Consider the following 56,101-nt stretch of genomic DNA (forward strand, 5'->3'; position numbering starts at 1 on the left):
GCACACCGCTCGGAACAAAGAGGTTCAAAAAGCCCAGCCCGTGTTTCAAGAAACCATAGACAATCACAGTTCCGATCACGAGGATGGCAAGGGCAAAAGTTACGATGATGTGGCTCGTTACTGTGAAGAAATATGGGAACATTCCCAACAGGTTAGCCACAAGAATGAACATGAAGAGCGAGAACACCATCGGGAAGAAGCGCATGCCGGCGGAGCCCGCGCCGTCTCTCAGCATCGAGGCCACGAACTCGTAGCACATCTCCGAGACGGACTGCATACGGCTTGGAACCATGCCGCGATTGGATGTCGTCAGGAACAGAAAGCCGGCTGCAACGGCGACGGTCGCAACCATGAACAACGACGAATTGGTGAACGAGAAGTCGAGACCGCCCACCTCAATCGGGATGAGCTTGCTGATCTGGAACTGGTGGATCGGATCGTTTGCCACCGGATGCCTCTCTTTTTGCGCCGGCCGGTTCAGCCATCGGCGTTATGGTTATTGACCTCTTTGTCCTTCGGGCCAAGACGGTTTTCCGCCACAAGGCCCGCAGAACGCATGACATTCAATACTCCGGCCACGAAACCAAGGAGAAGAAAGATAATCATCCCCCAGGGCGTCGTCCCCAGAAAACGGTCGATCAGATAACCGAGAAGCGTACCCACAAAAATCGCTGCAACAAACTCGGTAGAGAGCTGAAATGCCTTGGCATAGGACGATTTCCCCGCCCATTCAGCATCTTTGCCTTGCTTGTCTTCCGGCCTGCGGGAAGCAAGTTCTGCTTCCAACTGCCTGCGACGCTCCTCAAGGTCATCGGCCTGATCAGTCCGTTCTTCATCGTCAGGAGCAGTGTTATCTGTTCCTTTGTTTTGCGCTGGTTTTCGCATGAAAGTCGCGCTCCACAAGGTGCCTGACAATTTGGAACGGGACCGTTCCGAAGTCGCGCGCAACATAGTTTTACGCCCATGCCAAGTCAAGGCGACTTTCCAGGCATCCATTTCTCTATTTTTTTGTTTTAAAACAAATACTTATGTCGGTGGCGCCGATTCCTGATACTTTCGTTCCATAGAATCACACTGCATTGCGGCACTTTGACCGCACCATGCATGCCGTCGGCTACGCGACCTCCGCACTCAGCAACAGCGCAGTACCGGTATATTGGCGGCAAAGAGCGCCTCGCTCATGGCCAGCATGCGCGCATGGGCAGGCGTAAACAGGTAAACCACGTCCCAGCGCTCGGTCATCGCATCGCTGCCGATTGCCGCCAGGCCATAGATTCCATCGAGTTCAGAGCGAAACCGCATCGGCAGATCGCTGCCATAGCCGCGCCAGTGGTAATGGCTCTCCGGTGCGGCACGGCCAAGCTCAAAGGTTTCCACACAAAAGGCGGTCACCGGCACTGTCACCTGCAAAACGCCGTCCGGCCTGAGTACGCGGAGCAGTTCACGCATGCCGGCAAAATCATTTTCGACATGTTCAAGCACATGATTTGCAATAATCCAGTCATAACTTGCATCGTCGCGCTCGATCGCGCTCAGATCGAGACTGTTTTCTTCCTCGAACACAGAGATCTCAATGCTCTTGAACCGTTCCCTGGGGGCGGCGATATCGCGGGAGAACTGCAAGGCTTCGGCCGATGAAAGCATATCGTCGGGCAGCGCGTCATAGACCTGTCTTATGATCCGGTGGCGCTCCAGCGAGGTGCAGGTGATGCAACGCGGTTTCTGGCCGTTCCTTGCAAGCCTGCCGGAGGGCCCGGCCCGAAACTGGGTTCCGCCGCATATGTTGCAGGTGGCCATTGCTTACTCCTTCATGCCGCTCACTGCCGATTTGCGCCCATGAAATAGGCTCGCGCCAACGCGGGAGCAAGCGCCAAAAACAGACTTGTGTACGAAATTGAGGGGAGCTCTAGCTCCAGCCGCCACCGTGTGTGCGGTAGAAGATGTGCAGGCCGATGCGACCGACACGCTTCATCTTGCGCGCCCATTTCGGGCGGACATAGGTGGCATGATAGTGGGTGGAGGAGCCGACCTGATCCAACCAGATCTTTCCGGCCGTCACGGCCATTGCGACATCGCCGGCAATGCTCCAGTGCCGCTTGGAGCGAACGCGGTCCTTGATGCCATCACAGGCGAAGGAGAACTGGCAGCGGTTACGCCAGCGCTTGTTCTGATAAACCACGCCGCAGACGGTGTCCGGATAGGCCGGGTTGCGAACCCGGTTCAATATGACCTGGGCAACGGCGGCCTGACCCTTGACCGGCTCACCCCGCGCCTCGAAATAAATACCTGCTGTCAGGCAGCGCTGCTCTTCCTTGGAAAAGACGTGCGCCGGAAGCGCGTGGCCCGCCCAGGCATGATCGTTCTTGGGGATCGGCGGGAAGAAACGTCCATTGTCATCACTGTTCGCAAGCACGGATGCAAAGGGCGAAACCCTTGCGTAGTCAGGCTTTGCGGGAGCATAGGCGGTTGCCAGGATATCCGGCTTGTCATTGGTTACGAGGTTCGCAATCATGACCGGCAATTTGCTGGCCTGACCGGGTTCCTTCCGTGGGTGGAAGACCGTTGCAATCTGGACTTCCCTGCCTTTGATGTCCGGATCGACGAAGGCCATTTGAACCGAGCCGGAATCGGGTGGGCTGATGACCATGCTCCTGCGCTCAAGGATGGATCCCGCGGAAAAATTCTTCGGCGGAGCCACCGGTACGCTGGTCGTCACGCGCCCGCGCTTTTGATCACGCGTCACACGATCTTCATCGGGTCCGGCATCCACCGCCCCCGATTTGTGACGAAAGGCGATGGTGCGGCCATCGGGCGTCTTCATGGAAACGGAGGAGCTGGTTGAGCCGGTGGTGATCGGATCGGTAAAAACGAGTTCGGCGTTGTGGATCGAGCCTGCGGGCGCATCAACCAGATAGGTCTGCCATCGGGCCTTGCCGCTGGCAGCACCCGAGATGACGCTTGCCATATCCGAATACGCGGTTGTCGATGTTGAAACGAAAAACGCCAACGCCCCGAAAGCGAGAGGAGCTGACCAGCTCCGGTCGAACGACGCAAGCCGGCCCACAACGGCTAATCTCTGACGCACTTACCCTACTCCGCGCACCCGTACTGAACACTATTGTTCGGATGATGGAGTATTAACCTTTATGGAGCGTTAATCGGGCAGCCCTGCGTTTTTCACACATTGTCCGATAAAGAATTATTTCACGCGTGTAGCAATTTGCTGGGCGCCCGTTTCCGGTCATCGGCGCTTACGGCGCGGCGCATACGGATTGTCCCCCTTGCGGAAGGAAATGCGGATGGGAACTCCGGGCAGATCGAAGTCCTCGCGCAGACCGTTGATGAGGTATCTCGTATAGGAGGCGGGCAGCTTTTCGGGCCGGGAGCAGGATATGACGAAGCCCGGCGGGCGGGCCTTTATCTGGGTCATGTATTTGAGCCGGATCCTGCGGCCGGACACTGCCGGCGGCGGATGCTGCACCTGCATGGATTCCAGCCAGCGATTGAGTTTCGACGTGGCGATGCGGCGGTTCCAGATCTTGTGTGTGTCCACGACGGCCTGCATCAGACGATCAAGCCCGGCTCCCGTCAGGCCGGAGACCGGGACTGCCTGTATGCCGCGTACCTGCGGAAGCAGGCGCTCGGTCTTTTCCCTAAGGTCCGCCAAAGCTTCCTGGCGATCCTCGATCATGTCCCATTTGTTAAAAATGATGACCGGAGCCCTGCCCTCGCGAATAACAAGATCGGCGATCTGAAGATCCTGTTTTTCAAACGGCACATCGGCATCAAGGACAATCACCACAACCTCGGCAAAGCGGATGGCGCGCAAGGCATCGGCAACGGAGAGCTTTTCCAACTTCTCCTGAACCCTCGCCTTGCGCCTGAGGCCGGCCGTATCGAACATCTTGATGCGGCGGCCCTTCCATTCCCATTCGACGGAAATGGAATCGCGCGTAATGCCGGCCTCCGGCCCGGTCAGCAATCTGTCTTCGCCAAGGAAGCGGTTGATGAGTGTGGACTTGCCGGCATTCGGCCGTCCGACAATGGCAACCCTTAAGGGTTTGCTTTCATCATAGCCGGCGTCCGCATCCTCTTCATCGTCGCCCGTCGGAGCGATGTCGATATCGGTTTCCGCCTCGTCGTCCTCATCAATGGGCAACGCCCGGTCTTCGCCGATCGCATCGACAATCGCGTCACGCAGGTCAAGCATGCCCTCCCCATGCTCTGCGGATATCGGGCAGGGCTCACCGAGGCCAAGACGATAGGCATCAAGCAGGCTGTCCTGCGCACCCCGTGCCTCGGCCTTGTTGGCCACCAGGACCACCGGTTTGCCGCGTTTGCGCAGGATTGTCGCCAGGGTCTCATCCGCCGGCGTCAGCCCGAGCTTCGCATCGATCAGAAAAAGCGCCAGATCAGCTTCGTCGATCGCCGCTTCCGTCTGCGCACGCATGCGGCCTTCCAGCGTGTCGGGACCGGTTTCCTCAAGGCCTGCGGTATCGATGATGCCGAATTTCAAATCGACCAGCTTCGCATCGCCCGGGCGGCGGTCGCGGGTGACGCCGGGTGTGTCATCGACAAGCGCCAGCTTGCGGCCGGCCAGCCGGTTAAACAGCGTCGATTTGCCGACATTGGGCCGGCCTACAATCGCTACCGTAAAGCTCATTTGCGTCTCGCTACCTGCGCGGCCGGAGCCTTATCAATCAGGACTGGCCGCCGCCCAGCCCGCTCGCGGTGATGACATCAAGCATAAGCTGCGCGCGCTGGGTGATGCCGGCGGGCACACCGGTATCGTCGGCGATCTGTTGAAACCATTGCTTCGCCTGGATCAGGTCACCCTGGTTCCAGGCGGCAAGACCAAGCGCTTCGCGGGCGGAGTGACGCATGGGATTGTCGGCTCCGGTTAAAACCTCGACCTGGGCCGACACATCCTCATAGGATCCATGGTCGACCAGCAGATAGGCGGCGCGGACACGCGCGATGTCGCGGATCGCTGTTGGAATGCCACGGTCGTTGCCGATCGTTGAAAAATCCGAAATCGCGCCCTGGTGGTCGCCAGAGTCTGCCAGCACGGTCGCGGCCCGCATGCGTGCCAGCGCCGCATAGGCTCCGTAACCGTCATTTTCCAGACCGCGGAGCGCCTCAAGCGCCTCATCCTGCCGGCCCTCGCGGGCGAGGTTGAGGGCGGCGAGGAACGTATCACCGGATTTGGACGCCTGGTTTTCCTGCCAGTAATCGTAGCCACGGTCCGCAGCCGTGCCCAGAACAATAAGGACGGCGAGCGCGATGATGTATTTACCGAAGCGCTTCCAGATGGACTTCATCCGGTCAGAGCGCAGTTCCTCATCAACCTCGCGGATAAAACTGTCGTCGGACATGATATGTACCGGATCAACCGGTCCTCAACTTGATGCGGGCGACGGCCCGTCAATCATTTTTCTTTCGTGCTGGCGGGCCTTGTAGCCGATTTTCAGCCGCATGTAAGGGGAAATATCAATTTCCGCATCAGGCGATCACGACCGGCGGAACACCGATCAGCCATTCGTGAAGTTTCCAGACAAAGGCAAGGTAAAGAACGAAACCGGCCAGCGCCGCCATGATGTCATTCCTGACCGGTCCTGTGTCTACTGCTTGTGTCTGGCCGGCCCTGTCGCGGCGGGCCAAGGATATGCGGTCGACAATCCCCCAAACGAGAAAACTTCCAAAGAGCAGCAGCGAAGCAAGATCGCCATTGGCCAGGAGGTGGGCAAATGCCCACAATTTGACCGAGACAATCATCGGATGTTTCAGGACCGCCTTGAGCTTGCCGGCAGGCATGCCGAAAACCGCCAGGCTGATAAAGGACAACAGCATGACCAACAGCGCGATATGGCTCATCCAGACCGGCGGCGTATAGAGGATCGGTCCTTCATATCTGGCCATCGAGAAGCCCCAGATAATCAGCGCAAAGCCGGCAAGTGATGCAACGGTATAGGGGCCTTTCCAGGCATTTTCTCCGCGCTCGGCAATGACGCGGTCACGGAATTGCGGGACGAATATCCGCGTCGAATGCGCGCCGAGAAAAAGCACGAGCCCCAATATCAAAATCAGCATAATAACCCCCGTCTGTTCACGTGCCCCAGCGGGCGTACTGGCCTACCCCGCCCTTCTGTTTGAGCACTTATCACGCTAGCATATGACATGGCGATTGATCTTGAAATTGCAAGAAAGCGTCTGGCGACACGCAAGGATGAATTGGAGGCGGTCTCGAAACTCTCCGAAGACGCCCGCTCGACGGTCATGCTGGACCAGCAGGCCGTTGGCCGGCTTTCGCGCATGGACTCCATGCAGCAGCAAGCCATGGCGGAGGCGCAAGAACGACAGCGACAGCGCGATCTTCTGCGAATCGAAATGGCGGAGCGGCGATTGAAGGACGGGGATTATGGATATTGCATCGAATGCGATGCAGAAATTCCCGATGGCCGCCTTGAAATCGACCCAATGGCTGAAAAATGTGTGCATTGCGCTTCGCAGGCCGGGCGATAAGGCAAGATTAATCTCAATCTGTTTTATTGTGCGTTCGCCGAAGCCACATCTATGCAGTGTCATCCGGATTTTGCCCGAACGGGTTTGGCGTTGTAGCGTCTTCACGCGATTGTCAGCTTCTGATTGAGCGCGTGCGTGTACTCTGTGTCCAGTCGTTCAAGGATTGTTATGCCGCGTCTTTGTAAAACAACCGCACTTTCCGTTTTTGCCGCTCTCATCGCCACACCGGCGCTGCCGACCCAGCAGCAACAGCCTCAAATCGTCATCGTGTCTTTCGATGGCGCGCATGACAACGCGCTGTGGGCAAAGAGCCGCGAGATCGGCGAGCGCACCGGCGCTACATTTACCTATTTTCTGTCCTGCACCTTTTTGATGACGCGGAGCCAGCGGTGGTCGTACCGCGCGCCGGACAACAAGTCCGGCCGGTCAAATGTCGGCTTCGCAGACAGCCCGGCGGAGGTGCGTGCACGCCTCGGACATATCTGGAGCGCACGCAATGAGGGCCATGAGATCGCCAGCCACGCCTGCGGCCATTTCGACGGCGGCGAATGGAGTGAAAACGACTGGAAGGTCGAGCTCGCGGCCTTCTCCTCAACGCTCGAGAATGCATGGGCCAATGCCGACGCCAAAGGCGAGGAGCCGGAAGGCTGGCGGCAATTCGTCCGCACCGACATTAACGGTTTCCGGGCACCCTATCTTTCGACCAGCAGCGGGCTGACGCCCGCTTTGAAGAGCGCCGGCTACACCTATGATGCCAGTGGTATATCCAGGGGGCCGAAAGCACCGCGCCGGGGCAAAGGGCTGAGCGCCTTCGACCTGCCGCTTATTCCCGAGGGGCCCCAAAACCGCCGCATCATCGCCATGGACTACAATATGTTCGTGCGCCATTCGGCCGGTGTCGAGGACGCCTCGAACAGCCAATACTACGAGGAAAGAGCCTACAGTGCTTTCCGGACGGCTTTTGACCGCGAATATGACGGATCACGCCAGCCCTTCCAGATCGGCCTTCACTTCGTTGAAATGAATGGCGGCGCCTATTGGCGCGCGACCGAGAGGCTGTTGTCGGATGTGTGCGGGCGCGAGGATGTTGCCTGTGTCTCATACGAGATGGCGCTGGACATGCTCGACAAAGCCAAGAAAGGCGGCGGCGCCTAGCGCCCTTTGACCTGCAACGGACTTGTCTCTCCGTCTCTTTGCCTCTAGACACACATGAAAAGAGGAGTGCTCCGACAGTGAACAAGTAATCGCCATCTCGCAACGGCCGATCCGGTCAAATGGTTTACTTTACATCGGAGCATCTCATGCCTTCCATCATCTATGACGTCGCCGTTTCGGTCGACGGCTATATCAGTGGTCCCGACGGTGATATTTCCGGCTTCGCCCATGAAGGGGCCGTCGTTGACGATTATCAGGCGCGCCTGGCGACATACGGTATCGCCATTATGGGGCGCCACACCTACGAGTTCGGCTACCGTTTCGGGCTTACCCCCGGACAGAACCCCTACCCCCACATGGACACGATCGTCTTTTCCCAATCGATTGCGCTTCCCGCGGATGGCGATGTGCGCGTCATCGACGGGCCGGTCGGACCGGCTTTGCAGGAGCTCATTGAGCGCAGCGATACGCCGATTTATCTGTGCGGCGGCGGCGCATTTGCCGGTGCGCTTCTGGAACTGGGTTTCATCGATGTGCTGCGGCTCAAACGCGCGCCCATCCTGCTCGGTGGCGGCGTCAGCCTTTTCGGCGCATCAAAGGCAGCGCCTTTGCTGACTTGTCTTGAAACCAGGCCATATGACAATGGCTATCTTTTTCAGGAGTACCGGCTGGATCGGCCCGCTGATTAGCGGAAAACCGGAGGCCCTCAAACCCGGCCATGAGGCATGGCCGGGTTTGTGAAACAGGTTACGGCCGCTCGGCTTCGACCACGGAGGAAAGCGGATCGGATGACGAATCGATACGGGCCAGATAGTCGGCATCGATATCGGGCAACGGCTGATTGCGAATTGCGGCTTCAAATGCTCGCAGCCTTTTGTAGATCGACAACAGTTCCACGATGGTCGTCCAGGAGTTGACCAGATACTGCAACGAATTGCTGACCTGACTGAAGGCCGTCAGGATCTGCTGGATCAAGCCCAATGTGACTTTTCCGGCCACGATTGTCGGAATCAGAATTAGATAAGCGAAAATATTGTCGGCGTTTATGTAGAGGCTTCTGGCGATATTGAAGTACATGTAATGGAAGTACAGGCGGAAATAATTCTTCCGCACATTGTGGAAAAGCTCCTGTACCGTCGGTGGCTGAGCCCGAGCCTCATCGTCTTCTCCATAGACAAGCTCCTTGCGGTAGGCGGCTTCAACCCTCTGATTCTTGAATTCCAGCCCGGGCAACTTGATGCCAACCACAGAAAGCAGAACGGTTCCAAACAGCGACCAGAATAGAGCCGCCGTAAACAACGGTGAGGGAATTACGCCAATTATCGGCAACTCAGTTACGTAACTCGACAGGCTCCAAAGCACGGGAAGAAAGGCAAAGAGCGTCATGACAGAATCAACCATGTTGACCCCAAGACCTTCCATGATGCCCGCAAAGCGCATTGTGTCTTCCTGAACGCGCTGTGATGCGCCTTCGATGTGCCGCACTTCCTTCCAGCGGTCCATGTAATAGTTGTTCATCGCCGTGCGCCAGCGGAAGATGTAGTGACTGACCAGAAAGCGCGTAGCGACAAAAACCAAGATTGCCATCAAGGCGATGTAGGCAAAGATCAAGATAAGACTGTAGAGCTGGCCTGCCGTAACAGTACCTTCGCCTTCCAGGGCCGACTGAACGGAATCAAAAAACGGGCGACGCCAGTTGTTAAGAGCAACGGATACCTGAACGGAAAAATAGGTGGAAAACAGAATCACCGCCGAACCAAGGACCGACCAGAGAAACCAGGGATGGGGTGAGAACCGGTACCAGAAGGCTGCGAAAAGACCGACCGCTACCACGTAATAGACGTAAAACCAGAGGAAACTCTGGGTCCAGAAGTAATGGATACCGATAACCGGCGGTGTATCAGGCGGCGGGAACTCAAACCCCAGAACTGTACCGATTTCAGTACCATAGGTGTACCATACCAACGCGCACACCAGCGTCCATATAACGGCGGAAAGGAAAAATATCTTGGGCCGGGGGAAAAAGGATTTAAACAAATTCTATCCCTTTATTTGCTTTTTTGTTTCTTATAGGGCCGCCCACCGCGAAACACTATCGCAATAATACCCAAACGAATACCTATGTCTGAACACGGTGTATTGCATATCACTTTTGTGTTCCCGGTTTGTGTGATCCGGCAAAAACGGCAAGACATGCCGCTGCGACAAGAGCGCCAGCGGCCACGAGGCTTCCCGATGTGTAGTTGCCCGACAGATCGGCAAGATAGCCGGCAATGACGGGGCCGATTATCTGACCGGTACCAAAAGCCGCTGTCATAATGGCAAGAGAACGGCGCGGTGATTGAGGTGCCAGGATACGGCCCACCTGAAGCCCGTAGGCGGTGACGGCCACAAAGGTCGCGCCGAGGAGCAGACCGCCGACAAAGGGTCCGACGGGCGCCGGTATCAGGACGCTGGCTCCAACGCCGAACGCCTCCACGAGGCATCCGGCTGAAAAGGTCGCGACCAGGCCGATGCGCCGGCTGAGCGGCGCCCACAAGAACACCGAGGGCGCGGCAGCAAGACCGGTGACAAGCCACACCCAGCCTTCGACCATCGTCTGCTCACCGCCACCGCGCACGATGGCCACAAGGAATGTCGCGGTGACAATGTATCCAGCGCCGAAGAGGCCGTAGGCCAGTGAGATCGCCGCAAGGCGCCTGTCCCATTTCAGCGGCGGCTCACGTGTCTCACCGGCAGCCCTGACCGGATCGACCCGGACCAGGAGGATTGCAGCCACCGATCCGGTAAGTGCAAGCACCGCCGTGGCATACCAGCCGGTGCGCCAGTCGGCCTCAAAGGCAATCAGGAACATCAAAAGCACTGCCGAAACGGCAATACCAAGCCCGACACCGCTGAAATGAACAGCCGACAATTCCGGTCGTCCCGCCACGTCAACGTGACTGAGGATGATTGTCGTGACAAAGATCATCACAAAGGCGCTGGCGACGCCGGAAGCAAACCGAATGGCCGACATCACAAAAACATCAGAGGCAAACGGCACCGCGGCAAGCAGGATAGTGGTCGCAAAAAGACCGAAAATGAAAACAGCACGCTCGCGGCCCGCGGCCCAGCCATAACCGGCCACAATGGCGCCAAGCAGGTAACCGGTATAGTTCGCCGACGCAATCAGCCCAGCGTCTGCCGGTGTCAGACCGAGCCCCTTCATAAGATCGGGAAGCAATGGCGTATAGGCGAACCGTCCAAAGCTCATGGCTGCCGCCATCGCGATGAGACCGCCTGCTGCAAGCCAGATGATTGAGGGCCGCTTACCCGGTGCGGTCCCGCCAGCCGGCTTGCTTTGATTGCTCGAATGCATGCGCGACCTATGGCACTGAGCTGTTCAAGGCGCAAGACCGGCGCGACACACTGACCAAGCGCCTCGGCTCTTACGAATCTTTACATTGAATGATCACATACGCCGCTCTTGACAGCAGGTATAATTTAACATTATTGTTATTTAACTAATGAGGCAAATAATGAACGTGCAAACCATATTTTCCGCCTTGTCCGACCCGACCCGGTTTGCGATCGTCGAACACCTTCTTGAGAAAGGCGATCAGACAGCCGGCACGCTGGCGGAGCCGTTCGATATTTCCAAACCTGCCATCTCGCGGCATCTGAAGGTGCTTGAAGAGGCAGGCATTATTGAGAGGCGCGTCGATCGGCAATTCCGCTCGTTCCGCGTTCGCCCCCAGAGCCTGCGCAGTGTCGACGACTGGGTCGGACGTTACCGCAGATTCTGGGAAACATCCTTCGATCGCCTGGAAAAGGTGCTGCTAGACAATCAAGACGAAGAGGAAAGCAACGATGACAACCGTGATTGACGATCAGGTCCTGGTAATCGAACGCACAATCGCCGCTCCGCCGGAAAAGGTCTTCGATGCTTGGGTGAACCCGGAGTTGCTGGTGCAATGGTGGGGACCGGAAGGCATGTCCATCCCTCAGCACATGCTGGACGTGCGTGAAGGCGGCGCATGGGAAACGACGATGCGCAATGCCGAGGGCGGCGAGCATTTCGTTTCCGGGGTTTACAAGACCATCGATCGTCCGAACCGTCTCGTTTTCACCTGGGCCTGGCGCCAGCCGGACGGAACACGCGGCGAGGAAACGGAGATATCCGTCACCTTCGAGGCGATTGATGGCGGCACCAAAATGACGCTGGACCAGCGCAGCTTTGCCGACGCCTCTACCCGCGACAACCACGGCATGGGCTGGCAGTCGAGCTTCAACTGCCTGGAAAAGCTTTTTGCGTAGGGAGACCGTCATGCAGGATCACACAATTGTCGACCGCGACGAATGGCTGAAGGCCCGCATTGCCCTTCTCGAGCGCGAAAAGGCATTTACCCGCGAACGGGATGCACTCAGCACAGAACGCCGGAACCTGCCATGGGTGGAAGTGACAAAGCCCTATGACTTTATCACCGGGAACGGACCGAAGGCGCTCTCGGAACTGTTCGGGGACCGTCGCCAATTGGTGATCTACCACTTCATGTACGGCCCGGACTGGCAGGCGGGATGCAAAAGCTGTTCGTTCTGGGCGGACAATTTCGACCGCAACATCATTCATCTGGCCGCTCGCGACGTCACGCTCGTTGCCGTATCGCGCGCACCGCTGGAGACACTCAACGCCTTCAAGCAGCGCATGGGCTGGAGTTTCGACTGGGTCTCGTCGCTCGGAAGCGATTTCAACTATGATTTCGATGTGTCGTTCAGCGAAGATGCCCGGGCGAATGATGCGATCCGCTACAATTATCGCCCGAGCCAGTTTCCGGCCGATGAGGCCCCGGGCATCAGCGTTTTCTACAAGGATGACGACGGGCGGGTGTTTCACACCTATTCGACATACGGGCGCGGGCTGGACATGCTCAATGCCGCCTATCATTACCTTGATCTTGTGCCGAAGGGCCGCAACGAGGAGGAACTGCCCTACCCTATGGACTGGGTGCGGCTGCGGGATGAATACGGCAAGGGCTGATTAGGTCGGTTCCGTGCGTTTGAAATCGGGCCGCGCCAGCGGCCCTTTTTCTTATGCAGCCTGACCTGCCGGAGCCTTGATCGGCAAGGAAACACGGATTGCCGAGCGTTCTTGTGAGCGCGGCAACACGTCAACCGTGCCTCCATGGGCAACCGCGATCTGGCGCACCAGCGGCAGGCCGAGACCATAGCCGTTGACATTCTGCCGGTCCGCGCCGCGGTAGAAGGGCTGGAAGACCTTTTCGCGATCATCCTCGGCGATACCCAACCCATTGTCGCGCACCGTCAAAAACACGAGGTTGTCGTGCGAACCGATCTCGACAGAAACCGGCGGTGCGCCGTGCTTGTGCGCATTTTCCAGAAGGTTGGCGAGCAGGCGGTGCAGCAGGCGTTGATCGCCCCGTATTTCGGGCGCAGACCCGGACAGGTCGCAGTTTTCGTAGCGCGCGCATTCCTCTGCTGCGAGCGCCACCAGGTCGACTGTCTGGGTCAAATTGATATTCGCACCCGCATCAAGACGGCTCATGAGCAGGATCTCGTCGATCAGACTGTCGAGCTCGGCAATATCACGCTGCAGGGCTGCCCGGCGCTTGGGGTCCTGTTCGCCTTTCGACATTTCCAGCCCGAGGCGAATGCGCGAAAGCGGCGTGCGCAGTTCGTGCGAGGCATTGGCCAAAAGCAGCCTGTGTGCATTGACCAGCTTCTCGATCTTTTCCGCCGCCTCATTAAAGCTGGAGGCGAGTTTTGCGACCTCATCGCGGCCGCGAACATCGACACGGGCGCTCAGATCACCCTGGCCGATACGTTCGACACCGCGCTGCAGTTTTTCCAGCCGCCGTGTCAGGCGTCGTACCAGCGGAAAGGCCGCGATGCCTACGCAAAGCGCGACCATGACCAGCAGAGCCAAAAGACTGAGCAAAGGATTGAAATCATCTTCTTCCTGCCGGTCGGCTATCAGAATTCGTCCATCAGGCAGGGTTAAAGTGAGCGTCGGCCCGTGCGGCGAACGCCTCCAGCCGCGGTTCTCCCGGCTACCCTCCGACAGCTCACGCGGCTCCCCGTAGGCGGCAATAAAGCGACCGTCAGCATCAAACAGGCTCACATCGAACTTGAACCCTTTGCCCAACGTCTCAAGGGCCTGGCGTTGCTGCTCTGTCGGCGCATCGGCAGGCGGCAGGCTCATAGCGACCAGTTCGCTGGCAACGTCGAGGAACTTCTGCTCATCCCGATCGCCGTCAAAGACCTTCCACAGGACGGCCGACAGGATCACCATCAGCACCAAACTGGCAATCAGCGTCAGATAGATTTGCAGATAGAGTCGTCGGATCAGCATCGCGCCCTATCCTTTCCGTGCGCCGCCATCAGTCCTGCGAACGAGCGAAAACATAGCCCGCGCCCCTGACGGTGATCAGCCGCCGCGGGTGGTTCTGATCTTCTTCGATTTCGGCCCTGATGCGCGAAACGTGCACATCGATGGACCGGTCGAAGGCGCTCAAATCCTCACCCTTCAGGGCGTTCATGATGTAATCGCGACTAAGCACTCGCCCTGCGCTTTGGGCCATAATATGCAGCAGCTTGAATTGATGCGGGGTCAAGGTGCAGACCTTGCCGTCGACCCGCGCTTCCATGGCTTGCGGATCGATCTCCAGCTTGCCGAACCGCAGGGCGCCATTTTCCTCCTCACCCCGGCCGCGCCGTAAAATTGCCCGCAGACGGGCGAGTAATTCGCGCGGTTCGAAGGGTTTGGGAAGGTAATCGTCGGCTCCCAGTTCGAGACCGACGATCCGGTCCATCGGTTCGCCTTTTGCGGTCAGCATGAGAATGGGCACCTTGTCCTTGGCGCGCAGCGCGCGGCACACTTCAAGCCCGTCCATATCAGGCAGCATTAGGTCGAGGAGGACGGCGTCGAAACCACGCTGACGCTGAAGCTCCAGACCGTCCGCGCCGCAGCCGGCTATGGTGACGTCAAAATCGGACTCGCCGAGATAGTCCCTGACCATCTCGGCAAGCCGGCTGTCGTCTTCGATAAGAAGGATTTGCTGTGTCATGCCTTCTGCTTCTTACGGCCCGCTCAGTGACGCCACCAGCCGCCACGCTTGGAGCGGAAATTCTCCACATGATCGCGCAGTGTCTCACGCTGTTCCGGGGTCAACACCATGGCGACCTCGGTTATGACATTGACCCACTCTTTGCTGATCTCGTCGGCTTCCGCAAGTTTTTCGGCCCGCAGTTCTTCGATTGCCTGCGGATCAACGTCATCGGCTGTCAAAAGCGAGCCAAATTCCCAGCCGGTTCCGCGCATTTCGGTGCGGACCGTTTTCATATTAATGGCGGCGGGTGTGACAAGAGCAACGATCTTGTCCTGCTGTTCCTGGGTTGCGTCGATCTCGATTGCGAGATGCTTGACCGCACGGGTGATTTTTTCCTCGATTTCGGCATTGGTCATATTGGCGAAACGCCCACGGCGATGGCCGCCCCAGGAAATCTCCTGCATGTCGCCACGGTCTGCCGTCATCAATTTGATATGCCCATAGGTCTTGGTCTGGGCGACGGCCTGGACACCGAAAATACCACCGGCTGCAACACCGGCGCCTACGATGACGGCGATCGCGATGCGGTTGGCTTTTTTGGTCCGTTTGTCGTTCGGGGCTTGCTGGTTGTCAGACATGGTTTTGCTCCTTGCTTTGTGGAGACCGACGGTCAGGTGAATGTCGGCTTCTCGTGATATGTGGGTTGCTACGATTTCGGGGGTGTTTCCCGAAGGTAAAGAAACGTAAATCTCGGCGAGCGCGTTACTGGCTTACGCGCAACCGGGCGCGCATGTCGGCGCGGCGATTGTCCTGCAATTTTTTGAATTCTTCCATCTGAACCGGTGAAAGGACGCCTGCGACATCCTTTTCAAATGCCGCCCGGTTCTTCTTTGCATCCGAACGCATGGCCATGAGTTTTCTGACCGGCGGACGCTCACCGGCCTTCAGATCGACGCCGTGGTTTTCAAGCATTGCGCGGGTTTCTTCACCGTAGCGCTGCATAATCGGCAAAAGCGCTTTGCGCTGGTCTTCGGTCAGGTCTAGCTCTTGTGCCATCATTACAATCCTCTCTTGGGAAAAACCTTCACTCCTGTTCAGCCGATCCTGTGCCGGAGCCGCTGTCGAATAGAGAAGAAGAAGGATGAGACAGTATCCGGCGAAGCAGATGAGGCGAATCTGGGTTAGGGACAGTCTGTGGTTCATGATCTTCACTCCCGTGAAAGCGGCCGAGAAAGGGCCGGAACATCCTTGAAATTGTTCACGGGAAGCAGATTAGGCGGCCTGCGTTTCGCCTGTTTTTCTTCTGCGTAAAGTTATGTAAAGCAGCCGGCCGCAACCGATGCTAGCCATGGGCCGCACGCGGCCGTATCAGCCGGCCGCTGCGGCGCTGCTCAAAAATATGCGCGAGCCAGCCCGCGGTCCGTCCGACAGCGAAGATCGCCAGCGCGACGCCCTCCGGTAACCGCAGCAGGCGTTCGAGCATTGCCAGGGCAAAATCGAGACTGGGGTGAACCCCCAGTTCCTCTGCGATGCGCTCAACCCGGCCTTGCCATTCCTGTGAAACCGGCAGGTGGGTCAGAATTTCTACCGCGCGCGGATCGCCATCGGGATAAAGCGGATGCGCGAAGCCTGGCGGCGGTTCTCCTTCCGGCATCAAAACCGATGCAGACCCGGCCCCGCCTTTTTCCACGCGGTCCATCCAGGCGTGGCAGCGCAAAGTCAGCCCGCCATGCCTTGTGCCCGACAGGGTCGCAAGGCCGGCCAGAAGAGACGCCGGAATGCTTGCACCGGCCGAGGCGGCAACACGCGCGGCATAGGCCGAGGCATTGAGTTCATGGTCGGCGCATAGAACCAGTGCTCGCCTGACAATATCGGCAACGCCCTTTTCCTGCGACCAGGCCAAGGCCAGCAGCTCATGGATCGCAACGTTGTTTGGTGTTTCCGCACCGGCCGCCGCCATTGCAGTCTTGCGCATCACAATGCCGGCTCGGGGCCGTCCGTCCCCTGCCCCGCCCGAAATGGTTTCAGACGCCATCATGTGCAGGATACGCTCGAAAGGCTGCTCGGGCAGATATTCAGGATGAGGCTGCGTGTCTGGCTCCGGCCTGCACCGCACGCCGGCAAGGAGAAACAGGACCTCTTCGAGCGTTTGTGTACGGGACAGTTCGATCGCGTCTTGGCCCTTGTAAAAAAACCGGCCATCGGCGATGCGGGTGATCCTCGAGGTCAGAACGGGTTCGCCCCAGTTGATTGTGGATTCAGCCACCGCGCGGCGCGACCGCCCCCGCCCCTTGCGCAACAACAGCGTCTCGATATCGCGCCTGTCATAGAGGCTGCGGCGGGCGTCCGCCGGGTGGGCAATGGTGCGCACAAGCCCCCGGCTGACATAGGCATAGAGCGTGTCGGGCGCGATAGCGAGCCGGTCACAGGCTTGCCGTGCGGTCACCGTGCAATAGTCGCTATCAGACAGATTTTTCATATTGATTATCTTGATCAAGATTGACCCGGTGTCAATTGAGGCCTGTATTTGGCTCCACCCAAATGAAGAGGTTTTTCATGACCCTGCCCTTGCTCAAAGAAATCCGCGCCGCGTTTCCTCAAACGGATTTGCAGGACATCACAACCAGCGCAGAAGGCGAGCTTCCGTCCTGCTTCGCCGTCAGCGATCTGTCCGTTGCCACAGTCGGAATGGCCGGTCTGAAACTGGCGCAGTTCGCGGCGGGCGATACTGCAGCGCCGGCGGTTACCGTCGACCGCCGCCTCGCCTCTTTCTGGTTCGATATGACCCTGAGACCGCAGGGCTGGACCATACCCTCACCGTGGGACCCGATTGCCGGCGACTACAGGGCAAAGGACGGTTGGATCCGTCTGCACACGAACGCGCCGCATCACCGGAATGCGGCTCTGCACATCCTCGGCACAGGCAGTGACCGCGAAGCTGTCGGACGGGCTGTCCAAAGCTGGACCGCCGGCGATCTTGAAGCGGCAGTCATTGAAGCCGGTGGATGCGCTGCCGAAATGCGAAGCCTTGAAGACTGGGGCGCGCATCCGCAGGGCAAGGCGATCGCAGACGAGCCTCTGATTATCTGGCAAAGCCGAAATGGTGAAAGAACAAACCGGCAGCCCATTCCTGCAGCGCGACCGCTTGACGGGTTACGTATCCTTGATCTGACACGCGTCCTTGCTGGGCCGGTCGCAAGCCGCTTCCTTGCCGCCTATGGTGCGGACGTGCTTCGGATCGATCCGCCAGAGTGGGATGAGCCCGGTGTTGTGCCCGAAGTCACCCTCGGCAAGCGGTGCGCGGAGCTCGATCTGAAATCGCGCGCGTGCCGGATGGTTTTTGAGGGGCTGCTCGGCGAGGCAGACGTGCTGCTGCACGGATACAGGCCCGGCGCACTCCCAAATCTCGGATATGACTCACGGACGCTAACGCGGATCAATCCGGCGCTTATCGATGTGAGCCTCAGCGCCTATGGATGGTCCGGCCCCTGGTCGGCGCGGCGCGGCTTTGACAGTCTTGTGCAAATGAGCTGCGGCATTGCCCATCATGGAATGACTGTCAGTGGCGCCGACAGGCCGATACCGCTCCCGGTCCAGGCGCTCGATCATGCGACCGGCTATCTTCTGGCCGCCGCGGTGCTTCAGGCGCTCGACACACGGGCGAGATCAGGAGAGATCTGTTCAGCCCGGCTGTCACTGGCGCGCGTTGCGCATCTGCTGAGCCGGACAAGGAGACCGGCCATCAGCGGCTCGATTGAACCCGAAACGCGCGATGATATCGATCCGCGAACCGAGGCCACACATTGGGGCGACGCGAAACGCATACGCTTCCCGCTCACCATAGAAGGCATCGATCATGACTGGGAGTATCCGGCCGGGGCGTTGCGATCGACAAAGCCTGGTTGGCGTTGAGCCAGCCTTAGTCTGCCACGGCGGTGTATAGTGGTGAGCCATCCCAGATCAACTTCCAGCGAGCGCCGGGGCGCACATTCTGCACAAGATGAGGATGAAAAGCGACGAGACAGGTTCCGCCCGCCCGCCTGACGGACGGATAGATAATGCCGCGCGAGCCGGTCTTGCGTAAACCTTCGGCAAATGCCTGCCCCTCGGGATAGGCGGTTTCCGGCTCTTCGCCAAGGCAGGCAGGCGTGCCGCCCGATCCGCGCAGGTCATGAAAGTCGCCGACAAAGCCGGCAAGCAGGCTCTGATAGACCGTTTCTTCCTCAAAGACATTGATGGCGATAAGTTCACGGGTCTTGTGAAAAGCGACCTCTTCAATCGCTGTCAGATCCTCGAAGGCGCAATACCAGGCTCCACGGCTCGCATCGTTGAAACGGTTGCCGCTGCTTCTTGTATAGGCAAAGGCCGCATTGATGTAGGACTGGCCCCAGACATTGAACGCCAGTTCGCGCGGGTCGAGCCCCGGCAGGCCGGTGCTCTGTGCGCGCAGCCTGCGATTGGTCAATCCCTCGATCTCGGCAAGGATCGCCAGTTCCTCGTCGTCATCGACCAGAGGGGCGAGCACCGGCGGCTTGTAGTAGGCTGTGGGAACAAGGCGGACGGTCGCCTGCTGGCAGATCGTCGTCAGCGGCGGCGTCACGCGCCGCCCCGCAGGGCGTCCACATAGTTGCGTGTTTCCATGATGGCCGGAAGTCCGCCATCGATCATTGCCTCGACCGGCGCCTGACCGGCAAAGAGCGGACCGGTGTTGCGCAACCCGATCCAGCGGTCCGCCAGCGTATCGCCGAAATAGAGATGAAGGGCCTTGTAAAGACCGCTGATCGCACTGACGCGCAGAAGTTGGTCGCGGTTGAGCTTTCCGGTCCACTCCCCCGTCTTCATCCGTGCCCAGGTGCGCGGACTGACGGCGATCAATTCGGCGGCTCTTTTGTTGTTAAGCTTCCAAGCTCCGGCGATGCGGCTATAGGCCTTGGCCGCAACACTCGCGACCCGGTCGTCATCATAGGCCGACAGGCCCGCTCCGGGACCTGCAAATTCCTGCTGTACGGGTTGAAGTGCCATCATCCATTCCTTGCCATATGGCTTAATATACATTGCCTAATGGCAAATTTCAAGTGTAAGGCGTATGCCTTGCAACCAACGGAAGCCGGTTTTGCGTATGCAACAAATCGTGCGTGTCAGGATTGTGACCGGCATTGCGTCATCGGATGCCGGGCCTTTCATTTCATCTCAAAAGACCATGAATTTTCTTTCATTTTCATACAGTTATTGTGTCATCCACAATCAGGACACAACATCGTTCACAAAATGAATCAATGGGTGTTTTGAATGCCCGTCAAAACGACCGCGGCGTCTGGCGGCCCTATTCGCTCAAACTGATTGCCCCGTCGGCATCAATTTGTGCGGGCTGTCCTGAGATGAATCGCCCGTAATTTTCATCGGAAACGACCAGCACCGGCATGCAATGACCGTAAAGTTCACAGGCAACGATAGCGCCGACTGCAATATTCACATCACGGCGGTATAGAATGATCGCGCCGGGGCCGGTGTTGAGGCGGATGCTTTCAGCAACGCCCGCCGGCGTTCCGGCCGAGCCCCTGCTTGCGGGCATGACGACGATCTTTCCGGTTACGGACACTCCGGCCTCCGGGTGATGTTTGTCGAGTATCTTGCCGGTGACGGGATCGAAGCCGCCCCAAAAGCTCAACGGCTCGCTCAGGACAAGCACTTCGCCCTGCGCCTTGCCCGCATGGAGCACGCGCGCCTCGATCCTGCGTGTTGTTATGTCCGCCTCGCCCATTACCCGTCCCAAAACATGTCGGCCACCGATTGCCCCGCCCGTACAACCTGCCCCGCTACGGCGGAGCGGACGCAGTCCGCCAGACTGCCAAACGCCACCTCAACGGGAAGCATGCCGGGCGCATAATAGGCCCATTTGGCCGAATTGGTCATAACACGACCCTGACAGGCCTTCACGGCAGGCGAAAAATAGGTGCAGGTATCCACCAGAATTTCCACCCCGGCCGCGGCAAGCGGTTCCAAAAACCCCTTCTTTGAAGCGGCCTCCTCAACAAAACGGCTCGTGGACACATAGAACGTCACATCCGGGTGAACACGGTGCCCATCGATCAGTTTCGCCAACCGCTCGAATTCCGTGATCGAAAAGTGCGGGGTACCGACGGCCACCATGTTCAAGGGTCCATTGCCGGCGCTTGACAGCGACTGCCGCGCCTCGCGCACCATATCCGTCGTCACGGATATGATCTCTTCCGGCTTTCCTCCGTCAAACGCCAGATCGAAATCGGCGGCTTCCGGCGTGACACCCACAGCATGAAACATGCTCACTCCGCCCGAGGCCGCACCGGCGGCGCTGATCGCCTTGAGACTGTCCCCGGTCGTTTCGGGCGGCAGTCCCAAAATCACCGGAACGCGGGATCCGGCGCGCATTCCGAGCAGATATCCGAGCACATGGCAGAACATCTCTGTGCGGCGCAGCTCGTCCGGCAAGGCCGAGATATCGAAAGCAACCTGACCGCGCCTGCCCTCGTTCGTGTGCAGACCCGCAAATGGCACCCGGCCCACATAGGCGGCGCAGACATCGAGAAAATCGCCATATTTATTTGTGCGCGCGCCGACGACAGAGTTGTAATAGGCCACCGCGTTGGATTCAGAACCTATGATCTGATCACCAAGGCCGGGTCCGCCGGGTATCTGGTAGGGTGCACAAGTCCAAACCGGTCTGCAACCAAGATCGCGGTAGAGTTCGGCAACGCGGCTTGCCTCATCGTTGAAACGCGGATCGGCGTGTGCGCGACTGTCGGTTTTTCGAAGGCTGACGGGGATCGTGTTGGTCCAGACAGGGATCTGGAAACAGGCCCCGGCTTCGGCGAAACGGCGCACAAAATCCAGATGCGCGGTCCCGTAATAGTGGCATGCGTCCACATGGGCAAAGGCTGCATCGATGAGATGAGGTGCACCGAGGATTTCGGCAGCCTTGACGACAACCTGCATGGCAAAGCGTCCGATCTCACCGTTTTCACCGGCAAGAAACGCCCTGTCACTGTCGTCAAGACTCAAGCCCATCGGCTCCCTCCGGTCTTCACCGAAGCACAGACTAGCGAAAAGCCGGAAAATTCCAAATGGCACAAAGACGGGTCCGGTCAGACAGTGACGACTTTACGGCACCTATTGGTCATCAGCGTCGTAACGCCGGAGAGCATGGTCTTCAGATAATCAAGGTTCTGGAAGCGGCCATTGACCGAAATCCGCGGCAGAGCATGCATGTGGCTCACATGCTGATCATGAATCACGCCGTGCCGGGTTGTCAGCGCGGAAAGGAAGCCGGCTTCCTTGGCAAGCTTCGCTTCGCGCTTGCCGGCGGCACTCCTGAAGCCATAGGGGTAGGCCAGATGCCGGGGCCGTTCGCCCAATATTTCTTCCAGCAGGTCCGCCGATTGGGTCATTTCCCAGCGAGCCTCGTCCTCGGAAAGACGCTTCAGATTGTAGTGGTGAACGGTGTGGGCTCCGATCGTGCACAGCGGATTGGCTGCGATGGTGCGGATGTCATCCCAATCCATCAGCAGATCGCGGCGAAAGCGCTCATAGTCGAAACCGGCGCTCTCTGCGAGGCTGCGCACGGCAGCAACCTGATCCTGTTCGGCGATTTCCTCAGACAACAGCGTGCAGATCTCGGTAAATGCCTGCACCCTGGCGTCGTCAGACGAACAGTCGAAAGAGACGACCCCGTCCGGCGTTGTCATCTCCAACTTGTGGCCGGTGCACGCGGCGACCGAGGCCTCGACCAACTCCCACCAGGGCTCTACGGCGCCGCCGGTCAGACCAGGTGCAATGTAGATGACGAATGGTGTCTGGTGTTTTTCGAAGACCGGAAGCGCCTCCAGCAGGTTGTCCTTAAATCCGTCATCCAGCGTGATAACGGCAAATCGATCGCTGTCGGCTTCATAGTTCATCCGCTCGATGCCTTCATCGATGGAGACGAATTCGAAGCCGTCCGCCTTCATGTCGGCGATCAACCGGTCGAGGAATTCCGGATCGACGGCGAGATTGTCGTTAAAACCGAATTTTGTGCCGGGTTCGCTTGTCACCCTATGGAGCATCAAAATGGCTCCACGTCCGCCGAGGAAGGGTTTGAAGAGCTGCGGCAGGCGACTGAGGCTGAGGCCTTTGAAGACCAGCTTTCTCAATTTTTCCTTGCCGTCGATCATTGCTCGCTCCCAGGCATGGTTTGAACCATCAACGGCGGCTTGTGCAGATAATCGGCGACGCGCCGCTTGGCGGCGATATCGCGCCAGACCTGCTCGACCTGATCGGCAGACAGGCCGACCGCTGCCGCGACCTCTTCCTTTGCAACGCCGTTGTTCAGACCGAAGAGGCACAGGTCCATCTTGGCGTAAGGCAATGCGAAATAGAACTCTTCCTGCGATTGCGGAAGCGACCAGGTGTCCGTCGTTGGCGGGCGCTCGCGGATTGTCTCCGGGATCGCGAGATATTCGGCAAGCTGATAGACCTGACTTTTATAAAGATGGGCGATCGGCTTGAAATCCGCCGCGCCATCGCCGTTCTTGACAAAAAAGCCCTGATCAAGCTCCAAGAGGTTCGGCGTTCCGGCGACCGCATAATTCAGCCGGTCGGCATGGTAATATTCAAGCTGCTTGCGGGTCCGTTGCTTCATATTCGCGGCGGCGACCACGCCCTGATAGACATCTAGGGGCATACGCAGCTTCTGCTGCTCACCGTCCGGCGACTGGACCACCAATGAGGACAGGTTGATGCCTTTGCTTTCCAGGGCATTCGCCAGCACGATCTTGCAACCCCAGCCGGGACCGAATTCGGGCACGAGACGACGGATGAACTCATCGCGGCGGCGATAACAGCCGGCGGCCGTCAGGCTCGGTTCGATGTCCTCAACGACACTCTCAATGCCGAGTTCTTCGGCAACGAGGCGGCCAAGCGTCAGGCTTTCGTCGTCGGAATCCTTTTCCGGCATCAGAATGGCGACAACCTTTTTGGAGCCGAGCGCTCTGACGCAAAGGGCGGCCGTCACCGAACTGTCGATCCCTCCCGAAAGGCCGACAACGGCGCCGCGCCGGCGTAACCGGCGCAGAACCTGCTCACGAATGGCTTCCGCAATGCGGTCGGTTTCGGCGGCCGCGTCCAGTTCGAGGCTCGCCGCGGAGAGTTCAGCGCCCGCACATTGCTCACCGCTCTCCACTTTCAGCGTTTCCATGCTGGACGTCCCCATTTCTATTCCCCTGCCTCGAGCGTTTGCTGAAGAAGCCGGCGGCTGATCTTGCCCGACTCCGTCTTCGGCAACGCGTCCCTGAACTCAACCTGCTTAGGCACCATGAAGTCCTCCAGATGCCGCGAACAGTGGCGAATGACATCCTTTTCGGACGGGTTGGCTCCAGGCGCGGCCACCACAATCGCCTTCAGCGCACTTCCAAGCACCGTATCGGACACGCCAAGCACCGCCGCTTCGCTGATTTCTGTCATGGCGTAGAGAACGTTTTCCACTTCCTTGGGACTGACCTTCTCGCCACGCGTCTTGATGATGTCGTCCTTGCGGGAGACGAAATAGAGAAAACCGTCCTCGTCCGCATGAAAGAGGTCACCGGTATGCAGCACCTTTTCCCACTCAAAGCGTCCGGGGCGCAGAGCCTTGGCCGTGGCTTCCGGATCCTGCCAGTAGCCCTTCATGACATGCGGGCCGCGAATGACCAGTTCACCCACCTTTCCGGCGGGAAGCATCGCACCGTCATCATCGACGATAAAAGCCTCGGTTCCGGGAATGGCAATGCCGACCGAGCCGGTCCGCTGGTCGAGTTCCTCGGGCGGCAGCCAGGTGCATCGCTTGCATTCGGTCAGGCCGTACATGGAATAGATCCGCACATCGGGAAATAGCGTGCGAAGCTGTTCAATCACGGCTGGCGCGAGCGCGGCACCCGTGCTTGAGATGTAGCGCAGATGCGGGAACATGCCCGGCTTCAGGCTTTTCATCCGCAGGATCAGCGCTGCCATGGTCGGCACGATCGGAAAACCGGTCACCTTTTCCTCGTTCAACCGGTTGAGGATTACCTGCGGGAAGGCGAATGATTTTTCCAGTATCAGCGTCGCACCGGTCCTGAAGGCCATCAGCAATTGATAGAGACCGTAATCAAACGAGATCGGCAAGACATTGAGGATAATGTCGTCGCTGGTGTTTTCCAGATAGGTCGTGATCGCGCGGGCAGCCGCATCGACGTTTTGATGGGTCATCATCACACCCTTCGGAAAGCCGGTCGATCCGGATGTGTAGACCAGCATTGCGAGATCGGTTTCGATGCCTGCAAAGGGCAGTTCGATGCCAGAGTCGTCCGCCAGGATGTCTTCAAAACCGAAATAGCCTTCCGGAGAGGCCTCCTCAAAGCCGGCGGCGATCCTGACGGCCAGTGCAGGGGCCTGATTGGCCGCCTCGTCCACAACGCGGATGAGCCGGCCTTGCGTGATGATGGCCGTCGCGCCGGAATTGTTCAGGATATAGGCCAGCTTGTCGGCCTTGGTGGACGGGTTGATCGGCGAGAGAACCGCACCTGCCTTCAACACGGCAAAGACCGAGACAACAGCTTCCCAGCAATTGTCCATGAAAACGAGGACGCGGTCGTGCCGCTCCACCCCGGCATGCAGCATTTCCGCGGCAAGCCGGTCCGAGGCACGATCGATCTCGCCATAGGTCAGCCGCACGGGTCCGGCTACAAGAGCCTCTTTTTGCCCGTAGCGCTCGGCACTCGATCTTAGATATTGCTCAACACGCATCATCGCGTTTTCATTCCGTTTTGCGGATTATGTTATCCGCCGTTTTTCGCCAGTTTGGCGTTTGCATATCGGGAAATTTTGGAGATGGAATCAAAATTGTCCGGTACGATTTCATCATCCTGGATATCAATGCCGATATCCGTTTCCAGAAAAGCGACCAGTTCCAGAACTCCGGTGGAGTCCATAAGGCCGTTTTCCAGTAATGAATCTGTATCCGATACGCTGTCCATATCTTCCCGAAACAGGAAGTTATCTACGACAAATTCGCGAATTGCGGATGTGACATCGCTTTGCATGGTTAATGCTCCTGTTGCTGTGCAACGGCATGAGGCAGGCCGTGTTTGACCTCCGATTGACCGCCGTCGACAAACTCTTTGTGCCAAAGCTGTGTTGAGACGATGCCCACCAGGGCCATGTTGTCGCGCGTGCCGACACTTGGACGCTTGCGGCATTTGGCAAGCAACTTGCCAACCGCGCCGGCATCGAAATAACCGTTTTTCTCAATCGCCTCCGGACCCAATTGCTCGTCCACATAGGCCGGCGCACACGGGCCGGCGAAGGACTGGCTTTCCGGTGCCCGATAGGGCTGTTTCGGCCGGTCCGCGATGGATTTTGGCAGAAGGTCCTGCACCGCCTCGCGCAGTATATGTTTCTCACGCAGTGCACGGATCTTCATCTTCGGCGGAATGTTGGCCGCAAATTCGACCAGCCGGTGATCGAGGAACGGATAGCGCCCCTCGACCGAATGCGCCATCGACATCCGGTCTCCCTGCGATGACAGGATGTAGCCCGGCAGCAGGTAGGACGATTCAAGATATTGTGCCTGGGAAAGCGGATGCCAGCGCGTAAAGTCGGCAGGCAGGCTGTCGCGCAGTGCCGCCAGCGCATCATAATCGCCTATCCGCTCCCGGATATCGCGTGACAAAAAGAGCTTGGTTCCGGCCGTCGTGCGAAAGCGCGGAAGGTGCGAATAGAGCGGATCGTCAAGGCTCGCCCCTCCAGCGCTGAAAAAGGCCGCCAGCGAGGATTGCGACTGGTTCTGCAATTTCGGCAGGTAGGGGTAAAGCCGGCGGTAAAGCAGCGTACGGAAACGCGAGTCCGGCTGCGCGGCGCAGAAACGGCGCAGCTTGGCCTCCTTGAATATGTCATAACCGGCAAAGACTTCGTCAGCCCCCTCGCCGGTCAGCACCACCTTGAAACCTGCCCGGTTGACCAGCCCCGATAGGGCAAAGAGCGGCGCGGGCCCGGTGCGCAGCAACGGGGTTTCGGTATGGGCGATAACGGCAGGAAAATCCCGGCCGATATCGGCAAGGCTGCTTGTCAGCTCTTCGTGTTGCGTTCCAAGCGCGCGCACCATTTCCTGTTGCTCGTCACGCTCGTCGAACTCATCGCTTTCGAAGGTGACGGAAAAGGTACGCAGCGTGTCGGGCGTGATCTGCTTGACCGCTGCCGTGATGATCGAGGAATCGAGACCGCCGCTCAGGTATGCGCCGACCGGCACATCGGAGCGCAGGCGGATTTTCGACGCATCAAAGAGCAGCGCCCGCAACTCCTCGGCCATATCGGCCTCGGTGCGGCCATTGAACGGCCCGTCGCCCTCGGCATCCGGGAAATTGAGCTGCCAATACGGTCTGACCAACTGCCCGGAAGGTGTTGCGGTCAACACATGGCCGGGCGGCAGTTCCAACACATTCTTGAAGGCCGTGCGTGGCGAAAGCGGAAACCACAGTGTGAAAATCTCATCGAGGGCATAGGGATCAAGCTCGGCCTGAATACCGGGCACCGTCAGCAGCGATTTGACCTCGGAGGCAAAGAAGAGACAGCCATTGTGTTCGGTGTAAAAAAGCGGTCGCACACCCATCCGGTCACGGGCGAGCATGAGACGATTGCGACGGCTATCCCAGATCGCAAAGCTGAAATCGCCGTTCAGGTCTTCAACGCAGTCAAGCCCCTTTTCGTCATAAAGGTGCAGGATGACTTCCGTATCCGATTTGGTGCGGAAGCGGCGGCCACGCTCTTCAAGCTCCTGCCGCAATTCAATATGATTGAATATCTCGCCGTTGAAGATCAGCCAGACCGTGCCGTCCGGGTTTGACATGGGCTGGCTGCCGCCGGAAATATCGATGATACTCAGCCGCGCATGGGCGAACCCGAAACCGGGCCTTGCAACAACCGCACATTCGTCCGGGCCGCGGTGCGCGACCGCCGAAATCATGTCATTGAGCAGCGCCTCGGTGGGTACAGGCGCATCCGGGGTACCGAAATACCCGGCTATGCCACACATATACGCCTCCAAACTCTGCACAACGCAATACAACCCGCCGATCGAACAAACGAACGGCACGACGGCAAAACCAGTAAAAAATAATGGCACAAAAAGGTTGCCAATCTGTTCATCCGGATCGCAGCATTTATGTGAAGCGGTTACCGATCAGGCGAATCCAGGATTCAGCGGCAAGGCCGGTAATCAGCGCATCGCCCGCATTGACGGTGTCCAACAGCTCAGATCGCCTGGTATGGACAACCATCGATGCATTACAGACAAAAAACGCCTTACGCCGCATCAATGGGGCAATCGTTTCTGGCTGAACCCGCCCCCGGATGGCGGCAGCGCCGCCCGCACGCGCGTCTTCCAGCAGGCTTTCGACAACAGCCGCATGGGCTTTCGGATGGGCCAGCACCTGAAGGACCCATGCGATACCGCCTGAACGCAGGTAATAGACGTAACAACCAAGCACCTTACCGCTCGGCGAGAGCACAATATGGCTCCGCATGTCTCCATAGCGCGACTTCTCCTGCGCCTGCGAGAGCATCCATGCGAGCGCCTCATCATCCCATTCGGGACGCAATGCATAATTCTGCGCCAGTTCCTTGATCAAGCTGGCAAGCTCGCCGCGGCCGGCTTGCGCCCTCTTGCTGCGCAGAGGCTTTACATCCCCGGCTTCCGACGACCTGCCGGTCAAATGCTTTACCGACAGATCGGCGACCGCCGCGACCGGCCCCAGCAGGCGCGCGGCGGCGATCCGGTCCGAAGCCATGGCCGTCGCAAAAGCGGCAGGCCGGAAAACCCGAACCCATTGAAGGCTGTACTGGGCGACCGCGCTGTCTCCCATGCGCTCCCACATGCCCATGGACACATCGTTGGCGGTCTCGCTGATCGTAATATCCTGCGGACCGGAGCGGACCGAACGCAGAAGCCGCGCGCCCGCAAGCGGGTTTTGCGCAGGATTTTCGACCATCAGGGAGCCGGCAATGGCGGCACGCAGCGGTTCACCGCGAAAGGTCATCGGTGACGGCAAAACGCCGATAAAGCCGCCGATTGTGCCGGCTGCATCGATATAGACCCGCGACGGCAGTTCCGGATCAAAACGCGGATGATCCAGAAACGTTTCCTGAAGACACCGCTCCAGCGTGGCAGGCGCAGGCTTCTTCGAACCCAGCATGATCTTCTGGAACATGGCCGCGACGGCCGGAATATCGGCTGGGTCAAACGGGCGGACACCCGCATCCGGCCCGGGTTGTCCTTCGGGCGTGCTCATAGCGGTCAATCCATCCCCTCAAAGCGGCGCTGCAATCCGGCGCCAAGACCAGGCTACATAATGCCGCACCGGCCTTAAATTGGTGTTAAACGCCGATCAGGCGCGCCGAGGAGCGGTTCACAGAATGAACGGGCGCGCTACCTGAAGCGGTGGCTAGGGACACCCCGAACCCCGGGCTGTAAAGCAAACAAGCCCCCTTCCTGAGGGTTTTCAGCAAGGTGCTCCGCCTCCATCGTAAAGCGTGCCGATGTCACGTAAAGTGTATCCAGATTGTCGCCGCCGAATGTACAGCTTGTCGGCCATGAACAGGGCAGATCAACAACCCTGTCTATGTTTCCGTCAGGATCGAATCTGAGCAGGCAGGCGCCACCGACAACCCTGCAATTCCAGATAAAGCCTTCCGCGTCCATGCACGATCCGTCCGGCAAGCCACGCTCAAAGCCTGCAAGAATCGTCTTCCGGTGGGACAACAGTCCGGTGCGGTCTATCCGGTAGCTATAGATCTCATTGGCAATCGTGTCAGCAGTCACGAGCCTGTTGTCCGCGGTCCAGATCAGCGTGTTGGTTATGCCCATCCGGTCGTTGCTCAAGGCGACCACCTGCCCGTCCGATGTGCAACGATAGAGACGCCCGGTATCGGCCGTCAGGTCCATCGGCGCGCCGTCGGGGGCAATGTTGTTTTGCATCGTGCCGACCCAGAACGCGCCGTCCGGACCGACAACACCCTCGTTCAAGCGGTTTCCCGGCATATCGGGTTCGATCTGCACCAACGGCTCGAACCGGTCGTCATGGTCCCACAGGCAGATGGATTTGGTCAGACCGACGACGGCGCCGCCATCCGCTCGCAAACCGATCGAGGTGACAAAATCCGGTGCTTGCCAGTCCTGTGTCTTGCCGGTTTCCGGATCGAGCGCATGGATTGTCTTGCCAACGATATCCACCCAAAGCAGCCGGCCGTCGCGATCGTCCCAGACGATGCTCTCGCCGACGATGTCCTGCGCCGGCACTACCAGTTCCACAACCACCGCCCTCTCCTTTCGCATCGATTTGACTCTGCGTAAAATTTATCCTAGCAATCATTTTATGTAAACCTGTCATACAGGTTTTGTCTTTTATGCTGATAACTACGGATCATAATGTCGACAAACCTTAAGAGAGAAGACACGTCCAACCCCAGCCTGGTCAGTGAAACGATCGGTGAGATCACCCGGCATATCCGCGCCCATGAGCTGGGACCCGGCGATAAACTCCCCAGTGAATCGACACTTGTACGGGAACTCAGCGTCTCACGGACAGTGGTGCGTGAAGCCTTCCGCTCGCTGGCCGCCATGCGGCTGATCAATCTTTCCGCCGGCAAGCGGGCGACCGTTGCCCATCTCGATCACGGCGCGATGTCGCTGATGATTGAGCATGGTGTCCTCACCGAGCAGATCAGCGTTCAGCAGATTTACGACGTGCGCCGGACGATCGAAATGCGCACGGTGACACTTGCGGCCCTGCGCCGGACGGACGCCGAGGCAAAGACGATCATCGGGCATGCACGGCAAATGGCAGAGTACAGCGATGATGCCGAACAGGTCATGGACCACGACCTTGCCTTCCATCTGGCCATCGCCAAAGCCTCACGCAATCCCATCTTCGCGATGATCGTCGGCGCGTTCCAGGGTGTTTCCCGGCAAAGCTGGCCCGTTGGCTGGCGCAACCGGACCGGCAAGGGTCAGCGTGAACGGATGATCCAGGTCCACAACGATATTGCCGATTCGATTGCTGCCGGCGATCCCGTGCGGGCGAGCGAACTCATGAGCGCGCATTTCGAAGACAGCGTCAAGGTTCTCCTTGACGCGGGATTGAATTGAGGCGGGACATGAAGATCACGCGCCTTGAAACAATCCGCATCGCTGAACGGCCCAACCTCCTTTGGATCGAGGTTCACACGGATGAGGGGCTGACCGGCCTCGGTGAGACCTTCTTCGGCGCCCAGGCGGTCGAGGCCTATATCCACGAAACGGTGGCGCCTATTGTAATCGGACGCGACCCAATGGAAATCGATCGCCTTTCGGCCGATCTCGTCGGCTATCTCGGTTATCGTTCGACCGGAGTGGAGGCGCGCGGCAATTCAGCCTTTGACATCGCGCTGTGGGATATTTTCGGCAAGTCGGCCGGACAGCCGATCGCGCAAATGCTCGGCGGTTTCACGCGGCGCGACATCCGCACCTACAACACATGCGCCGGAACCGATTATATCAAGTCCACCGGCGGCCAGAACACCAGCAACTACGCGCTTGAGGCAGACCCTGCGGGTCAATATGACGACCTTAACGCCTTCATGAACTCGGCGGACGAACTCGCCCAGTCGTTGCTCGATGAAGATATCACCGCCATGAAAATCTGGCCCTTCGATCTGGCGGCGGAAAAGACGCAAGGGCAGTACATTTCTTCGGCGGACCTGAAAGCCGGTCTTGAACCATTTGAGAAAATCCGCAAGGCCGTCGGCGACCGCATGGATATCATGGTCGAGTTCCATCTGATGTGGCAGTTGCTTCCGGCCATCGAGATTGCCCGTGCGCTGGAGCCCTTCGGCACATTCTGGCACGAAGACCCGATCAAGATGGACAGCCTGTCCAGCCTGAAGCGCTATGAGGCCGCCTCGCCCGCGCCCATCGCCGCATCCGAAACACTCGGCTCACGCTGGGCATTCCGCGATCTCATCGAAACCGGAGCGGCCGGTATTTTCAACCTCGACATAAGCTGGTGCGGCGGCCTGTCCGAGGCGCGAAAAATCGCTTCCATGGCGGAAACCTGGCATCTGCCGATCGCACCCCATGACTGCACCGGCCCGGTGGTGCTGTGCGCCTCAACGCATCTGTCGCTGAACGCGCCCAACGCCGTCGTGCAAGAGAGTGTGCGGGCATTTCACCGCACCTGGTACCGCGATCTCGTTACGGCCCTGCCACCCATCGAAAAAGGCAGGATTACTGTTCCGCCGGGGCCGGGTCTCGGTATGGAACTCAACCCCGACCTCGACCGCATCTTTACAACGAGCAGACGCAGTTCAGATGCGCAAAGCATCTGACAAACAAAATTCAAAAGGAGGAAACCCAAATGACCAAACTGACCAAATATGCCGCGGTTGCGGCCCTGCTGCTGAGCACGGCCGCACCTGTTCATGCCGACGGGCTGAACATTGTCTTTACCCATCACTCATCCGCCTCGAATACCTTCTGGCAGGCCGTCAAGAAAGGTTTTGACGATGCCTGCGAGAAGATCGACGCCAACTGCCAGATGATCTTCACGCAGACCGAAGGCTCGATTGAGCAGCAGGTTGCGAATATGCAAGCTGCCCTTGCCGCCAATCCCGACGCGCTGTTGACATCCATCGTCGATGACCGTGCGCTGGATGGTGTCATCCAGAAGGCCGTCGATGATGGCGTTACCGTTATCGGCGTCAATGTCGACGACAGCGAAGGCGCAGCAGGCAATGCCCGCGCAGCCTTTGTCGGTCAGGGCTTCCGGCCGGCCGGTTACTCGCTCGGCAAAGCCATGTCGGAACACTTCCCTGCGGAAGGACCGATCAAGGTTCTGGTCGGCATCTCGGCTCCCGGCCAAAACTGGTCCGAAGCGCGCGGTGGCGGCGTGATGGACTTTCTTGAGGACTACAAGAAAGCCAATCCGAACCGGGAGATTTCCTGGGAGCGTATCGATAGCGGCACCGACCTTGCCGTGACGGCAGACCGCGTTGGCGCCTATCTGAATGCCAATCCGGATACGACGGCCTATTTCGACACCGGCTTCTGGCATGCGGCTGTTGCGCGTGTCCTCAAGGATCGGGGCGTCAAGCCCGGCGAAGTCCTGCTCGGTGGCTTTGACCTCGTTCCGGAAGTCGTCCAGCAGATGCAGGCGGGCTACGTCCAGGTACAGGTCGACCAGCAGCCATACATGCAGGGCTTCATGCCCGTTATGGCCGTCTACCTCGCCGACAAAGTTGGTCTGACGCCGGCTGATATCGATACCGGCCAGGGCATTGTGCGGCCCGAGCAGGCCGACAGCATCATGGAACTTTCGGCAAAAGGTCTAAGGTAGCGGTGGCTTTAAACCTTACGAAAATCGGGGGCGACGTCAGCCGCCCCCTTTTTCCATCGGGAGGAAAACCGAGTTGAAACGTCTGCTCAAAATATCCCTGGAGAAACCTGAGCTTGCGGCACTCGTTCTGCTCGTCGTTCTCATCATTCTATTTCAGATCCGCTCGGATGGCGTCTTTTTGAGCGCCAACAATCTGCGTGGCATCTTTGGCATCCTGCCGGAAATCGGCCTGATGGTTATCGGCGTGACGATCCTGATGATCTGCGGCGAATTCGATCTCTCCGTCGGCTCGGTCTTTGCCTTGATGCCCATGGTGATGGCGGTGTTGCTGGTCGACGGCACGCCTTTCATCCTGGCGTTTTTAGCCGGAATGCTTGCGTGCGCGGCAATCGGCTTCGTCAACGGTTACCTGACCATCCGCTTTAACATTCCAAGCTTTATCACGACGCTCGGCATGCTATTTATCGCCCGCTCGCTGACCATCGTGATTTCCGGCGGCTTCCCGCCACTGCTTCCCAACGATCTGCCGAACTGGCTCTTTACCGTGTTTGTCGGCCCCGGCGACCTTTTCCGCATGTCCTTCCTCTGGTTCGTGGGTATCGCAATTCTGGCGTCGCTCACAATGAGCCGGACGAATTTCGGCAACTGGGTGCGCGCGACGGGCGGCTTTCTGCCGGCCGCAAAATCGATGGGCATACCCACCGCGCGCGTCAAAATCGCCTGTTTCATGCTGTGTTCGATGCTGGCGGGCTTTGCCGGCATGATCCAGGTGCTGCGCCTCGGCTCGCCGCTGCCGTCCATCGGCGAAGGCTGGGAACTGCAGGCCGTCGCCGCAGCCGTCATCGGCGGAACCGCCCTCACAGGCGGCATCGGGGCCGTAGCCGGCGGTGTAATCGGCGCGGTTTTGATCCGGGTGATCGACAACGGCCTGGTCCTCAGCCAGGTGGATGCCAACTGGTTCAAATTCGCCATCGGCTTCCTGACGATCTTTGCCGTCGTCGTGAACTCCTGGCTGCGCAAGCGCGCCAAGTCGATCAAGGTGGAGGCGTGAATATGGCCACTCCCGTCATTTCGGTCCGCGATCTCCATAAATGGTACTCAGGCGTTCACGCCCTCAAGGGCGTGTCGCTGGACTTTGCGGCCAATGAGGCCGTCGGTCTGGTCGGCGACAACGGCGCCGGCAAATCGACCCTGATCAACATCCTGTCGGGCGCGCAGACCGCAACCGACGGCGAAATTTCCATGGATGGCAAGCCGGTCCAGATAAGGACACCGCGCGATGCAATGAATCTGGGGATCGAAACGATTTACCAGTACAACTCCATGGTCCCGACCATGAGCATCGCCCGCAATCTTTTCATCGGCCGCGAGCCGCTGAAATTCTCGCTTTTCGGCCTCGGTGTTATGGACCGGAAGAAAATGGCCGATGAAAGCGTGCGGGCCATCGCCGATGTCGACCTGCATCTGCGCTCCCCCGATGCGCTTGTAGGCGAGTTGTCGGGCGGGCAAAGGCAGGGTGTCGCCATTGCCAGGGCCATGCATTTCAAGTCGCGGGTAATGATCCTCGACGAGCCGACAAACCATCTGGCGGTCAAGGAAACCGGAAAGGTGATCAGCTTTGTCAGCGGTTTGAAGACCCTCAACATCACCGGGATCTTTATCAGCCACAATATCCATCACGTCTTCGACTGCTGCGATCGCATCGTTGCAATGGCGCGCGGTGAAGTGGTGCTCGACAAGCGAACCGAAGAGACCACGATGGACGAAGTCCTGGACGTGCTTTGAACGGAGAAAACCATGGGCAATCTTGAGAACAAAACGGTTCTTCTGACCGGCGGGCTGGGTACGCTCGGGCGGGCGCAGGCCAGCAAACTGTCTGCCGAAGGCGCGAAAGTGATCGTGCTTGACCGACCGGACTCCGAAAACGGCGCCTCCCGCGCCGCTTCCCTGGGTGACGGCGTAAGTTTTTCCGGCTTTGATCTCAACGACCTGACCGGCGCGGAACAATCCGTAGCGCAGTTGGCCGAAGACGCCGGCGGCGTCGATATCCTGATCAACAATGCGGCCCTGATCATCAACAAGCCGCATGAGGACTTCACGCTGCAGGAATATGAGGATCAGATCCGGGTCAATTCCTCGGCCGCCTTTGCCCTGACGCGCGCCTGTACTCCGGCTATGAAAGAGCGCAAATACGGCAAGATCGTCAATTTCACCTCGGTCACGCTGACCGGTCAATGGGATGGATATGTCCCCTACGTTACCTCAAAGGGCGCGATGCTCGGGCTGACCAAATCGCTCGCCCGCGAACTGGGGCCGCATGGCATCAATGTCAACGCCGTCGCGCCCGGCGCGATCGTGTCGGAAGCCGAGGAGCGGGTCTTCGGCGACCGGCTGCAGGAATATAATGACTGGGTTCTCGACCGGCAGTGCCTGAAGACACGCATCCAACCCGAGGATGTTGCCGATCTCGTGCATTTCCTCGTTTCGCCCGCCTCCGACATGATCACCGGCCAGAATTTCGCCATCGATGGCGGCTGGTAGTCATGCAGGACACTATCGAGATCGTTGCCGGAGCCGCACGGCTGGTGGTTTCGCCTGATATGGGGGGCGGCATAGCCCGCCTTGATTACCGGGAGCGGCCGGTTCTGCGGTCCTGGGCAAGCGATGAAACCAACCCGTTCTCGCTGGCGTCCAACATCCTTGTGCCCTTCTCCAACCGCATATCGGGCGGCGGATTCAACTGGAATGGCAACTTTCATGTGGTAGAGCCGAACCTCACGGGCGAAGCCTTTCCCATCCATGGTGACGGCTTTCAAAAGCCGTGGACCGTCAGATCCACCGGGGCGGATGCTCTCAAGATGGAACTGTCCAACGGCAATATCGGTCCGTACCGCTATGCGGCTGCCCAGACATTCAGGCTTTCGCCATCCGGCCTTGCGGTTGACCTTGAGGTCACGAACAAAGCTGATGAGACCTTGCCCTTCGGGTGCGGTTTTCATCCCTGGTTTCCGCGCAGCGACGCAACGCGCCTTTCATTTGCCGCTGCCGGCGTCTGGCTGGAGGATGCGCGGTACCTTCCCGACAGGCATCTCGATATCGATGACAACCCGGACTGGGATTTCTCGCAACCACGCCTCCTGCCCGCAAGCTGGATCAATAACGGTTTCACCGGCTGGGACGGAAAAGCCCGTATCGATCAGGGGCAGGACGCGGTGTCGCTGACCATACGCGCGTCGCAGAACCTTGGCACAGCGATTGTTTTTTCTCCGGATGGGCAATCCGGCTTCTTCTGCTTTGAACCGGTTTCACACCCGGTCGACGCCTTCAACCTTCCGGGAAACCCCGGATTGAAGAGCCTTACTCCTGGTGAGAGCCTCCGGGCCTCGATGGAGTTGTCATGGAGCTGAATCATGAATTGCCGATTCCCTTCAAGCCCTTACGGGCAGCAGTGGGCGCGGCCCCTTAATGTCCTGAAGCGATGATTCATGCAGGCTGGCATCAAATCGCCAACCTGCTCTTTGTTCCGGTCCGGCTAGGCCGCCTGGTTGCCATGCTTGCGCAGCACCATGTCCGCCTGCTTGCCGGTGACTTCCGCCAGATGATCGAAGGCCTTGCTGAAGGTCGCCACGCCGGCAGTCGCCGAGCGCAGTTCGATAATGAGGTCCTGCATCTCGGCCTCGGGCATGATGGCATTGACGACATCCCAGCCGTCCCAGCCGGGACGGGCGTCAAAGCCAAGCAACTGTCCGCGCCGGCCGGAGACGATGGCGTTGATCCTTGCCGTCGTATCGTTCGGGCAGAAGATTTCCACCCGGCACATGGGCTCCAGGAGAACCGGCTTGCAGGCCGGCATTCCCTCGCGCATGGCAATCTGACCGGCGGTCCGGAAGGCCTGATCGGACGAATCCACCGAATGGAAGGACCCGTCAGACAGGTTGACCGCGACATCGACCACGGGAAATCCCAAAGGGCCTTCGCGCAGATAGTCGCGAATGCCCTCACGCACCGACGGTATATATTGCTTGGGCACCACGCCGCCGGTGATCGTGTCGGTGAAGACGAAGCCTTCGCCGCGCGATAGCGGCTTGATCTCGACAACAACATCGCCGAACTGCCCATGGCCACCGCTCTGTTTTTTATGGCGGCCCCGCACACTGGTCTGCTGCCGGATCGTCTCCTTGTAGGGCAAGGTCGGCGCGCCAGCCTCCGCCGATATGCCATACTTTCCTTCAAGCCGCTCCAGCACGACGCGCAGATGCATTTCGCCCTGTCCTTCCAGCAGCGTCTCGCCGGTGTCCTGACTATGCGCGACACGCAGCGACGGGTCTTCCTCAGCCGCCCTCTGCAACGCCGTCGAAAGTTTGACTTCGTCCTTGCGCTCTCTCGGCGCAACCTTGAGTGCGATCACGGGCTCCGCCGCGTCAAGCGCGATCAGGTTTTCCGCCGGCTTGGTGTCGGCCGTGACCGTTTCGCCGGTCAGCACCCCCTCAAGCTTGGCGAGCGCCACGGTTTCGCCGGGTCCGGCCGAACCGCGTTTGGTCGCATGCATGCCGAGAAGATCGGACATGCCGGAGATCCGCGCCTGCGATCCGTCCGGTTTGGTGACCGTATCGCCCTCGGCAATCCGGCCGGACAGGACACGCGCCACGGAGAGCTTGCCGCCATGGGCGGTATAATAGGTTTTGAGGACCTGCAGCCGGGACCCGTTCTGCGCATCCGCACCAAGACCCAGGCGCCGGCGTGTGCTGGCGATGCCGGGCGCCTCGTGCCTCAAGGCTTTCAAGAGCCGCCAGATGCCATTGGCATTTTGCGCCGAGCCGATGAAAACCGGACAGATTTCGCCCAACTGAAGCTCATGGACCAGATCGGTGAAGACCAGGTCCTGCTCCGGATTGATATCCTCGAGCAATTGTTCCATCAGCACGTCGTCATAATCGGCGATCTGTTCCAGCATTTCAAAGCGGGCTTCCACCTCGCGCGCCTGTTCCTCATCCGGGATGTCGATGACCTCGCTGGTGGCGTGCTCCTTGTAGACATAAGCGCGTTCGAGGGCGAGATCGATGAAACCCGTCGCAATACCTGACTTCCAGATGGGTATCTGGCGGACAACCAGCGGCACGCCCGAGGCCGGTTGAACGGCCTTCAAGAGCGTGCGCAAGCTGCCATGGAACTTGTCGATCTTGTTGATGAACAGAAAGTGCGGGACCGAGCGGTCCTCAAGCGACTTCAATATGATCTGCAGAGCCGGAAGCTTTTTCTCGTCGGCTTCAGCGACAACAATCGCCAGATCCGCCCCGGCAAGCGCTCCGTTTGCCTCGCTCAGAAACTCCACGGATCCCGGACAATCGATGAATGTGTAACGGTCGCCCAGATAGTCGGTCGAAGCGACATTGGCCTCGACACTCATGGCATGGGCCCGCGCCTCGGGCGAGCTGTCACCAACCGTACTGCCCTGATCGACGCTTCCCTGCCTTGCGATGGCCCCCGTGCGCGCCAGCATCGCCTCCAGAAGCGTCGTCTTACCGCTTCCGAAAGGCCCTACGATCGCGATGCACCGGGGCCCGGTTTCTCTGCCGCCTGCATGTCCTCCTTGGTCGTTGTCCATCTGCTGCCTCCCTTCGTGCCTAATTCACCTTGGGCGGCCTCCTCGCGCATGTCTTTTTGCCAATCGGCTCTATGCAGACATCATGGTAGCGAAAATCGCGGCCCGCGTCTTGGCAAGAATCGACGCGGCAATTTGCAAGCTGGAGGGCCGGCATACAAACGGCAGTTTGACGGGGGTCAATCGCCCGCTGTCATCAGCTCGTTGGCCAGGGCTTCGTCGACACAAAGATGGGTCACAAGACCGCCCCTGATGGCAGCCAGCGTCGGTTCGGCGCGGTCCCGACCGCACACCGCCAGGAGTTTCTTCGGCGCATGGCGGATCTGTTCCAGTTCGGCGGCGATCAGCCGGGAACTCGGCGCAAGATCCATTTGCCGCCCGTCTCGGTCAAGATATCTGCAGCACAGGATGCCCACCGCCCCGGCTTGTCGCGCCAGTTCGATCTCTTCCAGTGTCGCCATACCGGCAACCTGAAAATGCGTGTCATTCCCGACGTGTCCGACGGAGGCGATCGTCACATCGAGTGAAGTCAAGCGGTCGAGCTGGCTTTTGATTGTCGGCTCCTGCCTCATCATTCCGGCAAGCTCATCGGACGATACGATACCGGGCGCATGAAGCGTGAAGCACCGCGCATCAAGCCGGTTGGCAATCTGGATCGCACAAAACTCCGAAGCCGGCACACGTTCCGAGATCATCGACCCGATCAGCTGGCAGACTTCCGCGCCTTCAACCGGGCTGGATGCCATGACGTTGGACACCGCCATGATGGTTTCGCCCCAGGCAACACCGATCCTGTCACCGGGTTTGACGATATCGCGCACCGCGGACGCTGCAACGCGCGCCAGAAGCGGCAGGTCTGCCGCGCGGCCACGTTTGCCGGCGGCGCTCACGCTCCTGGAGACATAAACATCCTCCAGTGCAAACTTCTCTTTCAGTTCCCGCGACAGGGACGAATTGGACAGATGCCGGCCATCAACCCTGATATCGACGATGCCGCGCTCTCGGCTTTCGCGCAGCATGTTGACGATCGTCGCACGCGAGACCTGCATCCGCTTGGCGATCTCACCCTGGGTGAGACCTTCGCCATAGTAAAGCAGCGCCACATTGGAGAGCAGCGCATCCTTGTCGCCGCCCGAGCGTGGGTTTGAACCGTTTCTTGACATCAGCTCAACGGTTTACTTGTTTCGTGCCTTCTTGCCCATAGTTTTTGCGGAACCAGTTGTAGCATCTGTCGATCTCCTCAGCGGGCAGTTCCTCAACGGGACCCCGAAGCATGGCCAGATGCGTCGTCATGGCCGCTTCTTCCAGATACATCGCAATCGAGGTTGCCTGTGTCGCAGACCCGCCCATGGTGAAAACGCCGTGGGCCTTGACCAGAACCGCCAATCCGCCGTCCGCCGCCTCGATGATCGCTTCGCCGGTATCCACTTCACCGGGCGTTGCGTAGCGCGAGCATGGAACGTCGCGTCCGAGCATATGGGTGATCGGGGTCAAAACCGCCGGGATGCGTTCACCCCTGGCTGCGAAGCTTGAGGCATAGGGCGAATGGGTATGGGCAATGCCGAACACATCCGACCGGTGGCGGTAGATATAGAGATGGATACCGGTATCGACCGACGGCTTCATCTCACCTTCCACCACATTCCCGTCGACATCGACGACAACCATCGTTTCAGGCGTCAGCCTGGAGAACTTCACGCCAGAGGGCTTGATGACAATCAGTCCGGTCTGGGGATCGCGGCCCGACACATTGCCTCCGGAACCGACAACAAGGCCGTTGTTTGGCAGTTCATGGTTCTGTTCACAGACTTCCTGTTTCAGTCCTTCGAGCATCAGCCAGCGCTCCCTTCCGGAATTCCATGCGGATAAACGGCTATTTTCAATGACTGCTCCGCCTCCACCAGCATACGGAACGCCTCGGCGCTGTCTGCGATGTCAAAACGATGGGTCACCGCTTTATCGGCATCGATCCGGCCGGATTCCAGAAGCCTGATATAGCTGTAGGTGTCGGTATGGTCGGATGAATAACGCGACGTCACCGTGATCTGGTCGAAATAGGCGGCATTGCCGTCACGAACCCAGTCAACTCCAGGCGCCAGGGGTGCGCCGAGATGGAGGCATCCGCCGACCTCGACCAGTTTGAGCGCCTGATCCCAGGCCTCGGGGAAAGGCGCAATGACAATCACCGTGTCGGCAAGGCGGCCATTATTGGCCTCACGAAGCGCCTCAACCGCGTCCTCCGATTTCGGATTGATGGTGTGGGTGGCGCCGAATTCACGTGCCTTTTGCAGCCGCCAATCGGAAAAATCGAGCGCGATCACCTTACCGGCGCCGAAGAAAGGCGCGAGATGAACAAAGCCCTGCCCCATGAAACCGGCGCCGACGACGGCAATCGTGTCGCCCGGCTGGATGTGGCAGACCTTCAGGCCGGAAAGGACGCAGGACCAGGGTTCAATGGTGACCGCAGCCTCGTTGGAGATACTTTCCGGCAGCTTGTGCGTATCCATTGCCAGATGCTGGGGCAGAGCGCGGAAATACTCACATACTCCACCTGGGTCGATCCGCATTGAGGAGTAGAAGGGATCACGGGTGAAATGGCCCCGCCGGGACAAGTGACTGTTTATGCGTCCGACATGATGATTGACGAAGATGCGGTCACCAACGCTGAAATCCGTCACGCCCGCGCCAATTTCGACAATTTCGCCCACCGGCTCATGGCCGAGAACCTTGGGTTCAGCCTTTTTGTACCAGGCCATGGTCTCGCCGCCACACAGGCCGCAAGCCAATGTCTTGACCAGAACTTCCCCGGCACCGACCTTTGGCACCGGCCATTGTTCAATGCGGATGTCGTCCAATGCGTGATACACCGCAGCCGTCATCATGTCCTTCATGGATCTATCCTTCAATTTCCCGCAATTTCCGATGAGCCGAGCGGCTGGAATCGGAAAGAACCCGGTAACGGGCAAAGTGCCTTCCATAGGCCTCATGGCGCTGCGCATCGGGCTCCATGACAGTGAGATCCGCATCGCGCCGGCTCAATTCCACGGCGGAGCCGAAACCGGCAGCCGCAGCGCCAATGCAGGCCGCTCCCCAAAGGCCATGGTCCGAGGCCTCGCTGACCTGGATAGGTCGGCCGATAATATCGGCAACGATCTGGCACCAGAGCGCATTTTTCGATCCTCCGCCGGTCAAATGCACCGGCCCCTGTGGCAGGCCGCCCTCTTCCTCAATGCAATGGCGAAGGCTGAAACCGGTGCCCTCCAGGACGGCCCGTGCCATTTCGGCCTTTGTCGTCGCCGCTGACAGGCCGGCAAAACTTGCGCGGATATCCGGGGCCACGAACGGCGCTCGTTCACCGTCGAGATAGGGCAGGAATGTCACGCCATTTGCACCCGGCGGCACACTTTCGACAAGCTGATTGATGTTATCGGCAATGAGAGCCGTGTTTTCTGCGCCGAGGGTCGCGGGATGAAGGCTTGCAAACCAGTCGAATGCGCCGGTGCCGGTTGTCGGCGCAAGCACCCTGATGACCGCATCGGATGTCGGGTGCAGCGCACTGGCGCCAACTGGCGTATCGACCGGTTTGATGCGATCCGTCAAAATACTGACAACCGCCGTGGTGCCGATAATCATGAAGCTCTGACCAGGCCGGTCGAGCCCAAGCCCTACGGTCATGGCCGAAAGGTCCATTGTCCCCACCGACACCGGGAGCCCGGTCGGCAATCCGGTTGCCCGCGACGCATCGTCCGTGACACGCCCGATCATCGTGTCGGCCGGACTCGGCTGCACCAGTCGCTCCGACAGGTCGCCGCAACCCAACGCTTCGATCTGAGCGGGGCCATAAGACCGGGTGGAGAAATCCAGAAACGGTATGGACGCATTTGAGAAATCGGTGGCGAGTTCGCCGGTCAACCGTGCGCAAATCCAGTCGGCACAGGTAAAGACATATCTGACCTTTTGGGCCTGCGCCTTCCGGTTTTCCTTCAGCCAGTGCCACAGTGGCGCCGACGTTCCCGACCAAAGCGCCGTGCCGCACCCCCGCCCGATGGCCGCTAAAGCGCCTGAGTCGGATAATTTCAAGACGTCGTCTGCAGCACGCGTGTCGTTCCACAGCATCGCCGGGCCGACCGGCCGCAGATCTTTGTCCACGGCCCAGAGGCCATCACCCTGTGCGCATACACCGAGGGAGCGGACCTCTTCGACATCTGTTTTTGTGCAAAGATCGCTCAGCACCCCGGCGACGGCCTGCCAGACATCGTCCATGTCCTGCTCGACGCCGCCGCCCGGCAAACGGTTCAGATTGGCGCCTGTCTCACTTAACGCGAGGGTTTCACCATGCGGCGTGTAGACGGCCGCCTTGATTGCCGATGTCCCTACATCCAGACCAATCCACATGAACGCGCCATCCTTCCATCTATAAACTATACAAATGTCCCAAATTCTGACTTTTGTAAAGTATCACCACGTACATTCAGCAGATGGCCAAAGACCGCCGATAAGCAGACTTCGCGTTCAGCCCGAACCGGCCGCGTCCAACTGTGGCGGCCTGTCCACGGATAGCGGCGGCAGATCCCGGAGCCATTTCTCCACCCGCACCAACGCCGTGTGGGCGATGTTGCCCTGCGAAAGATCGGAGGTGCCCTTGTCGATGGTCAGGACATTCGGGTTTCCGTGCACCTCGAGCCTTTCACCCTCAACAATCTGGGGGTCGTACCAGGCCCCCGTCGCCAGGGCGAGACAGTCCACGCGCATGGCGTCATCCAATTTCAAGCCGGCAAGACAGGCTCCGCGTTCATTGAAGATGCGGATAATATCTCCTTCTGAAAGACCGCGCTTTTCAGCGGCCTGAGGATGCATATAGGCCGGTTCCCGGTCACGAATCTTCGAGGCGCGCGATTCATTGCCCCTGTCATTTTGGGAATGCAGGCGCGTGTCCGGCTGGCCGGAGAGCAGGTGAAGTTCATCCTCCTGAGCATCAAGCAGGCTCTCGGCCGGCTCGAACCAGGCAGGGTGTCCCGGGCAGCCGTCAAGTCCGAGAGCGTCTATACGCTCGCTGAAAACAACGAGGCGGCCGGATTCGGTATCCAGGGGATTGGCGTCCGGATCTTCGATGTAGTCTTGCAACCCGATGTGATGCTGGACGGAGTCCGGTATTTCAAAGCGGCCGGCCTTGCTGAACTCGTCGAACTCCGGGAGCATAATTCCGTGTGCTTCGGCAATTTGCACTGACTGCGACCACAGACGCCGCAACCAACCCTCCACATCAAGGCCTTCGGTGAACTGCTCTTCAAAACCAAGCCGTGATGAAATCCGGCGAAAAATCTCAAAATCGTCCAGCGCCTCACCCATCGGCTGCATGGATGGTGACATATAGATAAGGCTCGGATCACGGCGGTTCATCATGATGTCATTGCGCTCCAGCGGTGTGGTCGCCGGCAAGACGATATCGGCGCGTCTTGCCGTGGCAGTCCAGCTGTGATCGTGCACAATGACCGTCTCCGGCCGTGTCCAGGCCTCTTCAAGTCGATGAAGGTCCTGATGGTGGTGAAACGGGTTTCCACCGGCCCAATAAACGAGCTTAATGTCCGGGTACTTTCTGTCCTCAAGGTTATACCGGTAGGGTTTGCCGGGACTGAGAAGCATGTCGGCGATCCGCGCAACCGGTATGAAATCGTCGACCGGGTTGCTGCCTTGACGAAATGACGGCCATGGAATGAGCTTTATCGACCGGCCCGTCGCCGTGACGCTTCCGTAACCGAAGGCATATCCGGTTCCCGGTTGGCCGATCTGGCCGATCGCGCAGGCAAGTGCGAGCCCTGCCCACAATGGTTGCTCGCCATGATCGGCCCGTTGAAGAGACCAGGCCATTGCAATCATGCTGCGCCGTGTGGCGAGCACATGCGCCAGAGAGCGAATGGTCCCGGCCGGTATATCACACAGACCGGCGGCCCATTCCGCGGTCTTCGGATGATTGTCGGCGCGGCCCATTACATAGTCTTCAAAGGCACCCCAGCCGCTGGTGTAGCGATCGATGAAGGCGCGATTTTCCAGTCCGGCATCGATAATCTCATAAATAAGAGCAAGCAGAAATGCGGTGTCGGTTCCCGGCCTGATGGACAACCATTCACCACCCTTGAGATCGGATTTCATGGGCGAGACGTTCACAACGCGCATGCCCTTTTCAAGTATTCTTTCAAGCCAGCCGCCGATTTCATGATGGGAGGTGCCGGCAGAGGCGATCTGCGCGGTGCGGCTCGACAATCCACCCACAGCCAGCAGCACTTCGCAATGCTTTTCGACAAGCTGGATGCCCGTCGTGCGATCCTGGAACTGCCGGTAGGTTCGGCCCATCATATGCGGGAACAACACCTCCGCAGCGGCATGAGAATAGGTATCCCTGGATGAAACGCAGCCGCCGGCAAGATTGAGGAAACGTTTGAGCTGGCTTTGAGCGTGATGGAACCTGCCAGCACTCGCCCAACCATAGGATCCACCGAAAATCGCCCCGTTTCCGTGGTTGTCACGAACCCGGGAAATCTCTTGCGCAACCAGATCAGCGGCACGGTCCCATCCGATTTCGACGAAACTGTCGTCGCACCGGTCGGCGCCCCTGTCTCCCTCCAGCCAGCCTTTCCGCACGGCCGGTGCAAGAATCCGGCTGCGGGGATCCTTTGCCGCCGATGCCCAGCCCCTGGCAATCCGCGAGGGCTCGGGATCGTCCTCGAGCGGATGCAGATTTCCCTGACCGTCTATCGTGCACACACCCCAGTGCGCGGCCGTGTATTTCATGTCTGTTCGTCCTTTTCAGTCCAGAATCAGCTCAATTCGCGATTGTTCCACGGATTGCGATCAAAGACACTTTTCAGCACATGCTCCGGACAATATCAATTCGAACCTTGAGATTTACATATGACTACTATAATGACATTTGTAAAATCAAAGGAGCATCGGTATGCGCAACGAAAAATCCACGCAGGACGTCGCACTCGGCATTCGCAGGCGGGTTTTCGAACATGCCATGAAAAACAATGGCGGATATCTGAGCCAGGCCTGCTCAGCCGGCGAGCAGCTGGCGTGGCTTTACAATGAAGAACTCAAGCTGGGCGATCCGACGCTGCCTCCAATTCCGAAGCCCTTTGCCGGCGTGCCATCCGCCGACAATCCGGACTATCATACCGGCGCCGGATATAACGGCCCCATGGAGCCACAGTTCGACCGGCTGTTCATCGCCCCCGCCCACTATGCGCTGGTGGCCTATGCAACGCTGATTGAGGTCGGGCGGATGGCCCCTGAAGGTCTTGAAATGTTCAACCAGGACGGCTCGAGCGTCGAGATGATCGGCGCGGAGCATTCTCCCGGCATGGAGGTGCACAACGGTACGCTGGGGATCGGGCTGTCCACGGCGGCAGGCCTTGCCTACGGCCGCAAACGGCGCGGTGAGCCGGGGCGAACCTGGGTGTTCATGTCCGATGGCGAGGTCCAGGAGGGACAGACCTGGGAGGCAGTCCAGGCAGCTGCGTTTCACGGAATCGACACCCTCTACGCCATTATGGATGTCAATGATCAACAGTGCGACGGCGCAATGTCTTCCGTGATGGAGGTTGGCGACATCAAGCAGAAATTCATCACCTTCGGTGCAGCCTGCGTCGAGATTGACGGCCACGATATTCAGGCGATGCGCGATGCGGTGAACGAGCCGCATGAAGGCCGTCCGCTTATCATTCTCGCGCGCACCAATCCTTTCAACACGATGCCTATCCTGGAGGAACGGTTCCCGCGTCTTCACTATGTGCGGTTCAAATCCGAGGACGAGCGGGCACGTATGAATGTCTCGATTGCCAAAGACCTTGGCGTTGAGCCCATCGATTACGGACACTAAGGAGAGCACTCAGATGGTTGAGATGGTGACACGCCCCTACGCTTCCGCCTTCGAGAAATATGCAGCCGGCAATCCTGACATCCTGTGTCTTTCTGCTGATTTGACATCCTCTTGTGAGGTGGACGGATTTCGCGACCGCCACCCCGATCAATTCATCTCGTTGGGCATGGCGGAGCAGAACATGATGAGCTTTGCCGGCGGGCTTGGCCTGGCCGGCTTCCGTCCGTTCATTCACACATTCGGCGTGTTCATGTACCGGCGCCCCTATGATCAGCTGATGGCGTCCATCGCCTATCCGCGTCGCAAGGTTCGGCTGATGGGGTTCCTGCCGGGCGTCACCACCCCGGGCGGCATGACTCACCAATCCATCGAAGACATTTCCGTCATGCGCTCGATCCCGAACATGACGATCCTTGAAACCGGCGATGCGACCGAGGTGGAATCAATCTGTGAAGCGGCCGATTCGATCGACGGACCGGTCTGGTGCAGGATCCTCAGGGGATCGGTACCCAGATTGTTCGATACGCCGATCAAGGTTGGCGAGATGCGTGAACTTGCTTCCGGACAGGATGTTCTCGTCGTCACGACGGGTATCTGCACCGAGGAGGCATTGCGGGCCCGCTCAGCGCTGGCAAAGGCCGGCCTTTCCATCCGCCATCTCCATATCCACACCATCAAACCCTTCGACCCCGCCGCTCTGCTCGATCACATCGAGTCGGTTAGACACGGCGTCATCACGTTGGAAAACCATGTGACCGAAGGCGGTGTCGGCAGCCTGGTCGCCGAGACAATGGCGGACGCGGGGGTCGGCAAGCGGCTGATACGGCTTGGCCTGAAGGATACCTATGCCCATGGCGGTTCACGCCCCTATCTGATGCGTTATTACAAGCTCGACGCACTGGCTCTGGTGGAAGGCATTGAGCAATTGACCGGGCAGCAATTCGGGATCAGCGAAGACGATCTCGACGCCGCACGTGTTGAGGACGTCCATACGCTGGTCAAAGCCGAGGCGCTTTAGCACTCCGGCGACGGCCACGGGCGGCATGATGCCGCCTTGCTGACTCGATGCCCGTATCGATTGAAGGCGACAAACTTCGCGTTCACGATCATTGTCATTTGCTGCCGGTTTGCGCCTTCGATATAATCTTGATGGTACTCACCACAGCTTGCCAAGGATGCGGTCCCTCCAAAACCGGCCGGACGGTTTGCAAGGTACCCCTTCGCTCCCGGTTCATCCGAACCCCAAAAGCGCTCACAAAAGATTTGTTCAGTCAGGACCATAGCCATGACCTCCAGTTCCTACGTGCCCAATCCCGACCGCTACGGCGACATGATCTACAATCACTGCGGCAATTCGGGTCTGAAACTGCCTGCCATTTCACTGGGGCTGTGGCACAATTTCGGGCATGACAGGCCGCATCAGCTCAAGCGTGACCTATGCCGCACCGCCTTTGACCTCGGCATCACCCATTTCGACCTAGCCAACAATTACGGCCCGCCCCCCGGCAGCGCCGAGGAGGCATTCGGCGAGATCCTCAAAACCGACTTTGCCGGATACCGTGATGAACTGGTGATTTCCTCCAAGGCCGGTTACGAGATGTGGGCAGGCCCCTATGGAGAATGGGGCAGCCGCAAATACCTGATCTCTTCCTGCGACCAAAGCCTGAAGCGCATGGGCCTCGACTATGTGGATATCTTCTATTCGCACCGCTTCGATCCGGATACGCCACTTGAAGAAACCATGGGCGCGCTCGATCAGATTGTGCGTTCCGGCAAGGCCCTTTATGCCGGCATCTCCTCCTACAACTCCCAGCGCACGCACCAGGCCGTCGCAATCCTGAAAGATCTTGGCACGCCCTGCATCATTCATCAGCCAAGCTACAACATGATCAACCGATGGGTTGAGGAAGACGGGCTGAAAGATACGCTCAAGGAACTGGGTGTCGGGTCAATCGCCTTTACTCCGCTCGCCCAGGGCATGCTGACAGACAAATATCTGAAAGGCACGCCCGAGGACAGCCGCGCATCCCAGGGGAAATCGCTCAATCCCGACCTTTTGACCGCGCAGGCTGTCGACAATCTCCGCAAGCTCAACGAGATCGCTGAGCGGCGCGGTCAATCGCTTGCGCAAATGGCGCTCGCATGGGTCCTGCGCGGCGGCGGCATAACGACCGCTCTGATCGGCGCCTCGAGGCCCGAACAGATCGCCGACTGTGTTGCGTCGCTCGCAAACCTTGAATTCAGCAGGGATGAGCTGGACGATATCGACCGGTATTCAGCCAATGGCAACGTTAATTTGTGGGCGCGCTCTTCGAATAGCTGACATCACTAAAAGACAGGCACCGCAGCCGCCTTTCGAGGCTGCCTGCGGTGCCGCAAACGGGATCTGCAGGGCGCTACTTTGTCACATTGCGGCAGCAGGCCGCAGTTTAGAATTGATCTAAATCAATGAGCTTCATGCATTAATTACAGACGCTTCCTATGTTTCATAGGAGAGCATAATGAGACAATTTATACTGCTTATGATGACTACCGCCCTGCTGGCAGGTACGGCCGTGGCGGACGATCTGCATGAGACGGCTTCGGACATGTTCAAACCATTGCCGTCGACCATTCCGAGCGTTGCCGACAACCCGATAACGCCGGAAAAAATAGAGCTTGGAAAGGCGCTTTTCTTTGATCCGCGGCTTTCCGCATCGGGCGTGTTCAGTTGCTATTCCTGTCATAATCTGACGACCGGCGGCGACGACAATCTGGAGACATCAATCGGACATGGCTGGCAGAAAGGGCCACGAAACTCCCCGACAGTCTTGAATGCGGTTCTCAACGAAGCCCAGTTCTGGGATGGCCGCGCCGAGGATTTGAAGGCGCAGGCCAAGGGGCCGATTCAGGCCGGCGTGGAAATGGCCAACACCCCCGAGACCGTCATCGCGACATTGAAAAGCATGCCCCAATACGAGGCCTGGTTTGACGATGCATTTCCAGGCGAGACGGAACCGGTGAGTTTCGACAATCTGGCAAAGGCAATTGAGGCCTTTGAGGCAACGCTGATCACTCCGGCACCGTTCGATGCGTATCTGAACGGTGATAAAAATGCTTTGAACGAGCAACAAAAGACAGGCCTTGCACTGTTCATCGACAAGGGCTGCGCGGCGTGCCACAGCGGCGTGAATGTCGGCGGTCACGGTTATTATCCGTTTGGCCTGATCGAAAAGCCCGGCGCCGACATTCTGCCTCCGGATGACAAGGGGCGTTTTGCAGTGACGGAAACCGTCGACGACGAGTATGTGTTCCGCGCATCACCACTGCGTAACGTCGCGGTAACGGCGCCCTATTTCCACTCCGGAAAAGTGTGGAGCCTGAAGGTTGCGGTCCAGATCATGGCCGAGTCGCAGTTGGGTGAGGAATTGAGCGACGAAGAAGCCGATGCCATGGTCGCATTCCTGGAAAGCCTGACAGGAACGCTCCCGGACATCACGTTGCCGAACCTTCCACCTGAAACACAATCAACGCCGCGCCCCGTCGCGGAGATTGAAAGGTAGGGCCCCAACATCTTTAGCGCCGGCGCCTTTCGCGCCGGCCACTTTCTTCTGCCCAATATTCTGTTGGCTCGAAATCAAAGTCCGATGCTCATTTCGGACCAGCAGCCGATCCCAAAGTCGCACCAGGATTCGTTATCGTCGATCACCAGCGTGACGCCGGTCATCTCACTTGGCAGGTCACCTGACAATACGCTGATATCGTATCGCAGACCGGCATCCGACGAACGGGGATTATGCAATTCCACGATGATTGTCTCTAAGCCCTCGGCAATCAACGCTGCGTTGGGTGGATCGTCTTTAAAGCTGTCCGCACCCTGCGTCCAGACATCAACGAAGTGACTCAGCCTGATATCCTTGACGACCCTGTTGGGCCGATCCGCAAAGGCCGTAATGGTTGGACTCGGGTCAGCAAGTGTCAGTGTCTTGCCGTCATAGGTTCCGGCGGAAGCCTCCTGCACAAACAGGAATGAGGGTTGCATCTCATTGTCCGCGGCGACGACAGGTTGTGCGAACGCCAAGCAGGCAAGGCCTGCTGCGGCAATAGCAAAACGCTTCATGTCAAAATCCTCGTCAAATTATATTAAGATTGAAGCTCAAAGCTTCGGCCCATATTCGCCAGGCAAGGTCATCGAATGACACAAAGCGCGGAGGACATATCACGCGCCCTATCCCGCATCACAGATCATCCCCGGATCTGACAACCCGATCTAAGAACACACTGATTTAAATCTCGTAAACTGATTGCATCCGTTTCGAACCAACACCGCAGCTCCGATGCAAAACACAAAAACAGCCCGGCCCGGCAAACGGCGTGACCCCATCGACGCAGCCGACGAGCGCTTCAAAAAAAGATGAATCCATCCTCCCGCAAGGTCCGTCAGGTAACCATTCGTTAACCATGAAGCAAATAGGGTTGGGCAACGGAAAATTAACCAAGATGACCGAAGTGCTAACTGACACCCAGCCCATTCGCCTTAAGGGCCGATCCTTTCTTGCGCTGGTGCTTACACCGGAACTGCCCTTCAGCGACTGGCTGACGCGGCTGGACAGTCTTGCCGCCCGCTCTGCGGGTTTTTTCCTTCGCCGTCCGATCGTGCTCGACATTGCCGGAATTGACATCGATCGCGAGCAACTGCGCGATCTGCTGGATCAGCTCGGCGAGCGCGAAATCCGCATTATGGGCATAGAGGGCGGGCGTCCCTCACAGCTTGGCAGCGACATCCCACCGGCCATGGCCGGTGGATTGCCTGCGTCCGACCTGGACGCACCGGGAACGGACGCCCCTATTGCGATCGTCGATGGTGAGATCGGGAACGATGCTGACAAACCTGCGCCGTCACTCATGGTGACCCAGCCGGTGCGTTCCGGCCAGTCGCTGATGTCGGAGGGCGATATCACCATTGTCGGCTCGGTTGCATCCGGAGCTGAGGTCGTCGCGGGGGGATCGGTGCATGTCTATGGCACCGTCCGCGGGCGGATCGCAGCCGGGACGACGGGCAACACATCGGCGCGGATCTTCTGCCGCAAGCTCGAGGCAGAACTGGTGGCGATAGCAGGTTTTTATAAGACCTCCGATGATTTTGAACACGAGCTGCGGGGACAGGCTGTCCAGCTTTGGCTCGACAATGATTCCCTACTGGCGGAAAAACTAGGCTGAGCGGGCGGCGAAGAGGAGAGACAGATGGGCAAAGCGATTGTAGTGACATCAGGAAAAGGCGGCGTCGGAAAGACAACATCCACCGCCGCAATCGGCGCCGCGCTGGCTCAGCGAAATGAAAAAGTCGTGGTGGTCGATTTTGATGTCGGCTTACGCAATCTCGATCTGGTCATGGGCGCCGAGCGGCGCGTGGTCTTCGACCTCATTAATGTCATCCAGGGCGAAGCGAAACTGTCGCAGGCGCTTATCCGGGACAAGCGGCTCGAGACACTCTTCCTGCTTCCGGCTTCGCAGACCCGCGACAAGGACAAGCTGACGCCCGAGGGCGTCGAGCGGGTTATCGCATCCTTGAAGAAAGCCTTCGACTGGGTGATCTGCGACAGCCCGGCCGGCATCGAGCGCGGCGCAACGCTGGCGATGCGCCACGCCGACGAAGCAATCGTCGTGACCAACCCGGAAGTCTCCTCGGTGCGTGACTCCGACCGCATCATCGGTTTGCTGGACGCCAAGACGGTCAAGGCTGAAAACGGCGAGCCGATGGAAAAACATCTGCTCCTCAACCGGTACGATCCGGTCCGTGCGTCAAGCGGCGATATGCTGAATGTGGATGACATGCTGGAAATCCTGTCCATTCCGCTGCTGGGCATCATCCCGGAGAGCACGGATGTGCTGCGCGCCTCCAATATCGGTGCGCCGGTGACCCTGGCAAACAGCAGCAGCGCGACCGCGCAGGCCTATACGGACGCCGCGCGCAGGCTCGCCGGCGAGGCGGTTCCGGTCACTGTACCGGGTGAAAGGCGTGGCTTTTTCGGCAAGATCTTCGGAAGGAAGGCTGCATGAATATCCTCCGTTTCCTAGGCAGGCGGACATCGGCGTCCGCGGCCCGCGAGCGGCTGCAAGTGTTGCTTGCACATGAAAGGGCATCGGTTGGCGGTGCCGATCTGGTGGGAGTGCTGCGGGAGGAAATCCTCGCAGTTCTCGAAAAGCACGTAAAAATGGATGGCCAGCGGGTCCACGTCAAAGTCGAACGTGGCGCGCAGGTTTCCACACTTGCCGTCGATATCGAGATACCGTTCGACACCGGCGTGCGCGCCGCCTGACGATCCGGGAAGCCGACACAGATATTAAGCTCTTACGGCCGGCGAAACACTTCGCCGGCCGTTTCAATTGTGCAGCAAACAACCGGATCAGTTGTCGGCCTCGCCCTCTTCCCCGCCGCTGAGCATCGACGCCTTGAGAGCATTCAGGCCTTCCGATGCGCCCTGCATGCTGGTGCGGAACACCAGCGGTTGCGACCGCAGGCTTGGACGGTAACCGGCAATGATGTTTTCGGAGCCCTCAAGCGCCTCGATGTCCTCAATTGGCAGTTCCAGAAGCGCCTCGCAAATGTCACGTGAACAGGACTGCCAGACAAAATTCTGGCGATCGTCGCTGTCTTCCCGCTTCAATGCAAAACCGGATGGAAAATAGACACCGTTCGGGACACGTGCGGCGAGGTAGCTCTTTGACCCATCACCGGACCAGAATGCCAGCAATTCGGCAAGAAAGACGTTGTCGGATGTGCGAACGAGCCGCTGACTGAGCACGCAGGCCGTTTCGTTGACGGCTATCGCCTCACAATTCACCCGCCAAGCTCCGAACCGGGTTCCATTGGCAATCCGCATCGGCTGAACGGTTGTCGTCGCCGCTGCGTCACCATTGTCCTGCGCCTTTGCGGAGGTCATGCCGAGGGGGATCGCCGTGAGCGCTACAAGCGCCAACACCAAGCTCTTTGCCGCAATATTCCAGCTCAATATCCTCATGCTCCTCCTCCTGCCTTCCAGTTTTTCATAGCATTCCCGCCTTGCCGTTCAAAATTTCTGTAAGAGAGCGCTCGCCAAAAATATGACATCAATGAGTCGCGGACCGCATAGTTACCGTTTTTCACGACATATACTATCCGATCGGCAAGGGTCAGCGGGGAAAACCCAAGAAGAATCAAGCTACGGCCGACGCGAAGCCCTCAACCGTCTGAGGCTTTCGTGAGTTTACTCGGTAAAGTACAGGCAGGTCGCTTGCGGGCGCAACTGTCCCAGTTGATACCATCATCCATAATTGCGGGCATCTCCGATTTTGACTTCGGCTTCCTCATTTGCGGAGCGGATAGCCGCGAACGTCATGGCAAGGCTCTCCAGGTTCGCGGCAGCACTGTTCATGGGTTCACGATCGTCTTCAACAGCGCATAGCAGTTCGCCCATGGCGCCGCGAAATCCGTCGTTGAACCAGGTTCCGGCCAGTTCCGGCGTCGCCCGTCCTGCTTCGGTTACGAGCGTTACCTGCTGCTGGCCGAGATCCGGTCCCGTACTCGATACACTGCCCTTTGTGCCGGCAATGTATGTGCTGTCCTGCGGCCCGAATTTTGTGGCGGCATCGAATATCAGGGAAGCCTGACCGCCCTCCAGCCGCACCAGAGCTTCAGACAAGAGTGGCGGCCTGATCGTCTGGCCGGCGGCCATGGTTTTCGTGGCATAGACCGATTTCGCCCGGTCACCGACAATACTGGCCACGAAATCGAACCAGTGAATTCCGAAATCGAAGAATATGATGTCGTCGATCTCTTCAAAGGGGGTGCCGCCGATCCAGCTATGGTCCCAGTGGATGGCGATATGGCAGGCCGTCACCTCACCGATCAGCCCGCTCCGGACTGCTTCGCGCATATAGGACAAATGCGGAGCCCAGCGTCCGTTCTGATTGATCGCAAGCTTGACCCCGTTCGTCCGTGCAAGGGTCACCAGCCGCTCACCGTCGGCCAGATCGACGACAAACGGTTTTTGCGACAGGACGTGCTTGCCGGATTTGAGCGCCCTTTCGACAAGTTCGAGACGCTCTGTCGGATGCGGAGTGATGTCGAACACATCGATGCTCTCATCGGCAAGCAGGTCTTCATACCGATCGGTCGCCACGGCGGCGGGACAAAACTCCGACTTCAATGCTTCTGCTTTGGAGAGCGTGCGATTGCAAATGGCGACAACGTCGAACCCTGCGCTGCGATAGGCATCCAGATGCGCCGATGCAATGCCGCCAGCGCCGATGAGTGCGATGCGGGGTGAATAGCTGCGCGGCTTCGGCGGCTCGTAGTCGAGCACTGGCGCTACCACCTCCGCCGATCGCTGCGTTTTCAGCGCATAGGTATCGGCGTCCGGTGTCCGGTCATCAGATCCACCGCTCAACTGACCAGCTCCAGCGTCTTCTTCTGCTGAGCCGAAAGGGCTGCCGTGTCGACAATGCGCTGTGCGGTCAGGCTGAGGTCGGGCGACAGCGGTCCGGTCACGGCCTCGTTGCGCTCAATGCAACCGAGAAGATATTCGATTGGATTGGTTTTGCCGACAGCCAATGCGTCGACCGGCACAGGCGTCTGCTCGGGATTGTCGCGCGTCTGAACCGTGACATAGTCATCATAATCATAGCTGGAGATGGTGCCGTCCGTGCCGACCACCACAAATCCGCATTTGGGTTGCGGCTGGGTTGTCCACGGATCGGTGAAGGTTCCCCATCTCGTTTCCATCTTGGACAGGCCGCGGCGGTAACGGCACACGGTGATGGAATGCTGATCGACCTCGATTCCGGGCGTCTCGTCGACGACGCTGGTGACTTCCAGTGGCGCCTCACCATTCATGAACCAGGTGCCAAGCGTCGCGCCATAGCCGAGGTAATCGAGCAGGCTGCCGCCACCGGATGCTTTCTTGTACCACCAGGAATCCGGTTTCTGGCGTTCGACCTCTTCGGGCGTTACCTCCACCTTGTCGGCGAGATGAAAGAGCGGGCCCCTGTTTCCATCATAGAAATGCACCTCGATCAGGTCACCGATCACGCCATCGTCGATCAGGCGCTTGCAGGTGTTGTGGCTGGGATACCATGCCAAGGGCCAGTTAATTGCCATCAGACGGCCGGTGCCCTCCATGGCGCGGATCATGCGCCGCGCCTCGGCGACCGAGGCCGCAAAGGGCTTTTCGATGTGTATATGAACACGGTGTTTCGCCAGAGCTTCAACGTGATCCGCATGTTCGGCGGTCGCCGCACACAAGATGGCAAGATCCGGCTTTGTCTGCTCCACGCAGGTGTCGAGATCGGTGAAGACCGCCGACGGCGCTATGGCAAAATCCGAAATGGCCTGCGCCATTTTTTCCGGCGACTTGTCGTATATGCCGACGATCTCGGCGTCCGGATGTTCATGGGCCATGCGAAGAAGGTCGCCCATATGCATGTGATCGAAATTGATCCCCGCTATCCGCCATTTTGCCATATTGTCCTCCCGGTCCGTAATTTC

56 protein-coding genes (1 of these 56 only partly in view) are annotated in these 56,101 nt (G+C 58.8%); 21 read left to right on the top strand and 35 right to left on the bottom strand.

Translation table 11 applies throughout. The features are described from left to right. The 7 genes from OQ273_RS13145 to OQ273_RS13175 form a co-directional block, all read right to left on the bottom strand. Nucleotides 1-448 carry the 5' portion of a F0F1 ATP synthase subunit A gene (locus OQ273_RS13145; RefSeq protein ID WP_267990953.1) on the bottom strand. 302 nt of this gene lie to the left of the window's left edge, so the window shows 448 of its 750 coding nt (coding positions 1-448); its start codon is at nt 446-448; its stop codon lies beyond the left edge, outside the window. Between the two features lie 29 nt (nt 449-477). Then, nucleotides 478-885 (bottom strand): AtpZ/AtpI family protein, encoded by a 408-nt coding sequence (locus tag OQ273_RS13150; RefSeq protein WP_267990954.1) that lies wholly within the window; start codon nt 883-885, stop codon nt 478-480. A 246-nt stretch (nt 886-1,131) separates the two neighbouring features. Next, the gene (locus tag OQ273_RS13155; protein WP_267990955.1) at nt 1,132-1,797 is read right to left on the bottom strand and encodes a class I SAM-dependent methyltransferase; all 666 of its coding nucleotides are present in this window, start codon (nt 1,795-1,797) and stop codon (nt 1,132-1,134) included. Nucleotides 1,798-1,906: 109 nt separating this feature from the next. Continuing rightward, nucleotides 1,907-3,085: a cell wall hydrolase gene (locus OQ273_RS13160; RefSeq protein WP_425493378.1), complete on the bottom strand. Its 1,179-nt coding sequence runs from the start codon at nt 3,083-3,085 to the stop codon at nt 1,907-1,909. A 156-nt stretch (nt 3,086-3,241) separates the two neighbouring features. Then, nucleotides 3,242-4,663 carry a ribosome biogenesis GTPase Der gene (gene der / locus OQ273_RS13165; RefSeq protein WP_267990956.1) on the bottom strand — a complete coding sequence of 474 codons (1,422 nt, stop codon included), beginning with the start codon at nt 4,661-4,663 and terminating at the stop codon, nt 3,242-3,244. 37 nt (nt 4,664-4,700) lie between these two features. Continuing rightward, complete coding sequence (locus tag OQ273_RS13170) at nt 4,701-5,375, bottom strand: tetratricopeptide repeat protein (RefSeq protein WP_267990957.1); 675 nt, start codon at nt 5,373-5,375, stop codon at nt 4,701-4,703. Nucleotides 5,376-5,502: 127 nt separating this feature from the next. Continuing rightward, complete coding sequence (locus OQ273_RS13175; protein WP_267990958.1) at nt 5,503-6,090, bottom strand: NnrU family protein; 588 nt, start codon at nt 6,088-6,090, stop codon at nt 5,503-5,505. 87 nt (nt 6,091-6,177) lie between these two features. Here OQ273_RS13175 and OQ273_RS13180 point away from each other — a divergent pair, with 87 nt between their 5' ends. The 3 genes from OQ273_RS13180 to OQ273_RS13190 all read left to right on the top strand — a co-directional run bounded on the left by OQ273_RS13180 (nt 6,178) and on the right by OQ273_RS13190 (nt 8,366). Further along, on the top strand, nt 6,178-6,522 hold the full coding sequence (locus tag OQ273_RS13180; RefSeq protein WP_267990959.1) for a TraR/DksA family transcriptional regulator: 345 nt from the start codon (nt 6,178-6,180) through the stop codon (nt 6,520-6,522). Nucleotides 6,523-6,690: 168 nt separating this feature from the next. Next, complete coding sequence (locus OQ273_RS13185) at nt 6,691-7,677, top strand: polysaccharide deacetylase family protein (RefSeq protein ID WP_267990960.1); 987 nt, start codon at nt 6,691-6,693, stop codon at nt 7,675-7,677. Between the two features lie 146 nt (nt 7,678-7,823). After that, a complete protein-coding gene (locus OQ273_RS13190) occupies nt 7,824-8,366 on the top strand; it encodes a dihydrofolate reductase family protein (RefSeq protein WP_267990961.1) in 543 nt (180 codons plus the stop codon). A 58-nt stretch (nt 8,367-8,424) separates the two neighbouring features. On the opposite strand, the gene sbmA is transcribed toward OQ273_RS13190, so the two are convergent. Beyond that, on the bottom strand, nt 8,425-9,714 hold the full coding sequence (gene sbmA / locus OQ273_RS13195; RefSeq protein WP_267990962.1) for a peptide antibiotic transporter SbmA: 1,290 nt from the start codon (nt 9,712-9,714) through the stop codon (nt 8,425-8,427). A gap of 109 nt (nt 9,715-9,823) precedes the next feature. Continuing rightward, nucleotides 9,824-11,035 (bottom strand): YbfB/YjiJ family MFS transporter, encoded by a 1,212-nt coding sequence (locus OQ273_RS13200; RefSeq protein ID WP_267990963.1) that lies wholly within the window; start codon nt 11,033-11,035, stop codon nt 9,824-9,826. Between the two features lie 160 nt (nt 11,036-11,195). On the opposite strand from OQ273_RS13200, the gene OQ273_RS13205 reads away from it, so the two are divergent. The 3 genes from OQ273_RS13205 to OQ273_RS13215 are packed head-to-tail and all read left to right on the top strand — an operon-like array spanning nt 11,196 to nt 12,694. Then, the gene (locus OQ273_RS13205) at nt 11,196-11,543 is read left to right on the top strand and encodes an ArsR/SmtB family transcription factor (protein WP_267990964.1); all 348 of its coding nucleotides are present in this window, start codon (nt 11,196-11,198) and stop codon (nt 11,541-11,543) included. Further along, nucleotides 11,527-11,973, top strand: coding sequence for an SRPBCC family protein (locus OQ273_RS13210; protein ID WP_267990965.1), 447 nt, complete (start codon nt 11,527-11,529; stop codon nt 11,971-11,973). Before OQ273_RS13205 ends, OQ273_RS13210 begins: the two co-directional genes overlap by 17 nt. Nucleotides 11,974-11,983: 10 nt before the next feature. After that, complete coding sequence (locus tag OQ273_RS13215) at nt 11,984-12,694, top strand: DUF899 domain-containing protein (RefSeq protein ID WP_267990966.1); 711 nt, start codon at nt 11,984-11,986, stop codon at nt 12,692-12,694. A 51-nt stretch (nt 12,695-12,745) separates the two neighbouring features. Here the strand turns inward: OQ273_RS13215 and OQ273_RS13220 are convergent, their stop codons facing one another. From OQ273_RS13220 to OQ273_RS13240, 5 genes are all read right to left on the bottom strand, one after another. After that, on the bottom strand, nt 12,746-14,026 hold the full coding sequence (locus OQ273_RS13220) for a sensor histidine kinase (protein ID WP_267990967.1): 1,281 nt from the start codon (nt 14,024-14,026) through the stop codon (nt 12,746-12,748). Between the two features lie 28 nt (nt 14,027-14,054). Beyond that, complete coding sequence (locus OQ273_RS13225; RefSeq protein ID WP_267990968.1) at nt 14,055-14,741, bottom strand: response regulator transcription factor; 687 nt, start codon at nt 14,739-14,741, stop codon at nt 14,055-14,057. A 23-nt stretch (nt 14,742-14,764) separates the two neighbouring features. Further along, a complete protein-coding gene (locus OQ273_RS13230; RefSeq protein WP_267990969.1) occupies nt 14,765-15,361 on the bottom strand; it encodes a Spy/CpxP family protein refolding chaperone in 597 nt (198 codons plus the stop codon). A 124-nt stretch (nt 15,362-15,485) separates the two neighbouring features. Continuing rightward, entirely contained in the window at nt 15,486-15,926 is a 441-nt protein-coding gene (locus OQ273_RS13235; RefSeq protein ID WP_267990970.1) for a Spy/CpxP family protein refolding chaperone, read from the bottom strand. A gap of 139 nt (nt 15,927-16,065) precedes the next feature. Continuing rightward, nucleotides 16,066-17,202, bottom strand: a complete 1,137-nt coding sequence (locus OQ273_RS13240) for a citrate synthase (protein WP_267990971.1) — start codon at nt 17,200-17,202, stop codon at nt 16,066-16,068. Between the two features lie 77 nt (nt 17,203-17,279). On the opposite strand from OQ273_RS13240, the gene OQ273_RS13245 reads away from it, so the two are divergent. Then, nucleotides 17,280-18,635: a CoA transferase gene (locus tag OQ273_RS13245; RefSeq protein WP_267990972.1), complete on the top strand. Its 1,356-nt coding sequence runs from the start codon at nt 17,280-17,282 to the stop codon at nt 18,633-18,635. A gap of 7 nt (nt 18,636-18,642) precedes the next feature. Here OQ273_RS13245 and OQ273_RS13250 read toward each other — a convergent pair whose 3' ends face one another. From OQ273_RS13250 to OQ273_RS13300, 11 genes are all read right to left on the bottom strand, one after another. Further along, nucleotides 18,643-19,323, bottom strand: a complete 681-nt coding sequence (locus OQ273_RS13250; RefSeq protein ID WP_267990973.1) for an RES family NAD+ phosphorylase — start codon at nt 19,321-19,323, stop codon at nt 18,643-18,645. Next, nucleotides 19,320-19,745, bottom strand: coding sequence for an antitoxin Xre-like helix-turn-helix domain-containing protein (locus tag OQ273_RS13255; protein WP_267990974.1), 426 nt, complete (start codon nt 19,743-19,745; stop codon nt 19,320-19,322). The genes OQ273_RS13250 and OQ273_RS13255 overlap by 4 nt, the downstream gene beginning before the upstream one ends. Nucleotides 19,746-20,046: 301 nt before the next feature. Beyond that, entirely contained in the window at nt 20,047-20,484 is a 438-nt protein-coding gene (locus OQ273_RS13260) for an aconitase X swivel domain-containing protein (RefSeq protein ID WP_267990975.1), read from the bottom strand. Continuing rightward, the gene (locus OQ273_RS13265; protein WP_267990976.1) at nt 20,484-21,767 is read right to left on the bottom strand and encodes an aconitase X catalytic domain-containing protein; all 1,284 of its coding nucleotides are present in this window, start codon (nt 21,765-21,767) and stop codon (nt 20,484-20,486) included. Before OQ273_RS13265 ends, OQ273_RS13260 begins: the two co-directional genes overlap by 1 nt. A gap of 77 nt (nt 21,768-21,844) precedes the next feature. Beyond that, complete coding sequence (locus tag OQ273_RS13270) at nt 21,845-22,909, bottom strand: polysaccharide deacetylase family protein (RefSeq protein ID WP_267990977.1); 1,065 nt, start codon at nt 22,907-22,909, stop codon at nt 21,845-21,847. Then, nucleotides 22,906-23,931 carry an NAD(+) synthase gene (gene nadE, locus OQ273_RS13275; protein ID WP_267990978.1) on the bottom strand — a complete coding sequence of 342 codons (1,026 nt, stop codon included), beginning with the start codon at nt 23,929-23,931 and terminating at the stop codon, nt 22,906-22,908. The genes OQ273_RS13270 and nadE overlap by 4 nt, the downstream gene beginning before the upstream one ends. A gap of 17 nt (nt 23,932-23,948) precedes the next feature. Then, nucleotides 23,949-25,496: a class I adenylate-forming enzyme family protein gene (locus OQ273_RS13280; RefSeq protein WP_267993098.1), complete on the bottom strand. Its 1,548-nt coding sequence runs from the start codon at nt 25,494-25,496 to the stop codon at nt 23,949-23,951. 32 nt (nt 25,497-25,528) lie between these two features. Then, on the bottom strand, nt 25,529-25,792 hold the full coding sequence (locus tag OQ273_RS13285) for an acyl carrier protein (protein WP_267990979.1): 264 nt from the start codon (nt 25,790-25,792) through the stop codon (nt 25,529-25,531). A 2-nt stretch (nt 25,793-25,794) separates the two neighbouring features. After that, a complete protein-coding gene (gene asnB, locus OQ273_RS13290; RefSeq protein ID WP_267990980.1) occupies nt 25,795-27,780 on the bottom strand; it encodes an asparagine synthase (glutamine-hydrolyzing) in 1,986 nt (661 codons plus the stop codon). Between the two features lie 127 nt (nt 27,781-27,907). Next, the gene (locus OQ273_RS13295) at nt 27,908-29,035 is read right to left on the bottom strand and encodes a hypothetical protein (RefSeq protein ID WP_267990981.1); all 1,128 of its coding nucleotides are present in this window, start codon (nt 29,033-29,035) and stop codon (nt 27,908-27,910) included. Between the two features lie 137 nt (nt 29,036-29,172). Next, nucleotides 29,173-30,078, bottom strand: a complete 906-nt coding sequence (locus OQ273_RS13300) for an SMP-30/gluconolactonase/LRE family protein (protein ID WP_425493379.1) — start codon at nt 30,076-30,078, stop codon at nt 29,173-29,175. 93 nt (nt 30,079-30,171) lie between these two features. Between OQ273_RS13300 and OQ273_RS13305 the strand changes: the two genes are divergently transcribed. The 7 genes from OQ273_RS13305 to OQ273_RS13335 all read left to right on the top strand — a co-directional run bounded on the left by OQ273_RS13305 (nt 30,172) and on the right by OQ273_RS13335 (nt 36,522). Then, nucleotides 30,172-30,891 (top strand): FadR/GntR family transcriptional regulator, encoded by a 720-nt coding sequence (locus tag OQ273_RS13305; RefSeq protein WP_267990982.1) that lies wholly within the window; start codon nt 30,172-30,174, stop codon nt 30,889-30,891. A gap of 8 nt (nt 30,892-30,899) precedes the next feature. Continuing rightward, complete coding sequence (locus tag OQ273_RS13310) at nt 30,900-32,108, top strand: mandelate racemase/muconate lactonizing enzyme family protein (RefSeq protein WP_267990983.1); 1,209 nt, start codon at nt 30,900-30,902, stop codon at nt 32,106-32,108. A 29-nt stretch (nt 32,109-32,137) separates the two neighbouring features. Next, nucleotides 32,138-33,115, top strand: a complete 978-nt coding sequence (locus tag OQ273_RS13315) for a sugar ABC transporter substrate-binding protein (RefSeq protein ID WP_267990984.1) — start codon at nt 32,138-32,140, stop codon at nt 33,113-33,115. A 73-nt stretch (nt 33,116-33,188) separates the two neighbouring features. Further along, nucleotides 33,189-34,166, top strand: a complete 978-nt coding sequence (locus OQ273_RS13320) for an ABC transporter permease (RefSeq protein ID WP_267990985.1) — start codon at nt 33,189-33,191, stop codon at nt 34,164-34,166. Between the two features lie 2 nt (nt 34,167-34,168). Continuing rightward, entirely contained in the window at nt 34,169-34,900 is a 732-nt protein-coding gene (locus OQ273_RS13325; RefSeq protein WP_267990986.1) for an ATP-binding cassette domain-containing protein, read from the top strand. Nucleotides 34,901-34,912: 12 nt separating this feature from the next. After that, the gene (locus tag OQ273_RS13330) at nt 34,913-35,656 is read left to right on the top strand and encodes an SDR family oxidoreductase (protein ID WP_267990987.1); all 744 of its coding nucleotides are present in this window, start codon (nt 34,913-34,915) and stop codon (nt 35,654-35,656) included. A 2-nt stretch (nt 35,657-35,658) separates the two neighbouring features. Next, a complete protein-coding gene (locus tag OQ273_RS13335; protein ID WP_267990988.1) occupies nt 35,659-36,522 on the top strand; it encodes an aldose 1-epimerase in 864 nt (287 codons plus the stop codon). A gap of 125 nt (nt 36,523-36,647) precedes the next feature. Here the strand turns inward: OQ273_RS13335 and OQ273_RS13340 are convergent, their stop codons facing one another. The 6 genes from OQ273_RS13340 to OQ273_RS13365 form a co-directional block, all read right to left on the bottom strand. After that, nucleotides 36,648-38,720, bottom strand: coding sequence for an elongation factor G (locus OQ273_RS13340; RefSeq protein WP_267990989.1), 2,073 nt, complete (start codon nt 38,718-38,720; stop codon nt 36,648-36,650). Nucleotides 38,721-38,896: 176 nt separating this feature from the next. After that, nucleotides 38,897-39,880, bottom strand: coding sequence for a sugar-binding transcriptional regulator (locus tag OQ273_RS13345; RefSeq protein ID WP_267990990.1), 984 nt, complete (start codon nt 39,878-39,880; stop codon nt 38,897-38,899). Between the two features lie 4 nt (nt 39,881-39,884). After that, nucleotides 39,885-40,550 (bottom strand): class II aldolase/adducin family protein, encoded by a 666-nt coding sequence (locus OQ273_RS13350; protein WP_267990991.1) that lies wholly within the window; start codon nt 40,548-40,550, stop codon nt 39,885-39,887. Further along, nucleotides 40,550-41,608, bottom strand: coding sequence for a zinc-binding dehydrogenase (locus tag OQ273_RS13355; protein WP_267990992.1), 1,059 nt, complete (start codon nt 41,606-41,608; stop codon nt 40,550-40,552). Before OQ273_RS13355 ends, OQ273_RS13350 begins: the two co-directional genes overlap by 1 nt. Before the next feature lie 4 nt (nt 41,609-41,612). Further along, nucleotides 41,613-43,112, bottom strand: coding sequence for an FGGY-family carbohydrate kinase (locus OQ273_RS13360; protein ID WP_267990993.1), 1,500 nt, complete (start codon nt 43,110-43,112; stop codon nt 41,613-41,615). A 117-nt stretch (nt 43,113-43,229) separates the two neighbouring features. Then, nucleotides 43,230-45,506 carry a molybdopterin-dependent oxidoreductase gene (locus OQ273_RS13365; RefSeq protein ID WP_267990994.1) on the bottom strand — a complete coding sequence of 759 codons (2,277 nt, stop codon included), beginning with the start codon at nt 45,504-45,506 and terminating at the stop codon, nt 43,230-43,232. Nucleotides 45,507-45,669: 163 nt separating this feature from the next. On the opposite strand from OQ273_RS13365, the gene OQ273_RS13370 reads away from it, so the two are divergent. The 4 genes from OQ273_RS13370 (at nt 45,670) to OQ273_RS13385 (ending at nt 50,138) form a co-directional block, all read left to right on the top strand. Continuing rightward, the gene (locus tag OQ273_RS13370) at nt 45,670-46,596 is read left to right on the top strand and encodes a transketolase (RefSeq protein WP_267990995.1); all 927 of its coding nucleotides are present in this window, start codon (nt 45,670-45,672) and stop codon (nt 46,594-46,596) included. Between the two features lie 13 nt (nt 46,597-46,609). After that, nucleotides 46,610-47,614: a transketolase family protein gene (locus tag OQ273_RS13375; protein ID WP_267990996.1), complete on the top strand. Its 1,005-nt coding sequence runs from the start codon at nt 46,610-46,612 to the stop codon at nt 47,612-47,614. Between the two features lie 267 nt (nt 47,615-47,881). After that, complete coding sequence (mgrA, locus tag OQ273_RS13380; RefSeq protein WP_267990997.1) at nt 47,882-48,919, top strand: L-glyceraldehyde 3-phosphate reductase; 1,038 nt, start codon at nt 47,882-47,884, stop codon at nt 48,917-48,919. Nucleotides 48,920-49,118: 199 nt separating this feature from the next. Then, nucleotides 49,119-50,138, top strand: a complete 1,020-nt coding sequence (locus OQ273_RS13385) for a cytochrome-c peroxidase (protein WP_425493417.1) — start codon at nt 49,119-49,121, stop codon at nt 50,136-50,138. Between the two features lie 74 nt (nt 50,139-50,212). On the opposite strand, the gene OQ273_RS13390 is transcribed toward OQ273_RS13385, so the two are convergent. Continuing rightward, complete coding sequence (locus OQ273_RS13390) at nt 50,213-50,695, bottom strand: hypothetical protein (RefSeq protein ID WP_267990999.1); 483 nt, start codon at nt 50,693-50,695, stop codon at nt 50,213-50,215. 380 nt (nt 50,696-51,075) lie between these two features. Here OQ273_RS13390 and minC point away from each other — a divergent pair, with 380 nt between their 5' ends. From minC to minE, 3 genes are read left to right on the top strand one after another with little or no spacing between them, the layout of a single operon-like run. Further along, complete coding sequence (gene minC, locus OQ273_RS13395; RefSeq protein WP_267991000.1) at nt 51,076-51,795, top strand: septum site-determining protein MinC; 720 nt, start codon at nt 51,076-51,078, stop codon at nt 51,793-51,795. 24 nt (nt 51,796-51,819) lie between these two features. Beyond that, on the top strand, nt 51,820-52,635 hold the full coding sequence (gene minD / locus OQ273_RS13400; RefSeq protein ID WP_267991001.1) for a septum site-determining protein MinD: 816 nt from the start codon (nt 51,820-51,822) through the stop codon (nt 52,633-52,635). After that, nucleotides 52,632-52,895 (top strand): cell division topological specificity factor MinE, encoded by a 264-nt coding sequence (minE, locus tag OQ273_RS13405; RefSeq protein WP_267991002.1) that lies wholly within the window; start codon nt 52,632-52,634, stop codon nt 52,893-52,895. Before minD ends, minE begins: the two co-directional genes overlap by 4 nt. 87 nt (nt 52,896-52,982) lie before the next feature. On the opposite strand, the gene OQ273_RS13410 is transcribed toward minE, so the two are convergent. The 3 genes from OQ273_RS13410 to OQ273_RS13420 form a co-directional block, all read right to left on the bottom strand. Next, nucleotides 52,983-53,597 carry an invasion associated locus B family protein gene (locus OQ273_RS13410; protein WP_267991003.1) on the bottom strand — a complete coding sequence of 205 codons (615 nt, stop codon included), beginning with the start codon at nt 53,595-53,597 and terminating at the stop codon, nt 52,983-52,985. A gap of 282 nt (nt 53,598-53,879) precedes the next feature. Next, nucleotides 53,880-55,004 carry a Gfo/Idh/MocA family protein gene (locus OQ273_RS13415; RefSeq protein ID WP_267991004.1) on the bottom strand — a complete coding sequence of 375 codons (1,125 nt, stop codon included), beginning with the start codon at nt 55,002-55,004 and terminating at the stop codon, nt 53,880-53,882. Beyond that, entirely contained in the window at nt 55,001-56,077 is a 1,077-nt protein-coding gene (locus OQ273_RS13420; protein ID WP_267991005.1) for a Gfo/Idh/MocA family protein, read from the bottom strand. The genes OQ273_RS13415 and OQ273_RS13420 overlap by 4 nt, the downstream gene beginning before the upstream one ends. Between the last annotated feature and the right edge of the window lie 24 nt (nt 56,078-56,101).

Origin of the sequence: Hoeflea prorocentri (genome assembly GCF_027944115.1) — a bacterium.
GTDB lineage: Bacteria > Pseudomonadota > Alphaproteobacteria > Rhizobiales > Rhizobiaceae > Hoeflea_A > Hoeflea_A prorocentri.

What these genes read in the sequence shown, in the direction of transcription:
- OQ273_RS13235 (WP_267990970.1), bottom strand. Translation starts at nt 15,926, where the DNA reads ATGAACCACAGACTGTCCCTAACCCAGATTCGCCTCATCTGCTTCGCC.
- asnB (WP_267990980.1), bottom strand. Translation starts at nt 27,780, where the DNA reads ATGTGTGGCATAGCCGGGTATTTCGGTACCCCGGATGCGCCTGTACCC.
- OQ273_RS13325 (WP_267990986.1), top strand. Translation starts at nt 34,169, where the DNA reads ATGGCCACTCCCGTCATTTCGGTCCGCGATCTCCATAAATGGTACTCA.
- OQ273_RS13200 (WP_267990963.1), bottom strand. Translation starts at nt 11,035, where the DNA reads ATGCATTCGAGCAATCAAAGCAAGCCGGCTGGCGGGACCGCACCGGGT.
- OQ273_RS13225 (WP_267990968.1), bottom strand. Translation starts at nt 14,741, where the DNA reads ATGACACAGCAAATCCTTCTTATCGAAGACGACAGCCGGCTTGCCGAG.
- OQ273_RS13280 (WP_267993098.1), bottom strand. Translation starts at nt 25,496, where the DNA reads ATGCGTGTTGAGCAATATCTAAGATCGAGTGCCGAGCGCTACGGGCAA.
- OQ273_RS13300 (WP_425493379.1), bottom strand. Translation starts at nt 30,078, where the DNA reads ATGCGAAAGGAGAGGGCGGTGGTTGTGGAACTGGTAGTGCCGGCGCAG.
- OQ273_RS13190 (WP_267990961.1), top strand. Translation starts at nt 7,824, where the DNA reads ATGCCTTCCATCATCTATGACGTCGCCGTTTCGGTCGACGGCTATATC.
- mgrA (WP_267990997.1), top strand. Translation starts at nt 47,882, where the DNA reads ATGACCTCCAGTTCCTACGTGCCCAATCCCGACCGCTACGGCGACATG.
- OQ273_RS13360 (WP_267990993.1), bottom strand. Translation starts at nt 43,112, where the DNA reads ATGTGGATTGGTCTGGATGTAGGGACATCGGCAATCAAGGCGGCCGTC.
- OQ273_RS13220 (WP_267990967.1), bottom strand. Translation starts at nt 14,026, where the DNA reads ATGCTGATCCGACGACTCTATCTGCAAATCTATCTGACGCTGATTGCC.
- OQ273_RS13260 (WP_267990975.1), bottom strand. Translation starts at nt 20,484, where the DNA reads ATGGGCGAGGCGGACATAACAACACGCAGGATCGAGGCGCGCGTGCTC.
- OQ273_RS13345 (WP_267990990.1), bottom strand. Translation starts at nt 39,880, where the DNA reads ATGTCAAGAAACGGTTCAAACCCACGCTCGGGCGGCGACAAGGATGCG.
- minD (WP_267991001.1), top strand. Translation starts at nt 51,820, where the DNA reads ATGGGCAAAGCGATTGTAGTGACATCAGGAAAAGGCGGCGTCGGAAAG.
- OQ273_RS13390 (WP_267990999.1), bottom strand. Translation starts at nt 50,695, where the DNA reads ATGAAGCGTTTTGCTATTGCCGCAGCAGGCCTTGCCTGCTTGGCGTTC.
- OQ273_RS13350 (WP_267990991.1), bottom strand. Translation starts at nt 40,550, where the DNA reads ATGCTCGAAGGACTGAAACAGGAAGTCTGTGAACAGAACCATGAACTG.
- nadE (WP_267990978.1), bottom strand. Translation starts at nt 23,931, where the DNA reads ATGGAAACGCTGAAAGTGGAGAGCGGTGAGCAATGTGCGGGCGCTGAA.
- OQ273_RS13420 (WP_267991005.1), bottom strand. Translation starts at nt 56,077, where the DNA reads ATGGCAAAATGGCGGATAGCGGGGATCAATTTCGATCACATGCATATG.
- OQ273_RS13335 (WP_267990988.1), top strand. Translation starts at nt 35,659, where the DNA reads ATGCAGGACACTATCGAGATCGTTGCCGGAGCCGCACGGCTGGTGGTT.
- der (WP_267990956.1), bottom strand. Translation starts at nt 4,663, where the DNA reads ATGAGCTTTACGGTAGCGATTGTAGGCCGGCCCAATGTCGGCAAATCG.
- OQ273_RS13175 (WP_267990958.1), bottom strand. Translation starts at nt 6,090, where the DNA reads ATGCTGATTTTGATATTGGGGCTCGTGCTTTTTCTCGGCGCGCATTCG.
- OQ273_RS13315 (WP_267990984.1), top strand. Translation starts at nt 32,138, where the DNA reads ATGACCAAACTGACCAAATATGCCGCGGTTGCGGCCCTGCTGCTGAGC.
- OQ273_RS13305 (WP_267990982.1), top strand. Translation starts at nt 30,172, where the DNA reads ATGTCGACAAACCTTAAGAGAGAAGACACGTCCAACCCCAGCCTGGTC.
- OQ273_RS13385 (WP_425493417.1), top strand. Translation starts at nt 49,119, where the DNA reads ATGATGACTACCGCCCTGCTGGCAGGTACGGCCGTGGCGGACGATCTG.
- OQ273_RS13245 (WP_267990972.1), top strand. Translation starts at nt 17,280, where the DNA reads ATGACCCTGCCCTTGCTCAAAGAAATCCGCGCCGCGTTTCCTCAAACG.
- OQ273_RS13370 (WP_267990995.1), top strand. Translation starts at nt 45,670, where the DNA reads ATGCGCAACGAAAAATCCACGCAGGACGTCGCACTCGGCATTCGCAGG.
- OQ273_RS13230 (WP_267990969.1), bottom strand. Translation starts at nt 15,361, where the DNA reads ATGTCTGACAACCAGCAAGCCCCGAACGACAAACGGACCAAAAAAGCC.
- OQ273_RS13270 (WP_267990977.1), bottom strand. Translation starts at nt 22,909, where the DNA reads ATGATCGACGGCAAGGAAAAATTGAGAAAGCTGGTCTTCAAAGGCCTC.
- OQ273_RS13340 (WP_267990989.1), bottom strand. Translation starts at nt 38,720, where the DNA reads ATGGACAACGACCAAGGAGGACATGCAGGCGGCAGAGAAACCGGGCCC.
- OQ273_RS13155 (WP_267990955.1), bottom strand. Translation starts at nt 1,797, where the DNA reads ATGGCCACCTGCAACATATGCGGCGGAACCCAGTTTCGGGCCGGGCCC.
- minC (WP_267991000.1), top strand. Translation starts at nt 51,076, where the DNA reads ATGACCGAAGTGCTAACTGACACCCAGCCCATTCGCCTTAAGGGCCGA.
- OQ273_RS13265 (WP_267990976.1), bottom strand. Translation starts at nt 21,767, where the DNA reads ATGGGCTTGAGTCTTGACGACAGTGACAGGGCGTTTCTTGCCGGTGAA.
- OQ273_RS13180 (WP_267990959.1), top strand. Translation starts at nt 6,178, where the DNA reads ATGGCGATTGATCTTGAAATTGCAAGAAAGCGTCTGGCGACACGCAAG.
- OQ273_RS13205 (WP_267990964.1), top strand. Translation starts at nt 11,196, where the DNA reads ATGAACGTGCAAACCATATTTTCCGCCTTGTCCGACCCGACCCGGTTT.
- OQ273_RS13240 (WP_267990971.1), bottom strand. Translation starts at nt 17,202, where the DNA reads ATGAAAAATCTGTCTGATAGCGACTATTGCACGGTGACCGCACGGCAA.
- OQ273_RS13375 (WP_267990996.1), top strand. Translation starts at nt 46,610, where the DNA reads ATGGTTGAGATGGTGACACGCCCCTACGCTTCCGCCTTCGAGAAATAT.
- OQ273_RS13295 (WP_267990981.1), bottom strand. Translation starts at nt 29,035, where the DNA reads ATGAGCACGCCCGAAGGACAACCCGGGCCGGATGCGGGTGTCCGCCCG.
- OQ273_RS13330 (WP_267990987.1), top strand. Translation starts at nt 34,913, where the DNA reads ATGGGCAATCTTGAGAACAAAACGGTTCTTCTGACCGGCGGGCTGGGT.
- minE (WP_267991002.1), top strand. Translation starts at nt 52,632, where the DNA reads ATGAATATCCTCCGTTTCCTAGGCAGGCGGACATCGGCGTCCGCGGCC.
- OQ273_RS13355 (WP_267990992.1), bottom strand. Translation starts at nt 41,608, where the DNA reads ATGAAGGACATGATGACGGCTGCGGTGTATCACGCATTGGACGACATC.
- OQ273_RS13150 (WP_267990954.1), bottom strand. Translation starts at nt 885, where the DNA reads ATGCGAAAACCAGCGCAAAACAAAGGAACAGATAACACTGCTCCTGAC.
- OQ273_RS13185 (WP_267990960.1), top strand. Translation starts at nt 6,691, where the DNA reads ATGCCGCGTCTTTGTAAAACAACCGCACTTTCCGTTTTTGCCGCTCTC.
- OQ273_RS13285 (WP_267990979.1), bottom strand. Translation starts at nt 25,792, where the DNA reads ATGCAAAGCGATGTCACATCCGCAATTCGCGAATTTGTCGTAGATAAC.
- OQ273_RS13410 (WP_267991003.1), bottom strand. Translation starts at nt 53,597, where the DNA reads ATGAGGATATTGAGCTGGAATATTGCGGCAAAGAGCTTGGTGTTGGCG.
- OQ273_RS13210 (WP_267990965.1), top strand. Translation starts at nt 11,527, where the DNA reads ATGACAACCGTGATTGACGATCAGGTCCTGGTAATCGAACGCACAATC.
- OQ273_RS13255 (WP_267990974.1), bottom strand. Translation starts at nt 19,745, where the DNA reads ATGGCACTTCAACCCGTACAGCAGGAATTTGCAGGTCCCGGAGCGGGC.
- OQ273_RS13215 (WP_267990966.1), top strand. Translation starts at nt 11,984, where the DNA reads ATGCAGGATCACACAATTGTCGACCGCGACGAATGGCTGAAGGCCCGC.
- OQ273_RS13310 (WP_267990983.1), top strand. Translation starts at nt 30,900, where the DNA reads ATGAAGATCACGCGCCTTGAAACAATCCGCATCGCTGAACGGCCCAAC.
- OQ273_RS13365 (WP_267990994.1), bottom strand. Translation starts at nt 45,506, where the DNA reads ATGAAATACACGGCCGCGCACTGGGGTGTGTGCACGATAGACGGTCAG.
- OQ273_RS13170 (WP_267990957.1), bottom strand. Translation starts at nt 5,375, where the DNA reads ATGTCCGACGACAGTTTTATCCGCGAGGTTGATGAGGAACTGCGCTCT.